General features: G+C 45.0%; 52 protein-coding genes and 1 riboswitch (2 of these 53 cut by a window edge). Of the genes, 18 read left to right on the top strand and 34 right to left on the bottom strand.

Translation table 11 applies throughout. The features are described 5' to 3' along the window. From surE to DV872_RS09805, 8 genes are all read right to left on the bottom strand, one after another. Positions 1-238, bottom strand: partial view of a 5'/3'-nucleotidase SurE gene (gene surE, locus DV872_RS09840; RefSeq protein WP_114629758.1) — the 5' portion only. It extends 518 nt beyond the left edge of the window; 238 of the gene's 756 nt are visible here — the first part of the coding sequence; the start codon lies at positions 236-238; its stop codon lies off the left edge, out of view. 6 nt (positions 239-244) lie between these two features. Further along, complete coding sequence (gene galK, locus DV872_RS09835; RefSeq protein WP_114629757.1) at positions 245-1,399, bottom strand: galactokinase; 1,155 nt, start codon at positions 1,397-1,399, stop codon at positions 245-247. A 134-nt stretch (positions 1,400-1,533) separates the two neighbouring features. After that, entirely contained in the window at positions 1,534-2,061 is a 528-nt protein-coding gene (locus DV872_RS09830; RefSeq protein WP_114629756.1) for a flavin reductase family protein, read from the bottom strand. A gap of 12 nt (positions 2,062-2,073) precedes the next feature. Then, entirely contained in the window at positions 2,074-3,369 is a 1,296-nt protein-coding gene (locus DV872_RS09825) for a glutamate-5-semialdehyde dehydrogenase (RefSeq protein WP_114629755.1), read from the bottom strand. Positions 3,370-3,474: 105 nt separating this feature from the next. Continuing rightward, positions 3,475-4,242 (bottom strand): META domain-containing protein, encoded by a 768-nt coding sequence (locus DV872_RS09820; RefSeq protein WP_114629754.1) that lies wholly within the window; start codon positions 4,240-4,242, stop codon positions 3,475-3,477. A 68-nt stretch (positions 4,243-4,310) separates the two neighbouring features. After that, on the bottom strand, positions 4,311-5,009 hold the full coding sequence (locus DV872_RS09815) for a type 1 glutamine amidotransferase (RefSeq protein WP_114629753.1): 699 nt from the start codon (positions 5,007-5,009) through the stop codon (positions 4,311-4,313). 132 nt (positions 5,010-5,141) lie between these two features. Then, positions 5,142-6,134, bottom strand: a complete 993-nt coding sequence (locus tag DV872_RS09810) for an HD-GYP domain-containing protein (protein WP_114629752.1) — start codon at positions 6,132-6,134, stop codon at positions 5,142-5,144. Between the two features lie 66 nt (positions 6,135-6,200). Continuing rightward, on the bottom strand, positions 6,201-7,043 hold the full coding sequence (locus DV872_RS09805) for a hypothetical protein (protein ID WP_114629751.1): 843 nt from the start codon (positions 7,041-7,043) through the stop codon (positions 6,201-6,203). A 383-nt stretch (positions 7,044-7,426) separates the two neighbouring features. Here DV872_RS09805 and msrB point away from each other — a divergent pair, with 383 nt between their 5' ends. Then, a complete protein-coding gene (msrB, locus tag DV872_RS09800) occupies positions 7,427-8,407 on the top strand; it encodes a peptide-methionine (R)-S-oxide reductase MsrB (RefSeq protein ID WP_370446655.1) in 981 nt (326 codons plus the stop codon). Between the two features lie 62 nt (positions 8,408-8,469). Here msrB and DV872_RS09795 read toward each other — a convergent pair whose 3' ends face one another. Both DV872_RS09795 and DV872_RS09790 read right to left on the bottom strand, forming a co-directional pair. After that, positions 8,470-8,850, bottom strand: coding sequence for a hypothetical protein (locus tag DV872_RS09795; RefSeq protein WP_114629749.1), 381 nt, complete (start codon positions 8,848-8,850; stop codon positions 8,470-8,472). Positions 8,851-8,862: 12 nt separating this feature from the next. After that, positions 8,863-10,068: a DUF1576 domain-containing protein gene (locus DV872_RS09790; protein ID WP_158546908.1), complete on the bottom strand. Its 1,206-nt coding sequence runs from the start codon at positions 10,066-10,068 to the stop codon at positions 8,863-8,865. A 177-nt stretch (positions 10,069-10,245) separates the two neighbouring features. Continuing rightward, positions 10,246-10,430: riboswitch (cobalamin riboswitch) on the top strand. A 47-nt stretch (positions 10,431-10,477) separates the two neighbouring features. Between DV872_RS09790 and DV872_RS09785 the strand changes: the two genes are divergently transcribed. From DV872_RS09785 to DV872_RS09760, 6 genes are all read left to right on the top strand, one after another. Then, on the top strand, positions 10,478-11,404 hold the full coding sequence (locus DV872_RS09785) for an ABC transporter substrate-binding protein (RefSeq protein ID WP_158546907.1): 927 nt from the start codon (positions 10,478-10,480) through the stop codon (positions 11,402-11,404). After that, entirely contained in the window at positions 11,401-12,423 is a 1,023-nt protein-coding gene (locus DV872_RS09780; RefSeq protein ID WP_114629746.1) for an iron ABC transporter permease, read from the top strand. The genes DV872_RS09785 and DV872_RS09780 overlap by 4 nt, the downstream gene beginning before the upstream one ends. A 1-nt stretch (position 12,424) precedes the next feature. After that, positions 12,425-13,240: an ABC transporter ATP-binding protein gene (locus DV872_RS09775; protein ID WP_114629745.1), complete on the top strand. Its 816-nt coding sequence runs from the start codon at positions 12,425-12,427 to the stop codon at positions 13,238-13,240. Next, on the top strand, positions 13,237-13,956 hold the full coding sequence (locus DV872_RS09770; protein WP_114629744.1) for an adenosylcobinamide amidohydrolase: 720 nt from the start codon (positions 13,237-13,239) through the stop codon (positions 13,954-13,956). The genes DV872_RS09775 and DV872_RS09770 overlap by 4 nt, the downstream gene beginning before the upstream one ends. 91 nt (positions 13,957-14,047) lie before the next feature. Then, a complete protein-coding gene (locus DV872_RS09765; protein WP_114629743.1) occupies positions 14,048-16,225 on the top strand; it encodes a methyl-accepting chemotaxis protein in 2,178 nt (725 codons plus the stop codon). 69 nt (positions 16,226-16,294) lie between these two features. Next, positions 16,295-17,455, top strand: coding sequence for a methyltransferase (locus DV872_RS09760; RefSeq protein WP_114629742.1), 1,161 nt, complete (start codon positions 16,295-16,297; stop codon positions 17,453-17,455). Positions 17,456-17,486: 31 nt separating this feature from the next. Here the strand turns inward: DV872_RS09760 and DV872_RS09755 are convergent, their stop codons facing one another. The 5 genes from DV872_RS09755 to trxA form a co-directional block, all read right to left on the bottom strand. After that, entirely contained in the window at positions 17,487-18,875 is a 1,389-nt protein-coding gene (locus DV872_RS09755; RefSeq protein WP_114629741.1) for an aspartate ammonia-lyase, read from the bottom strand. Positions 18,876-18,959: 84 nt separating this feature from the next. Beyond that, positions 18,960-20,012 carry an alpha/beta hydrolase gene (locus tag DV872_RS09750; RefSeq protein ID WP_114629740.1) on the bottom strand — a complete coding sequence of 351 codons (1,053 nt, stop codon included), beginning with the start codon at positions 20,010-20,012 and terminating at the stop codon, positions 18,960-18,962. After that, complete coding sequence (locus tag DV872_RS09745) at positions 19,999-20,748, bottom strand: hypothetical protein (RefSeq protein WP_114629739.1); 750 nt, start codon at positions 20,746-20,748, stop codon at positions 19,999-20,001. Before DV872_RS09745 ends, DV872_RS09750 begins: the two co-directional genes overlap by 14 nt. A gap of 2 nt (positions 20,749-20,750) precedes the next feature. Continuing rightward, complete coding sequence (locus DV872_RS09740) at positions 20,751-23,036, bottom strand: ankyrin repeat domain-containing protein (protein WP_114629738.1); 2,286 nt, start codon at positions 23,034-23,036, stop codon at positions 20,751-20,753. A 63-nt stretch (positions 23,037-23,099) separates the two neighbouring features. Beyond that, positions 23,100-23,456 carry a thioredoxin gene (trxA, locus tag DV872_RS09735; RefSeq protein WP_114629737.1) on the bottom strand — a complete coding sequence of 119 codons (357 nt, stop codon included), beginning with the start codon at positions 23,454-23,456 and terminating at the stop codon, positions 23,100-23,102. Between the two features lie 277 nt (positions 23,457-23,733). On the opposite strand from trxA, the gene DV872_RS09730 reads away from it, so the two are divergent. Continuing rightward, the gene (locus DV872_RS09730) at positions 23,734-25,506 is read left to right on the top strand and encodes a M3 family oligoendopeptidase (protein WP_114629736.1); all 1,773 of its coding nucleotides are present in this window, start codon (positions 23,734-23,736) and stop codon (positions 25,504-25,506) included. Continuing rightward, entirely contained in the window at positions 25,506-26,213 is a 708-nt protein-coding gene (locus DV872_RS09725) for a glycerophosphodiester phosphodiesterase family protein (protein ID WP_114629735.1), read from the top strand. The genes DV872_RS09730 and DV872_RS09725 overlap by 1 nt, the downstream gene beginning before the upstream one ends. A 62-nt stretch (positions 26,214-26,275) precedes the next feature. On the opposite strand, the gene DV872_RS09720 is transcribed toward DV872_RS09725, so the two are convergent. After that, a complete protein-coding gene (locus DV872_RS09720) occupies positions 26,276-27,235 on the bottom strand; it encodes an omptin family outer membrane protease (protein ID WP_114629734.1) in 960 nt (319 codons plus the stop codon). Between the two features lie 118 nt (positions 27,236-27,353). On the opposite strand from DV872_RS09720, the gene DV872_RS09715 reads away from it, so the two are divergent. Then, on the top strand, positions 27,354-28,802 hold the full coding sequence (locus DV872_RS09715; protein ID WP_114629733.1) for an ATP-binding cassette domain-containing protein: 1,449 nt from the start codon (positions 27,354-27,356) through the stop codon (positions 28,800-28,802). Here the strand turns inward: DV872_RS09715 and ispH are convergent. The 3 genes from ispH to DV872_RS09700 are packed head-to-tail and all read right to left on the bottom strand — an operon-like array spanning position 28,765 to position 31,698. Next, positions 28,765-29,607, bottom strand: a complete 843-nt coding sequence (gene ispH / locus DV872_RS09710; RefSeq protein ID WP_114629732.1) for a 4-hydroxy-3-methylbut-2-enyl diphosphate reductase — start codon at positions 29,605-29,607, stop codon at positions 28,765-28,767. The genes DV872_RS09715 and ispH overlap by 38 nt on opposite strands. Positions 29,608-29,616: 9 nt before the next feature. Continuing rightward, positions 29,617-30,801, bottom strand: a complete 1,185-nt coding sequence (locus DV872_RS09705; protein ID WP_114629731.1) for a polysaccharide deacetylase family protein — start codon at positions 30,799-30,801, stop codon at positions 29,617-29,619. Positions 30,802-30,825: 24 nt separating this feature from the next. After that, positions 30,826-31,698 carry a tetratricopeptide repeat protein gene (locus DV872_RS09700; RefSeq protein WP_114629730.1) on the bottom strand — a complete coding sequence of 291 codons (873 nt, stop codon included), beginning with the start codon at positions 31,696-31,698 and terminating at the stop codon, positions 30,826-30,828. 244 nt (positions 31,699-31,942) lie between these two features. On the opposite strand from DV872_RS09700, the gene ettA reads away from it, so the two are divergent. Next, entirely contained in the window at positions 31,943-33,625 is a 1,683-nt protein-coding gene (gene ettA, locus DV872_RS09695) for an energy-dependent translational throttle protein EttA (protein ID WP_114629729.1), read from the top strand. Positions 33,626-33,680: 55 nt separating this feature from the next. Here ettA and DV872_RS09690 read toward each other — a convergent pair whose 3' ends face one another. The 9 genes from DV872_RS09690 to cysS form a co-directional block, all read right to left on the bottom strand. Continuing rightward, the gene (locus tag DV872_RS09690; RefSeq protein WP_114629728.1) at positions 33,681-35,690 is read right to left on the bottom strand and encodes a methyl-accepting chemotaxis protein; all 2,010 of its coding nucleotides are present in this window, start codon (positions 35,688-35,690) and stop codon (positions 33,681-33,683) included. 134 nt (positions 35,691-35,824) lie between these two features. Beyond that, positions 35,825-38,374: a transporter substrate-binding domain-containing protein gene (locus DV872_RS09685; protein WP_114629727.1), complete on the bottom strand. Its 2,550-nt coding sequence runs from the start codon at positions 38,372-38,374 to the stop codon at positions 35,825-35,827. A gap of 176 nt (positions 38,375-38,550) precedes the next feature. Next, entirely contained in the window at positions 38,551-39,783 is a 1,233-nt protein-coding gene (locus tag DV872_RS09680; RefSeq protein WP_114629726.1) for a Crp/Fnr family transcriptional regulator, read from the bottom strand. Between the two features lie 74 nt (positions 39,784-39,857). After that, on the bottom strand, positions 39,858-41,144 hold the full coding sequence (gene glyA / locus DV872_RS09675) for a serine hydroxymethyltransferase (RefSeq protein WP_114629725.1): 1,287 nt from the start codon (positions 41,142-41,144) through the stop codon (positions 39,858-39,860). 118 nt (positions 41,145-41,262) lie between these two features. Then, a complete protein-coding gene (locus tag DV872_RS09670) occupies positions 41,263-42,867 on the bottom strand; it encodes a transglutaminase domain-containing protein (protein ID WP_114629724.1) in 1,605 nt (534 codons plus the stop codon). A gap of 21 nt (positions 42,868-42,888) precedes the next feature. Beyond that, on the bottom strand, positions 42,889-43,470 hold the full coding sequence (locus tag DV872_RS09665; RefSeq protein ID WP_114629723.1) for a hypothetical protein: 582 nt from the start codon (positions 43,468-43,470) through the stop codon (positions 42,889-42,891). Further along, positions 43,470-44,039 carry a zf-HC2 domain-containing protein gene (locus tag DV872_RS09660; RefSeq protein ID WP_114629722.1) on the bottom strand — a complete coding sequence of 190 codons (570 nt, stop codon included), beginning with the start codon at positions 44,037-44,039 and terminating at the stop codon, positions 43,470-43,472. Before DV872_RS09660 ends, DV872_RS09665 begins: the two co-directional genes overlap by 1 nt. Beyond that, the gene (locus tag DV872_RS09655) at positions 44,029-44,541 is read right to left on the bottom strand and encodes an RNA polymerase sigma factor (RefSeq protein ID WP_114629721.1); all 513 of its coding nucleotides are present in this window, start codon (positions 44,539-44,541) and stop codon (positions 44,029-44,031) included. Before DV872_RS09655 ends, DV872_RS09660 begins: the two co-directional genes overlap by 11 nt. Before the next feature lie 57 nt (positions 44,542-44,598). Continuing rightward, positions 44,599-46,008: a cysteine--tRNA ligase gene (cysS, locus tag DV872_RS09650; protein ID WP_114629720.1), complete on the bottom strand. Its 1,410-nt coding sequence runs from the start codon at positions 46,006-46,008 to the stop codon at positions 44,599-44,601. Between the two features lie 53 nt (positions 46,009-46,061). On the opposite strand from cysS, the gene murB reads away from it, so the two are divergent. The 3 genes from murB to DV872_RS09635 are packed head-to-tail and all read left to right on the top strand — an operon-like array spanning position 46,062 to position 49,364. After that, the gene (murB, locus tag DV872_RS09645) at positions 46,062-46,997 is read left to right on the top strand and encodes a UDP-N-acetylmuramate dehydrogenase (protein ID WP_158546906.1); all 936 of its coding nucleotides are present in this window, start codon (positions 46,062-46,064) and stop codon (positions 46,995-46,997) included. Then, positions 46,981-48,333, top strand: coding sequence for a magnesium transporter (gene mgtE, locus DV872_RS09640; RefSeq protein ID WP_114629718.1), 1,353 nt, complete (start codon positions 46,981-46,983; stop codon positions 48,331-48,333). Before murB ends, mgtE begins: the two co-directional genes overlap by 17 nt. Then, positions 48,315-49,364 (top strand): GSCFA domain-containing protein, encoded by a 1,050-nt coding sequence (locus DV872_RS09635; protein WP_114629717.1) that lies wholly within the window; start codon positions 48,315-48,317, stop codon positions 49,362-49,364. The genes mgtE and DV872_RS09635 overlap by 19 nt, the downstream gene beginning before the upstream one ends. Here DV872_RS09635 and DV872_RS09630 read toward each other — a convergent pair. From DV872_RS09630 to DV872_RS09620, 3 genes are read right to left on the bottom strand one after another with little or no spacing between them, the layout of a single operon-like run. Continuing rightward, the gene (locus DV872_RS09630; RefSeq protein WP_114629716.1) at positions 49,357-50,364 is read right to left on the bottom strand and encodes a histone deacetylase; all 1,008 of its coding nucleotides are present in this window, start codon (positions 50,362-50,364) and stop codon (positions 49,357-49,359) included. The genes DV872_RS09635 and DV872_RS09630 overlap by 8 nt on opposite strands. Before the next feature lie 12 nt (positions 50,365-50,376). After that, entirely contained in the window at positions 50,377-51,003 is a 627-nt protein-coding gene (locus DV872_RS09625; RefSeq protein ID WP_114629715.1) for an SET domain-containing protein-lysine N-methyltransferase, read from the bottom strand. Then, the gene (locus DV872_RS09620; RefSeq protein ID WP_114629714.1) at positions 51,000-51,635 is read right to left on the bottom strand and encodes an ECF transporter S component; all 636 of its coding nucleotides are present in this window, start codon (positions 51,633-51,635) and stop codon (positions 51,000-51,002) included. The genes DV872_RS09625 and DV872_RS09620 overlap by 4 nt, the downstream gene beginning before the upstream one ends. A gap of 87 nt (positions 51,636-51,722) precedes the next feature. Here DV872_RS09620 and DV872_RS09615 point away from each other — a divergent pair, with 87 nt between their 5' ends. Next, positions 51,723-52,607 (top strand): TlpA disulfide reductase family protein, encoded by an 885-nt coding sequence (locus DV872_RS09615; RefSeq protein WP_114629713.1) that lies wholly within the window; start codon positions 51,723-51,725, stop codon positions 52,605-52,607. Here the strand turns inward: DV872_RS09615 and DV872_RS09610 are convergent. The 3 genes from DV872_RS09610 to DV872_RS09600 are packed head-to-tail and all read right to left on the bottom strand — an operon-like array spanning position 52,604 to position 55,473. Beyond that, on the bottom strand, positions 52,604-53,497 hold the full coding sequence (locus DV872_RS09610) for a 3'(2'),5'-bisphosphate nucleotidase CysQ (protein ID WP_114629712.1): 894 nt from the start codon (positions 53,495-53,497) through the stop codon (positions 52,604-52,606). The two genes, DV872_RS09615 and DV872_RS09610, sit on opposite strands and share 4 nt — an antisense overlap. After that, a complete protein-coding gene (locus tag DV872_RS09605; protein WP_114629711.1) occupies positions 53,494-54,480 on the bottom strand; it encodes an oxidoreductase family protein in 987 nt (328 codons plus the stop codon). The genes DV872_RS09610 and DV872_RS09605 overlap by 4 nt, the downstream gene beginning before the upstream one ends. A gap of 6 nt (positions 54,481-54,486) precedes the next feature. Beyond that, a complete protein-coding gene (locus DV872_RS09600) occupies positions 54,487-55,473 on the bottom strand; it encodes a Gfo/Idh/MocA family protein (RefSeq protein WP_114629710.1) in 987 nt (328 codons plus the stop codon). A gap of 125 nt (positions 55,474-55,598) precedes the next feature. Here DV872_RS09600 and DV872_RS09595 point away from each other — a divergent pair, with 125 nt between their 5' ends. The 3 genes in view from DV872_RS09595 to DV872_RS09585 are tightly spaced (at most 17 nt apart) and all read left to right on the top strand, a layout consistent with a single transcriptional unit that may run on beyond the window. Further along, on the top strand, positions 55,599-56,684 hold the full coding sequence (locus DV872_RS09595) for a hypothetical protein (protein WP_114629709.1): 1,086 nt from the start codon (positions 55,599-55,601) through the stop codon (positions 56,682-56,684). Between the two features lie 17 nt (positions 56,685-56,701). Continuing rightward, positions 56,702-57,322, top strand: a complete 621-nt coding sequence (locus DV872_RS09590) for a hypothetical protein (protein WP_114629708.1) — start codon at positions 56,702-56,704, stop codon at positions 57,320-57,322. Further along, positions 57,319-57,671 carry the 5' end (the start) of a hypothetical protein gene (locus DV872_RS09585; RefSeq protein ID WP_114629707.1) on the top strand. It continues 811 nt past the right edge of the window, so the window shows 353 of its 1,164 coding nt (coding positions 1-353); its start codon is at positions 57,319-57,321; its stop codon lies beyond the right edge, outside the window. The genes DV872_RS09590 and DV872_RS09585 overlap by 4 nt, the downstream gene beginning before the upstream one ends.

The following is a 57,671-nucleotide window of genomic DNA, read 5'->3' as shown; positions in this document are numbered from 1 at the left end:
CAAGGAAGTTGCTATATCCGTAGACAACGCAGTCTACAGGTGTGCCGGAACAGCTGTACATTCTCTCATCTTTCTTAACTATTTTAACGGGATCACGCAGTGTAATTGATTGTGAAAATCCACTGCGGTCACCGTCGGGTGCCATAATCCAGACATCATGTTTTCTGGAGAGAACATCCCTGAGACTGAGGATTCCGGGACTCTGTATCCCGTCATCGTTTGTAATCAATATTTTCATGTAGTTTTACTCTTTACCCTGTAGTGCTTTAAGTCCTGATACCGGGGTGCAGATGAAATATACAGCCTTGAAGCCGAAAATCCTGTCATACTCTTCAAGATGTTCATCATACAATGGAATATTATTAACATTTATCAGGTTAATTGTACAGCCGCCGAAACCGTTGCCCACCATCCTGGAACCCATAACACCGTGGGTTTCGAAGGCTCTTTTCACCAGCCAGTCCAGCTCCGGACAGGATATTTCAAGCATATCCCTCAGACTTTCATGAGAGCGGTACATCAGTTTCCCTGCTGTGGTGAGATCTTCGGTCTCAAGAGCGTGTTTCATCTCTTTCACTCTCAGGTTCTCTTCAATTATGTGTATGGCTCTGCGCCGGATATGCTCCGGCATCTGCTCCAGATCACTGCGAATATCCTGAACAGTGATGTCTCTCAGAGTAATATGTCTGTCTGATTTACTCAGATACCCCTTGCACTCATCAAAATCCTGTCTCAGGTCATCCACTTCACCGTATCCGCTGCCGTTGGGAACATTGGAATCGGTGGCAAGGAGCACAATAGGATTGAAATTTATACTGATATAGGAGATATCCATGGTCTTTGTATCGATAAGAAGAGCCTTATCCTCTTTGCCGAAATAGGAGACGGCACAGGCTGCAAGGCCGGGATCTTTCTGCATAAACTTCAGCTCCGAAAGTCTCGCAGACTCTACCAGCTGAATGTCTGAAATATCAAAATCGTAGAGTTTTTTAAGTGCCGAAACCAGGGCCAGCGTAAGGGCTGAAGAAGAACCTAGACCTACCTGCTCGGGAATTTCACTGTTTATGGTGATATCAAGGCCTTTAAGCGGACAGCCGAGCTGCAGCATTACGGCTACAGCACCTTTTACATAATTGGCCCAGCGGTCTTCCCTCTTATACTTCAGACCTGAAAGTGAGGATTTTTTTCTTTCGTCATAATTAGCTGAGTAAACACGCAGCGAATTATCTTCCCTTTCGGAAATTGATACTTCGAGAAACCTGTTTACAGCTACAGCAAGGACGAGACCTTCAAAGTACTCCGTGTGTTCCCCCATAAGGTTCAATTTACCGGGAACCCGGACGGAAACGTCTGCTGTCTTACCGTAAATACTCATATGAAGGGTATGCAAATCTTCCATGTTCAGCCTTGATTTTTGATGTTAAAACCCACTTTCATAGTAAGTCATGTTCACCAATATTTCAATAAAAAAACCGGAAGCGGGAAAATTGTATTCCCAGTTCCTGTATTGATCATAGGACCCGTTGTGTTTGATCAGGAACTATAATCGTCAGTCCCCTGTGCATTGAGGATCTCACCATAGTAGATAATATGGTAATCCTTTTGGGGATAATTTTTATCAAGACTCTGATCAACAAAAGATTCAGGCTTCATCACATCCCGGAACATGGTGCGGCATTCCAGAATCAACTCGGCCTCTTCAAATGCGGGGGCTCCGATCTTGGCAGAACCACAGAGAGTAAGACCGCTTTCGGCAATCTTATCCATCTCTCTACCGGATTTTAATCCCATGAGAGTTATGTCGGATCTGTATGATTCGGGGAGTACAGAGACTGTCCAGTCAGGATACTTCTCCATAAACTCGTAGGTATAGCGTCCAGGGCGCACAACGATCTGTGTAAAGGGTTTGTGCCACATGACACCCATACTGCCCCAGGCAACGGTCATGGCGTTGTAGTCACCCTTTTCCAGGTCACCTGCACAGAGAAGGAGACACTTGTCTTTCCAGAATGAAAGGGGATTTATATACAGCTTTTTAATATCAATATTCTCTCTTTTCATTGTGTATTCCTTTTATAGCGGACAGCTGCCCTTTATATCCTTATGTGTGAATGTCTTCTCTCCTGAAGAAAAGGAGGCAACAGTCTGCCCCTTTCCCAGGAGTTTGTATTTATAGATCATCAGTCCTTCCATCCCCACAGGACCGCGGGCGTGAATTTTACTGGTGCTTATTCCGATCTCGGCGCCGAAACCGTAGCGGAATCCATCACTGAATCGTGTGGAACAGTTCCAGAATACGGATGAAGCATCAACTCTTGCCATAAAGTCGGAGGCCCTCCTCTCGTCTTCAGTCAGTATGGCTTCGGTGTGACCGGAGCCATAGCGGTTGATATGAGTCACGGCCTCATCAAAATCATCAACTACTTTGATGGAGAGCTTGTAATCCACATACTCTGTAGCCCAGTCTTCATCTGTGGCCGGATCAATATCTATAACCCTGCGGCTTCGTTCACAGCCTACAAGCTCCACATTTTTCTCTTCCAAAGCCTTTTTTAGGCCTGGAAGGACTTCTGCGGCCTTATCTTTATGCACTAATAGAGTTTCGACTGAATTACAGGCGGCTACATATTGCGTTTTAGAATCCACAACAATGGGATTCACCTTTTCAGGATCGGCATCGCTGTGAATATAGATATGACAGATTCCGTCGGAATGACCGAGTACGGGTATACTTGAGTTTTCCATAATGTACTTTACAAATGCATTGGAGCCCCGGGGAATAAGGAGGTCAATATACTCGTTGAGACCAAACATTTCATTAACATCAGCCCTTGTTTCAACCAGCTGTATCCATCCTGAAGGGATTCCCGCTTTTTCAGTGGCTTCGGCGATAACAGAGGCCAGGATACGGTTTGTTCCCGAGGCTTCTGACCCTCCCTTCAAAAGGACAGCATTGCCGCTTTTAAGACAGAGTGAAGATATCTGCACCAGAGCATCAGGACGGGATTCAAAAATGATTCCCGTTACACCGATTGGACAGCTGATGCGGTAAAGATCCAGCCCGGGCTCCAGCTCTTTTGCCATTTTACATTCACCCACAGGATCTTCCATGGAGATAAGGCTTCTGATTCCCTCAATGACCTGAGATATTTTATCTGAATCAAATTTGAGCCGTTTTAGTAAAGGGCCTGCAAGATTTTCGCTGACACTCCGTTCGTAATCTTCTGTATTGATTCGGATAATTTCTTCTTTTCTGGATTCCAGGGCTGCGGCCATGGCCTCAAGTGCCTGATTTTTAGTATCTGACGATACAGTTGCCAGAGAAAAAGATGCGTTACGGGCTGCCTGGGCCCTTTCCACGATGGTCATGAGTTACTCCCCGTCGGTGAATATTAAATCATATTACTTTTAGACGGTTTATCATAAACCGCCGTATATTTCAATGCAGGGAGGCAGCCGGGGGACCCGGAACTGTCAGCCCTGGTCTTTCAGCATCACCAGAACAAGCTCACTCTCTTCGTAGAGAAAGAGATAGTCATCCAGCATCAGGTAGCGGCTGATCCGGCCAAGATTCCTCATAAAAAGGTCTTCATATTCCAGAGCAGGTCCGGCCATAAGAGTCCGCATCATGGGGCCGCTCATCCACTTAAACTCATCAAAATTGAGAACTCCGCGAAAGTTGTTAACTCCCCCATGTCCTTGAATGCTGACAAAGCCGTCATCCTCTTTAACAATTTCAATATAGGCTGGATGCTCAGGATCTGCAGCGGCGCTTTCAGGATTGAGCATGGTCGAGATTTCCCAGCGTCCTGCGGGAAGTTCTGCAGTGATTTCCTGTGCCGAAGGTGGGAGCATTTCAAGCTCGTCCTCTGCCGGAAGGATGGATACAATCCCATCTTTTTTGCGAATTGGATATGACACAGGCAATGGTTCAGGATAACGCTCAGTGTGGGAATAGAGCAGTAGATCATCTCCCTCAAGGGACCATGAATCTCCTGTCATGGAGAATATATTGATAAACTGAAGTGTTCCGTCTTCCGCCAGAAAGAATCCATCGTTGCTGTATCGCCCTTCTGCAGGTTTGCCGCAGAGAGGGCTTATCCAGATGGTGTTTTGGAGTTCCCCGGCACTAATTGTCTGTTCATCTGTCTCATGAGAGCTGCTTATACATCCGCTGAGGAAAATAAGAGCCGAAAGGAGTAGAAATATACTCCCGGTTTTAACTGTTTGTTTTCTATTCATCCTGGCATCTTAGTGTATAACTGCAAACTCTTCATCCGGAATATATATAGATTTCATGAAGTTTCTGTCTAGAAAATTGTTGCGCTGATCCGCTCCAGAATCCGGTCAAGGAGGATATGCATTTCGGCGTAACCCTCTTCGTTTACCAGGATATCCTTCTCTGACTGCACAAAGAAATCGGGTGTAAGCTCGTCCCTGCTGTTTTCTACAAGCAGCGCCGCCGACTCTTCAGTGGTTTCAAGATGGAACTGAAAGGCGAATATTCTATCTTCTACAGTAAATGCCTGATTACGGCAGCCCTTGCTTGAAAGGAGATGTACAGAGTTTTCAGGTAGATCAAAAGTATCACCATGCCAGTGAAAGGCCTGAAACTCCTGAGGCATCAGATCCGAGAGGGCGCTTTCACCGCTGCCCTGCACTTTATAGACAGGGAACCAGCCGATCTCTTTGTTCTCACTCCTGTAGACCTTTGCCCCCAGAACGTCTGCAATAAGCTGAGCCCCGAGGCAGATGCCTATAACCTTCTTATGGGCATCCATAAAAGAGCGAATACATAGTTTTTCATCCTTGAGCCAGGGATATTCAGCTTCATCTCCGACTCCCATGGGTCCGCCCATTACGATAAGAATATCCGCATCTTCTGCTTTGGGAAGAGGATCATTCTGATATAGACGGGTGATTGAGATTCTATCACCCTGATCGCGAAACCACTGCTCCAGGTAGGCGGAACTTTCATAACTCACATGCTGCAGAAAATGTATATTCATTGAGTATCCTCTTCTTCGCTGTTTATGAAAAACAGATAGTCTAAGATGATCTGTATCTGAACTGAAAGCCTGATTATAACCAATAATTTGGCTGTTGTCTGCTGATATTTTAAAAGTGATATTTAAGAGGGATTAAACTTTAAGGAAGTCCATACCATTGCTGAGTATGGTTTTGCCGCCCCTTCCACCGGAAAAATTAGTAAGGCTGTAAGCAAAATTCTCAAAGATCTTTTTATTTAGTCTCTCTTTATCAACCTCTTCCTTCAAGACTGCCAGAGCATCCAGAGGTTCCATTGCAGAACGGTAGAGTCTGTCATCGTTGGTGATGGCTTCATAAGAATCTATGATGGCAAGGATCTGTCCGATTTCGGAGATAGTTTTCTGACCATGGGGATATCCCCTTCCGTCAAGTTTTTCATGATGTTCCAGAGCACCTGGAATGGCCAGGTGAACATCATGACTATTGGCCTGGAGGATTTCCGCACCTAGAAGGGTGTGTGATTTCATGGTATCAAATTCATAATCCGACAGCGGACGGGGAGCACTGAGTATATCCTGAGGGATTTCTGTTTTTCCAATATCATGAAACAGGGCTGTGAGGCCGTAATCCACGGTAGTTTTAAAGGGTTTATTTGTGTAGAAGCAATATCCTACGGTCAGAGCCATAACATTCAGTGAGTGTATTGTGGTTGTGTAATCAGAGTGAGATATTTTTGCCAGATTTTTGATAACATCGGGCTGCCGGGAATAGCTGTCAACAATGAGATCCATGGTATCAGGGATAACTTCAAGACCACCGGAACGGGGTTCATGGAGAGTCTCATCAATTATGTTGATAAGCTCTTCCTTCACCTTTTCTACTCCCACTTCCATACTTTCATCAAGATTTGAACTGAAACCGGAGTGAACATTTCTCAGACACCGACTCTTATCTTCAGGACGAATATAAAGATCTCCTGTATAAGATTTATCCTTCAGCCTTTCATCTGTAATATGCATTCCGGCATTTTTATAGAGAAGAACCTCTCCTGAGGTCTTATTTCTGTAAAAGAGATCAATATCTACGTAATACTTAAGGTTAGATTTCCTTACGGGAATCCACTTTTCTTTCTTGAATGATATCATGTTGTTTTTTTTCTTTTAAATAGATTTATCACAGGTTAACCTGTTTCTATCTGGAAAGAAATCCTTTTATTCTGGAATATCGGGTTTATGCTCAATTTCTTTTTTCCGGCTGTCCTGATTTTCACTGTCACATACATCAGATTCTGCTTCTATTATATGATTCAAAAAACCAGCATAAAAGGCAGTACTGAGAAACATGATATAACCCAGAAAAAATCCAAGAATTACATTGGCGGCTTCACTTTCAACTACAAAAAACATGCCGAAGTTCAACGCCATGGGTAGAAAGGTACAGATAGCAAAAGCCGCAAGTATCGTTTTCCTGTTCATTTTGAATAAGAAGCTGCTGTACCGGGCGGCTCTGAAGTTTCTGGCTCCGGTCATGAGGTAAAAAGGTACTGCCGAGGCAAAACGGATCATGGCATACACTGTAATAATTACCATTAGCGGAATGATTGCATATATCTGCTGCTCCGGAGCCATTCCTGTGCTTTCCAGAGCAAGACTGAGAAGAACAGAGACTATAAGTCCCATCACAATCATGGGGATCATGCTGATGGCCATAGCCAATGTGGTGGTGACATAATAGGGAATCTTTCTGAATGCAGAGACTACCAGACCATTGTAATCCTCACAGTCCCCTGCCCTGACTAAAAGCACGAGTGCAATATTGGGAATAGTCCCCAGGAGTGAGAGGAGCATCATAACAGGAATAACAAGTGAACTGCCGCTATTGAGATGTTTTACCATATCTCCCATACGGAGCAGAATAAAAACATTAGTAGGAATATAAAATACAGCCCAGATAAGGCTCATATATCCCATATGGGGTCTGAGAATGGACCAGGTATTCTCAAAAATTGATTTTACGGTCCCTTCTATTTTGAAGGATTTATCATAAACAAGCATATCTCCTTTATATCACGGACAGATTCTTTGGAAAAGCTTCCACCGGGTCATTAGATTGCAGTGTTTCCTTCCCGCAGCTCCCGGCGGCGCATCACACCACGTCTCCTGTGGGGGGGAGACACCCGAAGAAGTAAAATAAATAAAATCTATATCTATTTTATAATATATTTTGAAACCTTTCCACTTATGATGTATTAATATATATAGGAACGCCTAAGTTCAACCTCAGAGCTGAACATCAACAGGAGTGAACAATGAAGAATATTTTAATAGCAGGTTTAATCCTGATCAGTGCTGCCCTTTGGGCCGCTGGACAGAGTGAGGCAGAACCATCTGCTAAAGACCAAAAGAGAGAGATAAAGAGTCAATCGGAGGTTGAGGAGATCATGAAAGACGAGAATCTGGAAATTGCCACCTTTGCGGGAGGCTGCTTCTGGTGTACTGAATCCGATTTTCAGGAGATACCGGGAGTTGAGGAAGTTTTATCGGGATATTCAGGGGGACATGTTGAGAACCCCACATATGAGCAGGTGTCTTCAGGAAAATCAGGACATCTTGAAGTAATTCAGATCTATTTTGATCCTCAGAGGATTAGTTATAACCAGCTGCTGGACAAGCTTTGGAGAGTAATGGACCCCACCGATGGAGGAGGTTCCTTTGTGGATAGAGGTTCTCAGTACGGGAGTGCCATTTTCTACCATTCTGAAGAGCAGAGAGTCCAGGCGGAAGCTTCGAAGAAGGCTCTGGATGAGTCGGGAATTTTTGATAAGCCTGTTGTAACAGAGATCAGAGAACTGACTGTTTTCTATCCTGCCGAGGAGTATCATCAGGACTTCTACTGCAAGAGTCCCGGGCGCTATGAATCTTATAGAAACAATTCCGGAAGGGATCAGTTTATCACGGATGTATGGAAGTTTGAAAAGACCTCATACAAGAAACCGGAAGAAGAAAAAATAAAAGAGATGTTGACTCCCCTTCAATATGAAGTGACACAGAATGAGGGGACTGAACGGGCTTTTCAAAATGAGTTCTGGGATAATAAGGCCCATGGGATCTATGTGGATATAGTAACGGGCGAGCCCCTGTTCAGTTCAAATGATAAGTTCAAATCCGGTTCAGGTTGGCCCAGTTTTACAAAGCCTCTGGTTTCGGAGAATGTCACTGAGCATTCGGATACAAAACTTTTTTCTGAACGGGTTGAACTGCGCAGTTATTACGGAGACAGCCATCTGGGTCATGTTTTCCCTGATGGTCCCGATCCTACGGGTCTGAGATACTGTATCAATTCGGCTTCCCTGCGCTTTGTTCCTTTAGATGATATGGAAGCTGAGGGGTATGGAGAGTTTCTGTATCTCTTTGAATAAGAAATTTAGATGGGGATTCCCCGGCCGGGAGACTGCCTTTAAGGCTGCCTCCCGAGGGAGGATCAATCTTTGACAGGAATGGAAAATTTATCGCTCTGGAATTTTTCGCTGCCGAACCAGAGGTCGATCTTTATTCCGGAGTCCGACTGGGTGACATCAGAGTGTTTTATCTGCCAGCCCAGAAGGTCCAGCCTTGCAGAGCCGAGCATATCATGGCCGGTCATGGCACCGTAGTATTCGGCCAGTTCCGGTCTTTTACGGCTGTTCAGAGCCTTTTTCATGGATTCAAGTTCATCTTCACTGTGTTTTGTATCATCCAGGATGCAAAGATGCAGACCGTCTTCCTCCTGATGAAGAGAGATCACAAGACGCATGGGATCATCATCCAGAAGATAATTTGATATTTCACCGATCAGATTCAGTATCAGGTCTTTTCTTTTCATTGTGCAGCTCCCCTACATGTCGTTCTTGTTATTGCGGTACCACTGAATCACAGCGATAAATACAGAGGCGGTGAGTCCGCCGGCAAATCCGTTGTTATACAGATTCATTCCACCCTGCCAGCTTCCTGTCTGACTGACCATGATCAGGTGAATAAATCCTGCAAAAAAACCTGGAATATAGCCGAACTGTCCGGCCAGTGGTCCCAGAGTTGTACTGAAAATCACAGCCAGGATGGGTCCGGGATCAGAAAGTTTCATTCCAAAGACAAAAGTACTGACCATGACTCCTGCGACAACAGACCATGAGTTTCTCAGGTTTGTTCCGAATGCGGCAAAACCCATTATGGTCAGAAGCCCGCCGATTACGGGTCCGTTGAAGTCGGCTCCCGCCAGAAATACGATAATTGTTCCCGCAAGTCCCATAACACCCGCATTGACAAGAGAGCCCCCGGTTCCTTCCATATCCACAAAGTCAGAAGGAAGTCTACCGGACAGTTTCTGAATTAGGACAAAGCTCTTGAAGGCTTTTTTCCCGGAGAAGAAAATACCTGATCCTATGAGCATAAGAGAGAGGATCGGTATTATCAGCTGCAGAAGCAGGATATTTTCACTGTGCCAGGCAAGGGCCTTTTCGAAGGGAAGTCCTGCAGCCTTTAAGAAAGATGCTGCAAAGAGTGCGAGGAATCCACAGGTCAGCCCCATATTGTAAAGACTGTATCCCTGATGCATATGCAGCATGGCCACAGCCAGTGCGGGAAGAATAAATCCAGCGGCTGTTCCACTGAGTACTCCCAGAATAAGCCCCTGCCAGAGAGGCAGCCCGGTTTCCAGAAACACAACAGAAACCAGTGGACCCAGGGCCGTCCCGAAAAGGGCGATGATCAAGTAATCCCGCAGTCCTTTTCCCACAAGACGGGCGGAGAGATAGACTCCCAGTATGATGGGGAGAATATTCAGGGGTGTCTTACCAAAGAGTCCGAAACCCATGATGGTGAATACCGCTGCAAATGTGGGGCCTGAAAAACTGACTCCCGTTATGTAGATGAGAATCATGGCCACCAGGCCGACGGCAGCAGAATTGAGGAGAGTCCCCCCTATCCCGACAACCGCAAAGAAATCATTTATCAGCCGCCCGGGGTGGAGCTGAATTGTCCAGAACCCTTTGATTGCTCCGCTGCCGTCTACGGCGAAGGCCGTGATTATAAACAGCAGAATCATAATTATCAGAAAATTCGATATTATATTAGTTTTACTGAATCCCAAGAGGGTGTTCTCCTTTTAAATGCAGACTCATTTTATATTCTATTAGCTTCCTCTCTGCTGTCAATGCTTTTCGACTCCTGATCATCAGTAAAAAAGTCACAAAAATCCACTGATTTCCCCATAGTAAAATGGATGGTTAAATAGTATAATTTCACCCAACATTCCGGACTCAAGGGAAGAGAGGTGAGAATCCTCCACGGTCCCGCCGCTGTAAACAGGGAGAAATCTGCCAGATAAAGGTCACTGGGAAACCGGGAAGGCCGGCCGATTTTGATGATTTGTGAGTCAGAAAACCTGAAAAGGAATGAATAAATCCAATGCATCGGGCTGTCGCAGGCCTGATGATGTAACGAGGAGATTACATATGGGTCGAAAAATCAATTCCATAGTTTCTATTCTTTTTATTTTCCTATTGTCCCTATTCACAGTACCCCTGTTTGCCTCAGGCAGTCAGGAACAAGGGGCTCCCGCCGATGAGTCTGCCCGGACATTCAGTTTTACAGATTCCAGAGGAATTACCATTGAGCTTGAATCAAGGCCTCTGCGTATAATTTCTCTAGGTCCTAATATCACAGAAACAATCTATGCCCTCGGCAGAGAGCAGCTCCTTGTGGGACGTACTGATTTCTGTGACTACCCGGCTGAAGTATCTATGATCAGCTCAGTAGGCGGTCTTCAGGACCCCAGTCTCGAGACAATAGTGTCCCTTAATCCCGATCTTGTTATCGGTTCCACCCATGTTGACCCTGAAGTTCTTAAAAAACTTGAATCCTACTCAATTCCCAGTGCCTTGATTTATGGAGAAGAGAGTTTTGAGGGGATGGAAGAGGTCATCAGCGGCTGCGCACAGCTCCTGGATGCAGAAACTGAAGGTAAAGCACTCTTGGATGATATCCATAACAGAAGAGCCGCACTGGAAGCTTCAGTCGCCGCAATGGATAAAAACCCCAGCTGTTATTATGCCCTGGGCTTCGGAGACGGTGGAGACTGGACTTCCGGTGGGAATACCTTTATCAGCGAACTTTTGAGTATGTCCGGCGGCTCCAATATTGCGGAGGATCAGGAGGGTTGGTCTTATTCCAAGGAACTCCTTGTTGCCAAACAACCGCAGCTTATTCTTGTAAACAGGGGAATGAAAGATGAATTTCTCACCCTTCCCGTCTATAAAGATCTTGCAGCGGCTCAAAACGGCCGTGTTTTTGAAATTGATGAAAATATTCTGGTACGACAGGGACCGAGACAGATAGATGCTCTTGAACAGATCCATAGAATCATGGATCTCATCCCTTGATCAATCCTGAGAAAAGTGCGTCCCGGATTCCCGGGATAACATTATTTTTTCTGCTTATCACTCTTCTTATACTTGCGTCATCCATCGGTGCCGTATCCCTCCCCTTTTCCGGTCTGATCAGATATCTGTTCAGCGGCGGAAAAAGTGGACTGAATGAGGGGCAGGAGATAATCCTGATGCAAATTCGGGTTCCCCGTGTCTTAATGGCAGCCCTTGCAGGGGCGGGACTATCCCTCTCGGGACTTGTCTTTCAGGCAATCTTCAGAAATCCCATGGCAGAACCCTATCTGCTGGGTGTAGCATCGGGAGCCTCACTGGGTGCGTCTCTTTATATGATGATAGGTCTTCCAGCATTTTTCATATCATCCCTGGGACTTACGGCTGCGGCCTTTCTGGGCAGTCTTTTATCCGTATTTCTTATCCTTTCCCTGGCCTCACGGAACGGGAACAATATCAGCTCCCTCCTGCTGGCAGGTGTGGCCTTCAGTTCCATAGCCCAGGCGGGAGTCTCAATTATGATGATGCTGAACAGGGAAAAAGTTGAACGTATTGTTTTCTGGACCCTGGGAAGTTTTTCATCTGCACATATGACAAAGGTGATACTCCTGCTGATAGTCCTGATTCCATCATCCCTGTTTATTATCTTCAGACACGGAGAACTGGATCTTTTGAGTCTTGGTCATGAGGAAGCCCACTCTCTGGGGATCAATCCTGAACGGGTGTCACTGCAGCTTCTGCTTGTAAGCTGCCTGATAACAGCAGTAATAGTCTCCAATTGTGGAATTATCGGTTTTGCAGGACTTCTTGTCCCTCATTTTATGAGGCTGATCTCCGGTCCCGGACACAGGAATCTCACATTTCTTTCCATAATGGGAGGGGCCATTCTGATGATCCTTTCCGACCTTCTGGCAAGAACAATCATAGCGCCCGCAGAAATTCCTGTAGGTGTAGTTACGGCTCTGACAGGGGGCCCTTTTTTCCTCTATCTTCTACGCCGTAACTCAGGGAAGGTGATGTAAAATGGATTCATCTGTATCAGTACAGAACCTGAAGTTCACATATGGCGGGAGTTTTTATCTGGACCTCCCCTCTATCGATATACAGCCGGGAGAACTGACTGTCATACTGGGACCCAACGGGTCGGGTAAAACGACGTTCTTCTCAATCCTCAGAGCTAGGCTTAAACCAAAACAGGGAACCATTCTTGTCCAGGGAAAGGACCTGTTCTCATTAAAGGATTCACGCAGGGCAGCCCTTGTAGGCCTTGTTCCCCAGAGAACAGAGAGTGCCTTTGCCTATACTGCCGCACAGATGGTAAGCATGGGATTTTACAGAAAAAAGACAACTCTGTGGCAGGACCCCATTGATAAAAAACAGCTCACATCCCTGATGGAACGGCTTGATCTTCAGGATCTGCGCCACAGGGTGGTCAACAGCCTGAGCGGCGGAGAATATCAGAGAGTGCTCCTTGCCAGAGTGCTGGCACAGGACCCTGAAGTTCTGCTTCTGGATGAACCGTCCAATCATCTGGACATTCACCATCAGGAGGAGCTGCTCAGCCTCTTAAAAGAGGAAGCCCGGCGTGGAAAAACCGTTATAGCCATCCTTCATGATATAAATCAGGCTCTTCAAAATGCAGACAGAGTCATATTAATGGATCAGGGAAACTGTGTCGCCTCGGGCCCCGCAGCGAGTGTGGTCACTCCCGATAATATTAACAGAGTCTATAACAGCCGAATGGATTATTACCATAATGGAGATAGAACTCTTCTCGGACCTGTAGCTGATGCAGCTGCGGAGAAGAAAAATACCGATACTGCTGAAGGAAAGAGATGAATATTGAATGTAAGCTTCCTGGATTGACAATAGATATATCACATGATGAAGACCATGCGCTCCTGAACTTTTCCCAGCCGGTACAGACTCTCTCATCGGCCCTGTATAAAGGGGGAAGACAGGAGCTCTTACATGTGCTGAACATGAAGGTTCACCATAATAAATCCGATGAATACGAAGGCTACGAACATCCCCATATAAGTCTTAAGAAAAAAGCTGCCGAGCTGGGTGTCACAACGGCCTTTGCCGGCATGATGACCTCAGCATCCATGAAAAGCTTCCGCTACAACAGCATAGTTGAAGATGAACTGGCTGTATTCTGCTGCCTGACAGCCGGCCTGACAAATGCCCGTGCAGCAGGCGACAAGGCAGATTTCAGAGAGCTGGATGCTCACAGGGCCGGAAACGGGACCATCAATATAATTGCCGGAACAAATGCCGAGCTTTCAGAAGCCGCCATGGCCGAAGCTCTGATGATAGTAACCGAAGCCCGATGCAGTTCTGTAATGAAATACGGAGTTCAAAGCAGGGTATCAGACAGTACTGCAACCGGGACAGGTACGGATTCCAATCTGATTTTCTCCGGAAGTGGTCCTGAGCTGCATTTCTGTGGAAAACATACCCTCCTGGGAGAGATGCTGGCCCGTGTAGTAATTGAGCCCATGGAAGAAGTTATCCGTATAATCCAGCAGATGGAAAAAGATAAGATTATTTAATAACACATGTATTCAAACTCCTCTTTGTCACTAAAAATTACCAATTTACTGGGATATAGATCATAATTAATGAGAGCGGAGGCTTTCTATTATGAAACTGCGATCACAATTCTCACTATTAACAGGTATACCGATCCTGGGTATTTTATTTATAATGCTCATCGGAATACTTAGTTTTCTAAGAATACAGTCAGACATGGGGCATCTGAATCATTTCCAGGAAGATCTGGTACTGATTTTAAATGCCGATAGAGATGCCTACCAGGCCATCCTCAGTGAACAGGAAGCCCTTAAAGCACACAGCAAAGAAGAAGTTCAGAAACAGGATGGAATCAACAGGGAAAATCTGGACCAGGTAAAAAGTAGAATGGAAGAGGCTGCTGTAGATTTTTCTGATGATATGACCTCCGCTCTGGATAGTTTCAGATCTCATTACGCCAGCTGGGAAGTGCAGAGCCGAATAGTGATTAATGAATCTCTGAGAATAGTGGAAGAAGAAGGTCTTATTGAAGAGTTAAGTGAAGACTCAATACAGGCTTTTGATGTAATGAGAGAACAGATAAATCTACTGGGTGAGCAGATAGAACGAATGCTGGCAGCAAATGTATCTGCAGCCGGAAGGAGAAACCTGGAAACAGCGCTTTCACTTGTCCTGAATGGTGATCGAGATGCTTATCAGGCCTATCTGGCCCTTGTTCAGTCAAAATCTGCTGCGGGCAAAGAAGAACTGGATACATTGAAACTCAGCAATGAAGAGAATATTCAGCAGACTGGAGAACGTTACCTCAGGGCTGCCGGACTTTCGGGCAGAAACAGTGGTGATTCTTATAATCAATTCCGGGACTATTATACAATCTGGGAAGAGACAAATAAAAAAATATTCCTGGCGGAAGATGCAATCTACCAGAATAAGGCAGAAAGAAAAAAAGCTATTGATACAGGTTTTAAAGAATTTGGAATAATGAGAGATTATCTGGATCAGCTTGGAAATTTCCAGGAACAGAGAAAAAACATCGAAATGGATGATCTGACAAGAATTATTAAGTCCACAATAATTTTTTATATAATCATCATTATTTTCACTGTACTGATCTCTGCATTTGTTGCTTTTATGCTCTCAAGAAGCATTTTATATGCTATTTCCGAGAATATTGCCATGGGCGAAAGGCTCCGCAACGGAGATCTCAGTGCAGCCGATAAATCAACAAGAAAAGATGAATTAGGCGATTTGAACAGAGTGTTCTACGCCACCAATATGAAACTCAGAGAGATAATTACAGCCGTACAGGATTCAGCAGATAATGTAAGCAGCGGTAGCCAGGAACTCTCCAGCAGTTCACAACAGCTCTCTGCAGGTGCCACAGAACAGGCCTCATCGGCTGAGGAAGTCTCAGCTTCAATGGAAGAGATGTCATCCAGTGTCGATCAGAACAGTGACAATGCTCAAAAGACAAGAATCATTGCAGAAGATGTATCGGCCAAGGCCAAGGAGAGCGGTGAAGCTGTACATCATACCGTAGAAGCCATGAAAGAGATTTCCGAAAAGATCGGAATTGTCAGTGATATCGCAAGCCAGACAAATATGCTGGCCCTTAATGCCGCCATCGAGGCAGCCAGAGCCGGAGAAGCGGGTAAAGGATTTGCCGTTGTAGCATCAGAAGTCAGAAAGCTGGCCGAAATAAGCCAGAGTTCAGCTGTTACCATTACTGAACTGTCACACGATTCACTTGCAGTGGCCGAGAAAGCAGGTTCAATGATTGAATCACTTGTTGAGGAAGTTGATAAGACAACTGAACTTGTGGAAGAGATTTCGGCTGCAAGTATGGAACAGAGTCATGGCATGGGTCAGGTAAATTCTGCACTCACCCAATTGGATCAGGTAACCCGGCAGAATGCTTCGTCTTCTGAAGAGATAGCTTCAACATCCGAAGAACTGGCCGCACAGGCCAAAATGCTTAGTGAAAAGATACAATTTTTCAAATTAGACAAAGGCGGAGACAGCGTAACTGAACCTATCCGGCAGTCTCCGGCTGCAGTCAGTTCTGCAACTGACCCTGGGTCGACTCCTCCAGCCCCCGGGACAAGTAAGTCGAAAGTTAAAGCTGCGGCTGTTCCCAAAGAGGATAAGCCTCCCGTAAAAGAGGAGGAAGAAGAGAAAGATCCATTGGACTCAATGGATTTCGGTATGGATTTAGAGGGTGAAACACAATTGACACCCGGATACACTAAAGATAAAGATTCTGACAGTTCTGATTTTGAAGAGTTTTAGTAATATTCCCGGGAGCTAATTCTCAGCCTTCACAGACAGGAAGGGCTGAATAAGCTTATACTCTTTGTTATGAACTATACATATACTACCCCTTTTGGGAATTTCGATCTCATACTCAATACTGAAGATAAATCTCTGCGTCCCTGGGATGCTTCAGATGAATATCTGTTAACACATATTAAGGAAATGGAGATCCAGCCTTCCAAAGTTCTGATTGTCAATGACAGTCATGGGGCCCTTACAGTAGCTCTGGCCTCTTGCTGCGCTGCGGGCATTCAGGATTCATCACTTGGAATCCGGGAGATAAAGGAAAACCTGGAACTCAATAACAAACAGGCACCCGACCCTGCAGGTCTCCTTGAGTTTAAAGATTCAGAAATAGATCTGATCATTGTAAAAGTACCCAAGTCTCTGGAGTACTTTCGATTTCAGCTGAAGCTTCTAAAATCAAAATTAAAAAAAGATTGTCCCATTATTGCCGCAGGTATGAATAAATATCTGCCTGAAACTTTTTTCAACGCTGTAAAGGAATTCTGCCCCGATGCTTCCTACTCCCGTGTTGTAAAGAAAGCCCGCTATTATGAGGGAACAATGACAGTCGGTTCTACAGAGGACAGTACAGAGACTGCAGAGGATGTACAGCCGGCGGATTCTGATTTTTTTACATACCGGGCTGTGAATTTCTACAGCTACCCCGGTATCTTTTCTCATGGAAAGCTGGACGGTGGAACACGTTTTCTACTGGATTATCTTTATTCAGCAGAATGTAATTCCAGGGTGATATCTTCTTTGAATAAGGACTCTGTAATTGTAGATCCGGGCTGCGGTTACGGAATACTGGGACTTCAGGCATTGGCTTTATCAGAGGCATCCAGGGTTATACTTACTGATGATAATGCCCTTGCCACAGCCTGTACCGAATATAATGCCCGAAATCTCGGGCTTCTTCAGAAATGCAGTATTATTCAGGGCAATATTCTGGAAGGAGTTGAATCGGGAAGCACTGATCTGGTGGTCTGCAATCCTCCCTTTCACCGTGGACATACGGTTTCGGTAGAGACAGGATTTGCCTTTATCAGAGATTCGGCCAGGGTCTTGAAGAAAAATGGCTTGAGCCTGTTTGTTATGAATGCAGGGCTGGGGTATGGAAATATTCTTAATGAAAACTTTGAGTCTGTCGCAGTGGTCCGGGAGAACAGAAAGTTCAAGCTGATCCTCTGCCGACGCTAAAAATATCTGCGGGCTGAACAGCCCGCAGTTCCTACTCTCCTGTCATTCCCGAAGGATCAAGCAGACGGTCCACCTCTTCTCTGGAAAGCAGACCTGACTCATAGAGAACCTCCCTTACAGGACGTTTCTCCATATAAGCTTTATGGGCCAGTTCTGCCGCCTTGTCATAGCCGATGGTCAGGGCTACAGGTGTAATCATAGCCAGAGAGCCTTCAATGGCCTGGAGACAATTTCCCTCTTCCGCTTCAATTCCATCAATACAGTTCATAGCAAAAACACGGTCTGTCTCAGCCAGCAGATCCAATGCAGTAAGAGTTTCGTGTGAAATCAGGGGCATCATCATATTCAGCTGGAGAGGACCATGTTGATTGGCAATGCTCACTGACAGCACTTTTCCCTGAAGATGTGCCGAAACCTGAATAACCATTTCGGGAATAACAGGATTAACTTTACCGGGCATAATTGAACTGCCAGGCTGCAGTGAGGGGAGGATTATCTCTCCAAGCCCCGACCTGGGTCCGCTTGTAAGTAGTCTCAGATCATTGGCAATCTTCATAAGGTCTACGGCTATGGAGTTGATCACACCCATAAGGTCCACCTGGCTGCTTCTGAATGAAATTCCCTGGAACTTATTATCCATTACCCGGAAAGGTATCCCCGTTTCACTTGAAATACCCTCTACCGCAGCAGTGGCAAAATCGGGATGGGCATTCAGACCCGTGCCGATGGCAGTACCACCCAGGGGAAGCTCAGAAAGAGGCTCTTTCATGGCTTCAAGATTCTTTCTTCCCTGCTTAATCTGTACGGCAAATGCAGAAAACTCCTGCCCCAGGGTCATGGGAACAGCATCCTGCAGATGAGTACGTCCCAGCTTAAGAACATTTTTAAACTCTTCGGCCTTTTTGAAAAAAGAATCCTCCAGAACCTTAACTGCCTTTATAGTCTTATCAAGGAGAAGTCTGTTAGCCAGTGTGATGGCAGAGGGAATAACATCGTTTGAAGATTGCCCCTTGTTTACATGGTCATTGGGATGAACTGGTTGACGGCTGCCAACTGAACCTCCCAGACTGAGGTTGGAAAGGTTTGAGATAACTTCATTTATATTCATGTTCCAGGATGTTCCGGAGCCAGTTTGAAAAACATCTATGGGAAACTGATCAATTTTTTTTTCGCAGATAATACTGTCTGCAGTTTCGGCTATGGAATCGGCAAGTTTTCTATCCAGAAGACCCAGAGAGCTGTTGGACAGGGCCGCATGTTTTTTTATAAGGCAGAGGGCCTGAAGCATAAATGGATGGATTCTCAAGGGGGATACAGCAAAATTTTCTACAGCTCGCTGGGTCTGGGCTCCCCAGAGGGAATCGGAAGGAAGGCTAATTTCCCCCATAGAATCAGATTCAGTTCTCACATTATTGCTCATCAGCCTCTCCATAAATCATATTCAGATAGTTCAATTATTCATTTTTTAGGCAGAGAATGTCAATAAATGAAGCTCTGGGTTTCACTAGTTCAGAGGATTCTCAATAATTTCCAGAATCTGAGTAAATACGGACTCTCTTATTTCAGGAATTTCATTTAACAGACTGTGTTCACCTTCAGGAATTTTATATATGACAGCAGCCGGATATTTTTCCAGCAGAAAAGGAATGTTGAATTTAAAATCAACAACACTGTCCTCTTCACCCTGAATTATTGACAGGGAAAGATCTTCATTCACCGGCAATAATTCCATACGGTCAAACCAGTCTGCATGGGCATAGATCCATGAAAAGGGCACTGTTCTGCTTTGAAGGGGATCACCGTGTTCAACGAAATCTTCGTGTTCCTTGTTTGAACTGGAGCCTCCGAAACGGCGGAAAACACTGTCTGTAAAGGGTTCTGCCAGGCTGATACCGAGGGGTGTATACCTCCAGCCCACCGAGTGAACCAGAGGAGAAACCATGATGATTCGGTCAAATATATTCCCATACAAAGAGACCGTTTCCATTATCACCGAGCAGCCGGTGCTGTGGGCCAATGCGATACGGGGTCCCGGCAGCTTTTCATTACTCAGCCTCATTGAATGATTGAAAAACCGAACCAAAGCCGTGGAATACTCTCTGAAATCATCAATTGCTGCGGGCTCCCCTTCCGAAAGGCCATGCCCCGGCAGGTCAAATCCAAGAACCGCATATCCCTGTTCCAATAGAAATCGAATCAAATATCTGTTAGACAGTGTATGATCCAGATAGCCGTGAAGCAGATATACCGTCCCTTTTACAGCGGGAGTATCCGGCTTGAACAGATAGGCTGCCAGTTTTTTATCTCTTGAGTAGAACATGCCTATACGAGCTGTTCCGGGGAAATCATCAGCAGAGTAATGCTTAAGAAAGATCTCTTCATCAGATGTGAGCTCTCGATACTTATCCTCTTCAAACAAAGGCATCAGGTTCTTACGGATAGACTCAGCCCGCAGCGCCGTAAACTCAGTATCAAGGGGTTCCTGACTGCCCTGACTCCACAGCATGATGAAAGAGAAAATTATGAAGATCGGAATGAAGAAATCAGCTTTCCTCATTTGCCCTTTTCATATTCTTCATTGATGATCTGAATATCAGAAATACGGCCACAGGCCACAGGGGAGTAAAAAAGAGAAAAATAAGAAGGGGTAAGGGAAGACCTTTCTTTTTACTGCTTTCGCCATCGGCTAGACCCGCAGCAACTCCTGCTGCACGGCTTACGGCCCCGCCGGATTTCATGGCTGCTTTGAACTGGGGAGGAAGATCTCCTCTCATAAAGGCTTCTGCCATATCTTCGGGGATTCCTTTATCTTTGCTGTCAGGGGTACTATTTTCATTAGAATTAAAGGAATGATTATCCTTCACAGATATATTAGAGACCCTTTTCTGTATGACCCGCTCTCCATCAAGCTCAATCCCCAGGGAGGGAACTCTACTGAGTTTAACAACAAGTTTTTTAACCTTTGCCTGACTCATTCCCAGCTTCATACAGAGATCACTTACCCTGATTTTTGAAGACTTTTCCAGTTCATCAAGGATCAAAAGGCTCTTCTTTTCTAAAAAGCGAATATATCGACCGATGATCTGGGCAGTAACAGCCGCTAATCCATACATAATTACGGGATACAGCCTTGCACCGAGAACCTCGGGAGCCATCAACAGAAACGCTGTAAGATTTTCAGCTTCCTTGAAAATACTTAGCCAGTCCCAGGAAATAAAGACCAGAAGCGCCAGCATGGCAAGAGAGAGAAAGAGCAGGATATCATCCATCTTGTAGATATTTCTTTTTTTCATCATTACTCCATTTTAAGCAACATTTCAGCAAGTTCATAGTGTCCATTTTTATAGGCACGGGTAGAGGCAGTCTCACCCTGACTGTCTGTTATTTCGGCATCAGCTCCGGCTTCAAGCAGATTGATACAGCTATCATAATATCCCATACCCGCTGCAAGCATCAAAGCTGTCTCACCTAAAACATTTACAGCATCAATCTCGACACCTTGATCCAGGAGAACAGCCAGACTGCCGGACAAAGGAGAGACCCAGGCCGAACAGGCCAGATGCAGGGCTGTATCTTTTCTATATGTAATCAGTGCAGAATCCGCTCCCCTGTCAAAGAGAGTCTGCAGATAATCTGCTGACGCAGCATTCCTGGCAGCCCAGTGGAGAGGAGTCCAGTTATCAAAATCTCTGATATTAACATCCCAGCCTTTGTCTATCAGCAGGGCGGCAGTTTTTGAATCTCTCTGCCAGGAAGCCAGATGCAGAGCTGTCCAGCCGTAGGGAGTTGTGTCAAATACAGGCGCTCCGGCGTCAAGAAGAGTTTCTGTCATCTCATAGGAATTAAAGGCAACTGCCGTCATCAAAGCTGTGAATCCATCGGCATAATAAGCCGCCGGGTCGGCACCTTCATCAATAAAAAGAGAAATCATCTCAGGGTCAGAACCAAATTGCAGTATATACCTGAGTTCTTCATCGGGATCAGATTCGTAAGGAATTGCAAGGGCTGGATAGATTCTACGATCAAGCAGTTGTTCCAGTGCCGGGAGTGACTGGTCATTATAATACTGTTTGTACCGCTCTTTGAATAAGTTCAGATCACGACCGGTTCCGTCAGACATTCTTCCATCAGGATAAAACCGGGCAAGTGCTTCCACTACTTCGGGAGTATTGGCAAAATTCAGGGCTCCCATCAGAGGAGTCCAGCCATCCTTATCCCGCCACAGAAATCTGTTATTTTCTGACATAAGATATGTATTGAGACTCTTATCCGAAGAAAAAGCCGCAGCCCAGAAAAAACCGGGTGTACCGAAATCATCCCGGGCATCCGCATCGATCCCCAGGTCCAGAAGCCTCTTTATTACGGGAGTTCCCTGACCATATAGGATGGCATAGCTGAGAATATCTCCACCCTTTTCATCCCGGACATCAAGTTCTGCACCTGCTGCGGCAAGTTCCTCAAGAAGAGTGCCCTCTGAATAAAGGGGTCTGGTTAAGGCAGTCATCATGGGTGAGACGCCGCCCGGATCTCTCCGGTTTGGATCGGCACCACGGTTCAGCAGCAGTGATGCCAGCTCTTCTGAATGACGTATCCCGGCATTCAGTAGAGTAATACCGTCTTCGTTTCTGATATTAACAGGCAGCCCCTGATTCAGCAGAACAGTCATGAGCGAGAGGGCTGTATCAATTTCATAATCAAGAGGGAAGAACATGATCAGTTCCATAAGCTCACGGTTGTCTTCGGCAAAGGGATTATCACCATCATCCCAGTCCAGGAGAAACTCAAGGATATCCGGTCTTCCGGCAGCCACAGCATAGTGACAGGATGTAAATCCCTGCTCACTCCTGTATGAGGGTGAAGCACCCCGGAGAAGTCTCTCTTCCACCTCAGAAATTGTCAGTTCGCTTCCTGAAAAATAGAGACTGTGTATCAGTTCTTCACTTAAACTAATTCTGATATTTTCAAGGAGTTCTACAGAGTCTTCATCTCCGAGAAATCCGGCTTCCCGGGAGGGGGTTCTACCGCTGCTGTTCAGGGTGTCCAGGGAGTAACCGATCCATACAAGCTCTTCAAGAATCTGTAATTTAAAAGGCTCATTACGCCTGATGGCGGAAAAAAGAAGGTTTTCTCCCCGGTATGAGGAGAGAGCTTCCACCCCTGCCTGTCCCAGAGAAGAGAGAAAAAGAGGATTCCTGCCCCTGGCTACAAAGACTTCAAGAGGAGTTCTCCCCTTCTTATCTCTGATATTAAGACTACCCTCCTGAAGATGGATCATTTCCAGAAGCATCTCAAGAAGTTCTTCGTTTTCACTGAACTGCAGGGCATAATACAGGGCTGTCTGCCCGTTATTATCCTGCAGACCCGTATCCGCATCCGAATTCAGCAGTAAATAGGCCGTTGCCTCATCCTGCCTGCGGAATGCTCTCATCAGTGATGTACGCCCTCGACTATCCTGCTTATCAATAGATTCAGACGAAAAAAAAGTCCTCTTTACAGCCGGAGAATCTTCATCACCGGCAAAAGAGGACTGAATTGAAAAAAATAATAAAAGCATGAGGGGAATGATTCGGGTTTTATTCATTATGCGGGAACCCTCCTGAGTTGAGCTCCCGTATATTATAACCCCTCACCGCAAGGTCGGCAACTACTCTACGTTAAGAATGTCTTTCATGGCAGAAAGGAAAGAATCCTTGGGAAGAGCTCCCTGTGCCATCTGGGGTTTACCTTCTTTAGGAATAAAAAGGATTGAAGGAATACTCTGAACACCGAAAGCTCCGGCCAATTCCTGCTCTGCTTCTGTATCTACTTTAAATACATTCATTTTACCTTCAAACTCTGTTGAGAGTTCATCCAGTACAGGAGCTACCATTTTACAGGGTCCACACCAGTCTGCATAAAAGTCTATGATACAAGGAAGATCACCCTTGAATTTCCAATCTTTTTCATTCTCAAAATCAAAAATAGTATCTACGAAATCTTGTTTAGTAATATGCTTTGCCATTTTAGGCCTCCTAATATTCAATTAACTATATATATAATTTATAAAATATACTTCAAAGAGTCAAGCCTGTTTTTCAAGAAATCAACATTTTCTAATTATTCTAATCTTAATACCATTGAAAATGCAAATCTTCCAATGCCCTCAGGCCTGTGAGACAGCAAGTTGCCAGGGCAATGTTACTTGCATTGGCAGTATTCAAATTCTTCTCAGGGGTTTAAACTAATAATATTTATGAAGAAAGGCAAATATACCCTGATACCATTTATAGGAGTAAATAATGAGTAAAGACACACTACCTCTCTGGGATCTTTCAATGTATCCCGGATTTAAATCTGATACATATAAAAATGACATACAGGAATTGGAAGAAATGCTGAAAAAAATGATCAGTGATCTTGACGATTCATCTCTCTGGGAGAAGGATTTCACCACAGCCATGGAGGCTCTTCTGCCCCATCTGAACAAAGCTCATGACCTGTACGAAACCCTGGAATCCTACACTTACTGCAGCTATTCCACCAATACAGCCAATCCGGAGGCTCTGAACGCACTCAATGGACTGGAAGAAGGGGCACTCCCCTTTCAGGGAGTCCTTGTCCGCCTTAAAAACAGACTTGCCGAGTCCGGGACAGGAGCTGATTACTGGAAAAAATCTCCTGTTCTCAGCAATTATATCTACTATCTTACAGAATCTCTTGAGGAACAGAAATTTCAACTCTCCCCAGAGATGGAAGATCTTGCCTACGACCTGGCCCGATCAGGAAGCTCCGCCTGGAGCCGGCTGCAGTCTCAGATATCCTCCTCACTTAAAACCCGGTGGATAGACGGCAGTGAGAAAACAGTAACCGAACTGCGGGGACTGGGCAGTGATCCCGATAGAAAGATACGTAAACAGGCCTGGGAGAAGGAACTGGAGTGCTGGAAGTCCGTTGAGACTCCTATGGCAGCCGCTCTTAACGGTGTCAAAGGCTTTACACATACACTGAACTCAAGACGCGGGTTTGACAGCACATTGACAAAATCGGTCCGTCAGGCCGGTATGTCCATGAAAACACTGGAGGCCATGATCGGCAGCATGAAAAAATACCTGCCCGATTTCAGACGATATATGAAGGCCAAGGCCGGTTATATGGGACTTGAAAAGCTCTCCTGGTATGACGTTGTGGCCCCCCTAAGTTCTGAGTCTGATAAATGGAGCTGGCAGAGAGCAGAAAATTTCATTGTAGAGCATTTCGGCTCCCTCAGCCCCGAATACGCCGACTTCGGGAAACTCTGCTTTGATGAAAAATGGATTGATGCAGCTCCCCGTAATGGAAAAGTAGGCGGTGCCTACTGCATCGGTTTCCCACAGAACAAGGTGAGCAGGGTGCTGACCAATTTTACGGGCTCATTCAATGATGTATCCACCATTGCCCACGAGCTGGGACATGCCTGGCATTATGAGGTGCTCAAAGAATCTCCCGCACTCCATCGTCACTACCCCATGACACTGGCGGAAACAGCATCTATTTTCTCGGAAACTCTGGTGTTTCAAGCCTGTTACAGGCAGGCAGAGGATAAAGATCGTCTCTCTCTGCTGGAGAGTACTCTCAGTGACTCCAATCAGGTCATCACCGATATTCTTTCCCGTTTTCTCTTTGAACAGGAGCTGATGGAACGGAGAGCGGAAGGTGAACTACCGGCTGATGAACTCAGCAATATGATGCTTCGTGCTCAGGATGCCACATACGGTGATGCTCTGAATCCTGAAGAGCGCCATCCCTGGATGTGGGCCGTCAAGGGTCACTACTATGGTATGGATCTGGCCTTCTACAACTTCCCTTATGCCTTCGGTCTTCTCTTTTCCCTGGGACTCTACAGTCTGTATGATGAAATGGGATCTGACTTTGAACCTCTCTACCGCAAAGTACTGCAGCTGACGGGAAAAGCCAGTGCCGAAGATTGTGCCGCAGCTGCGGGACTGGATATTACAGGAGAAGATTTCTGGAACAGAAGCCTTGATGTCATAAGGAAACAGATTAACGATTTTACAGGACTGGTATCAGAATAATGAAAGTATTTGCCCACAGAGGAGCATCAGCCTATGCCCCGCAGAACACAATGCCCTCGTTTAAGAAGGCCCTTGAGATTGGAGCGAAGGGAATTGAACTTGATGTGCAGCTCTCATCCGACGGTGTTCCCGTGGTAATTCATGATTTTTTCATGGATAGGACCACAGACCGCAGCGGTTTTATCCATACTAAAAGTTGGAAGGAGATTCAGGAGGCCGATGCGGGTGCATGGTTTTCTTCTAAATTTTCAGGGACCCGGATACCTGCTCTGGAAGAGGTCCTGGCCCTGGTTCCCCCTGAGGTCACCCTGAATATGGAGATTAAATCACTCAGCTTTCTTGAAGAAGACACTGCCCGGATTGTAACAGATCTATTGGCGCAGGGGTCGAAAAGGGAGCTTATCATCTCCTCATTCAATCATAAAATACTTAAAAAGGTTCAGGATATATCTCCTGAACTTCCTCTGGGGATGCTCTCTGGAAGCGATATGATTGATTTTTATTTCTATATAGAGCATACAGGGCTCAAGCTTTTCAGCCTTCACCCGGAGGCTTCCTATCTTTCTTCTGGATATGTGAAAGAAGCTCATAAACATGGATGGAAAGTTATGTGCTTTACCATCAATACAGCGGAACAGGCCGCTATGGTGGAGAGTATCGGAGTAGACGGTATCTTCTCTGATTTCCCGGATCTTCTCTCAAAATAACTTATCAATGAATGTTTCCCGGCTTGAGCTGATCAGCCGGGGGGCTTTCCAGGATGAGCTGATCAGTAATTATACTCAAGAGCCAGAGACAGTGAACCGGCTAAATAGCTTACTCCCGCTCCACCTGTAAAAGTACCCTGATAACTACCGCTGCTATTGTAAACACTCACATCTCCTGTTAATTCGGGTACCCAGTCTAAATCGGCAGCCAGGGATAGTGAGAATACATCACTCCAGCGCCAGCGGGCATTTGTGGAGACACCAAGATACTGTCCCATTCTGAAGGTATCATAGAAGTGAAGTCCCCGGAGTTTATGGTAATCATGATCATCAATGGCTGCTAAAAAACTATATAAAAGAGTTATGCCGCCGGAAAATTTTTCTGATCCCATCTTATACGCAACCCCAAGATAGGGGATTTTATAATTTATCGTATAATCGATTCCATTGACTCCTATAAGGTAATCCAGATCCTGATCAGGATAAGTCAGAGAAACCAGTGAATCGGTCCAGGCCCATTTGATGTGTTTATATCCGATCATGCCGTCGAGCTTCCAATCTTTCCTGTTATAAAAACGGTACACTCCGTTACTGTCCAGTAAAAAAGAGGATCTCAGATAGATATCACTCACAGATTCATGGGTCCACTCTGTACTGACATCATCATAATAATCTGAGATCCAGTCATGATCAGTCATCTGACCTGTTTTTTTGTTAAGTGCCGTTCCCATGGCCACATTGATAAAAACTCTGTTCCTGATATTGAATGAACCTTTTGCACCAGCAACCACAGCCGGCAGGATCTGCCAGTGCAGACGGCTTAAATAGGGATAGGGATAACTACTTTCATCATAAACCAGTTCATTGCTGTATCCCATAATTACAGAGACAACAGGTGCCAGAGAAAAACCGAAGTTCTGCCCCTCTTCCAAAGAGGCTCCCGAGTCTGCAGTCCATGCAGAGAGAGAAAATGTCATAAATAGTGAAAGAAGTATAAACAGAAGCTGACGGGATTTATCCATATAACTATTGTAGTGTCAGTTTTAGTAAAAATCCAGATACCGCAAACAGCACAAAGACTCAGTTACAAGCTGCAAAATCCCACTGTTCCAAGAAGCCCGAATCCCGTACAATTCCCCTATGAAAGAATCACCTGTTATAAGCATAAAAGAAAAACATCTACCCGGATATCCCGGAAGAGGCAGCGGTCCTCTTGTGAACTGGGAATGGAAACCCGGAGAATCCTGGGTGATTCTGGGTGATAACGGCTCTGGAAAGACCCATTTTTCCGAACTTCTGGCCACCGAAATGGATGGATCAGTTGAAAAAGTATCCTTTGAGGAGCTTGAGGAGCTGCTGGAAGAACAGATCAGGCTTGATGATTCTGAAGCTATGGGAAAGATCGATACAGGAACACCCTTATACCGCTACCTGGGGCTGGAGTCTCCCGATGAGCTTCCGGAAAATGCTCCCCCCATGCCAAGGGGACTGGAAAAACTAATGGAAATGGGACTCAGGGTCCTCTCCACAGGTGAAATCAGAAAAACTCTGATCTATAAAGCCATGTTACGCCGCCCGCAGCTTCTAATCCTGGATGAACCCTTTGACGGTCTGGACAGAGCTTCGGTCCTGCAGCTTCAGGAGATGCTGAATCAGATTATAAAAGAGGGCTGGCCCCTGTTGATGATACTCAACAGAAAGAGCGAAATACTTGATATGCACAGCCATATAGGAGTCTTCAGAGATTTTTCCCTTATCTTCAAGGGCTGCCGCTCAGAATGGGAAGAGTTTGAAACCCGTGATGCAGCATCTGGAGAAAGAAATAACAGCCCCATACCTCCTGCCCCTGCAGGGGCCAGCCGCAGCAATGAAGCGCTGCTGGTGGAGATCCGAAATACCACTGTTCGCTACGGTGAAAAGACCATACTGGACGGGATCAACTGGGAAGTAAAAAAGGGGGAACACTGGAAGATCACCGGCCCCAACGGCGCGGGGAAGTCCACCCTTCTCAACCTGATAACAGGCGACCAGCCCCAGGCCTATGCCAATGATATCAGTCTGTTTGGACGGAAAAAAGGGAGCGGTGAATCTATCTGGGAAATCAAGGAAAAACTGGGAATCATCTCCCCTGCCCTGCAGCTGAGTTACAGAGTCAGCCTCACTGCCCGCATGTGTATTATTTCGGGGCTCTATGACAGCATCGGTGTTTATAAGAATATCCATCCCCGAGAGAAGGCTCTGGCTGATTCCTGGCTGCGCAGAATAGGCATGTTTGAGAAGGCTGAAAGCCCATTCGGACGTCTGTCATACGGAGAACAGAGACTGCTTCTGATTGCAAGGGGGCTGATTAAACACCCCCCTCTTCTGATTCTGGATGAACCCTGCCAGGGACTGGATGATAGAAACAGGGAACAGGTTCTGGAACTTCTCGGTAATTTTGCAGGAGAGTCGGAATCGACCCTCCTTTATGTGACCCATCATGAAGAGGATAGAATCCCCCATATCGACAGGCATCTGCAGTTCTGTCCGGGGAATGAAAAGGAGAGCAGTTTTACATTGACTGCAGACGGCGTTCCACTTCAAGGATAACAGAATCGGGAGTAGAGGCTCCTGCACTGAGTCCGATGGTTTCAAAGCCGCCAACTTCATCGGGTATTTCCGAAACATCCTGAATATGCCAGCAGGGTATACCCGTCTCATGGGCAGTCATATAAAGGCGCTGAGTATTGGCCGAATCCCTGCCTCCGATAATCAGACAGGCATCCACTCTGCCGCAGAGATCCACAAGGGATGCCTGCCTTTTGCTGGTGGCGGAACAGATACTCTCAACAATCTTCAGTTCATCACAGTTTCTCTGCAGCACTGCACAGACTTTATCGTATTCATCCTGCTTAATCGTAGTCTGGCTGATCACCATGACCTGTCCAGAGAGTTTCAGCTTTTCGGCTTCTTCTGGTGAACTGATCACAATTGGATTATCCGCATAGCCTGCAAGACCGCGAATTTCTCCATGATCTGCATCTCCAACAATGACAGTATGGTAGCCCAGAGAGGCATATTTTCTGACAGTTTTCTGAGAGGCGATAACCTTGGGGCATGTTCCGTCCATGATTCTGCTGCCCTGAAGTTTTAGTTCCTCTTTTATCTGTAGAGGAATACCATGGGCCCTGATAATAACCCGGCAGTCCGAGGGGACTTCATCGGGAGACTCGACAGTCTTCACACCCCTTGCGGCAAAGTCGGCCACCACCTGGGGGTTATGGATTATAGGACCCAGGGTATATACCCTGGAATCATCAAAGTTTACTGCATCTTCAAGAGTTCCCACGGCTCTGCGGACTCCCAGACAGAAACCCATCTCATCTGCTCTGATTATTTTTTTAATTTTACTCATGCTGCCTTATTATGGAATGTACACATAGACTATGTCATCCCCTCCAAGATCAAGATGATAACTTTCCAGTTTCAGATTTTTATCTGTAGAACGAATGAGCAGAACCCTTCGGCTCTGATAGATATAGGGAGATGAAAGCCGCTTTATTAGGAGATCAAAACTGCTGTTCTCCACGGAAAAACGGCTGATATTCCAGACTTGGAATCCATTTGACCAGGGAGTCAGAGAGAAACTTCCATCCAGATCATAGGCAATTTGAGGAAAACGTTCATCATCAATGGCCTGCATCAACTCTCTCCGCTCTTCTGGTGTAAACCGTCCGGAACCGTAAGGATAGGCAAGGGTCTGCAGCTTTACCGGATATCCCAGATAGGAACTGATAATCCTGTCGGTCTCTTTAATCTCCTGAAAAAGCTGCTCACCCGACATCTCTTCCCGAAAAGTATGTGTCAGGCTGTGATGTCCCAGATAAAATTCCTTCTGAGCGTATCGGATCTTGTCACGGACCACATTGATACCTTCGTAGGGGAAACCCGGATTTGACTGACCTCCAAGCTGCCTGAAAGGAATAGCATCAAAGGACATATAAAAAGTAAAGTTGTAATGATTCCCTGATTTGGGAAAATAACGGGTAAAGATGGATGCCAGACAGTCCGGCTCAAGTGACCAGTTTCCAGGATTCCCTCCCGAGTCATAGACAGACATGGTCTGTTCATCCCAGAGGATCTGTGTTGCTCCCGCATCATCGGCACCGATTACAAAGGGTTTCATTCCCGAGGGGATGACAGAAAAGTCTCCAGCTGCAAAATCCCTGTCAGACATGGGATAATACCCTTTGGATTTTAAAGCGGCCATTAGATGATGAACCCTGTTGAGACTCAGTTCATACCTTGAATCCTCTCCAATTCGGTGAAAACACAGCACAGGGATTTCACCGCTTCGCCGTCTGTCATAGAATACTGTACTGTATCTGTTTTCGCTTACAACAGGGGAATCGTAGCCCAGTCTTTCAATTAAAAATGACTCAGGATTCTTTTCTTTGAGAGAACGGACAAAAATAAGGCGCACAGGATTGCCCTCACCGTCCATCATGATCCGGTAGAGATTTCCCCCGGTACGGGCACTTACGGGAACCACTGTTCCCGCAAGCAGAATATATAAAATAATTGAGATTTTTCTAAAATTACTGATCAATCTTTTTCAATTTCTAAGGGCAGATCAGAGAGAAGATAGAGTCTCAGCAGCCTGAAGTCCCAGTTCGGATGCAGGAGCAATATCCTTAGCCTTCTGAAAGGATGTCTTTGCTTTCTGCTTATCTCCACTACCAAGAAATGCTGTACCCATGAGGTAGTTAAGCTGCTGTGCTTCCTCAGTACTAAGTGAATCTGAATCAACACTATTCAGTACAGTAACCGCATCATTATAATCCAGTGAGCGGATCAGAAGATCGCCCATTCTTACAGCATAGGTACCCTGATACTCGGTCTCAAGATAATCCAGCTCTACATCCTGAAGCATCTTTAAATAAGATCTTTTCTGTCCAAGCTGTTCATAGCAGATTGCGGTAAAGAGCAGACAGTTCTGATCTTCAAAAAAGTCCCAGCCCTCTTCAAAATTTATAAGTGCCTCTTCAAAGTCACCCTCAGCCATGGATTCCATTCCGGCTTCCAGATAGGTGTAGGCATCTTCCATACCTGTACCGTCTGATGTAGATGCTTCTGCACCACGCACACCCATGGTCGCTTCATGCTGCCATTTTTCATGACCAGTACTTAAAGTCAGTTTCTTTTTCAAGTCAAGGCTTGCGGTCTGTACAGAAGAACTTCCCTTAACCAGATCCTGAACATTATAGGTTCCGTCTCTTGTGAGAGAGACAACAGCATCACCAACCAGTAGTTCCGCATATCCGTCATCCGATAGTTTCAGTTTTGCAGTTAATGCAACTTCATCACCTATACCGATCTCTTCCCAGGAACCTGAGATCTGAACCTCCAGAACTCCTTCCAGATAATCAATATATGTATCGTCAGCACTCAACAAAACCGGCAGACAGAGTAGTGCAATAAATATTAGTACAAAGATCCTCTTCATTTTACAGCCTCCAGGCAGTTAAATAACATACCTTTACAACTCCATTATACATACAAAATATGAATAATACACGTGACACAGGTCTGTTTATTATTAATTTTACAGGAAAGAGCCCTCTCTTGAGAGGCAGCAGCTGAGAATCCTGATGCAGCAGCACAGATAAGCTCCAGGTCTCTGGAATGGATCAGCATTTAAAGTCTATAATGCTGACTAAATATAATTCATATAAATAATGAGGATTTTTATGTCAGACGATAAAAAAGTCATTTACTCCATGGTGGGAGTCAGCAAGAGTCATAATCAGAAGATAATTCTTAAAGATATCTATCTTTCCTACTTTTATGGAGCCAAAATCGGGGTTCTCGGTCTCAACGGTTCAGGTAAGAGTACTCTCCTCCGTATTCTGGCGGGTGTAGATCAGGAGATTACAGGTGAAACTGTACTTTCCGATGGATTCACAATCGGCTACCTGGAACAGGAGCCTCAGCTGGATCCCGAAAAAACAGTCCGTGAAATTGTTGAAGAGGGAGCACAGGAAACTGTAGACCTCTTAAAAGAATATGATGATATCAATGCCAAATTTTCAGAGCCTATGAGCGATGACGAGATGACCGCACTTCTTGATAAACAGGGGAAAATTCAGGACCGCCTGGAAGCCCTGGACGGATGGGAGCTGGATTCCCGTCTTGAGCTGGCCATGGATGCACTGCGCTGTCCTCCCGAGGATGCAAAAACAGGACTTTTGTCGGGTGGAGAAAAAAGAAGAGTAGCTCTGTGCCGCCTCCTCCTTAAAAAACCCGATATTCTATTGCTGGATGAGCCCACAAACCACCTGGACGCAGAATCTGTTGCCTGGCTGGAACATCATCTGCAGCGTTATGAAGGGACTATTATAGCCGTTACCCATGACCGTTACTTCCTGGATAATGTGGCCGGCTGGATTCTGGAACTGGACAGAGGACAGGGAATCCCCTGGAAGGGTAATTACTCTTCATGGTTGGATCAGAAACAGAAACGTATGCTCCAGGAAGAGAAAAAGGAAAGCCAAAGACAGAAAACTCTGAAAAGGGAACTGGAATGGATTCAGATGGGAACTAAAGGACGTCATACCAAGTCTAAGGCCCGTATAAACTCATATGAACAGCTCCTTAATCAGGACAACGATGCAGCGACCAATGATCTGCAGCTCTTTATTCCTCCCGGGCCCAGACTGGGAAGTGTTGTTATTGATGCAGAAAATATCAGTAAGGGCTTTGGAGAAAGACTTCTCTATGAGAATCTCAGCTTCAAACTCCCTCCAGGGGGTATTATTGGTATCATCGGTGCAAACGGTGCCGGTAAAACAACCCTGTTTAAAATGATCACAGGTGAGGACAAACCGGATTCCGGAAGCATCCGACTCGGTGAAACAGCAAAACTTGCCTATGTGGAGCAGACCAGAGCCAATCTGGACCCGGAAAAGTCGGTATGGGAACAGATATCTGATGGTCTGGATATCATCAAACTGGGAAAAAGAGAGATGAACTCACGTGCTTTTGTCAGCCAGTTCAACTTTCTGGGTTCGGACCAGCAGAAAAAGGTCGGTGTGCTGTCCGGTGGTGAAAGAAACAGAATAAACCTGGCCATGATGCTCAAGGAAGAGGCCAATGTCCTCCTTCTGGATGAGCCTACCAATGACCTTGATATAAATACAATCCGGGCCCTGGAAGACGGTCTTCTGAACTTTGCGGGCTGCGCCGTCGTCATCAGCCATGACCGCTGGTTCCTGGATAGAATTGCCACCCATATTCTAGCCTTTGAGGGCGACAGTAATGCCTACTGGTTTGAAGGTAACTTCTCTGAATATGAGGAGAACAAAAAGAAGCGTCTTGGAATAGATGCGGATCAGCCTCACCGGATCAAGTACAGGAACCTGACCAGAGACTGAGTGAAACACGGCAATACTGTATCCTTTCACATCTTAGGTGAAAGGATACAATATCTCAATTCTCCATGTCCTGAGTATTATCAGAGAGAAGTTTTTTCTCATCCTTGTTAACCTGAAAATAGTTGATTATACCCAGCATCCCTTTAGCGGACTGAGATAGCTGCAGCGCAGTGGCAGAGAGCTCTTCTGATGATGAAGCATTCAGCTGTATAACTTTATCCAGTTCCAAAAGGGCCTGATTAATCTGTGAAGCTCCGGATTTCTGTTCAATACTCGCCACACTTATTTCTTTAATCAAATCTGTAGTTTTATTAATCTCAAACACGAGATTACTGAGTAGACTGCTGCTTTTTCCGGCATTTTCCATTGTGCGGGAAGATAGTTCCATTATACTTTTCGCCGCGGATTTACTTCTTTCTGCAAGTTTTCTGACTTCCGATGCGACAACGGCAAACCCTTTACCGTGTTCGCCGGCTCTGGCAGCTTCTATAGCTGCATTAAGAGCAAGTAAGTCTGTCTGCCTGGCGATTTCCTCAATGATGGATATTTTCTCTACAATTTCCTTCATAGTTTCGACGGCACTATTCATGGATTCACTGTTTGTTCCGGCATCCTGAGAATTCTTCATGGCAATTACTACTGTCTGTTGTGAATTATCAGCATTCTGCATTATTACAGAGTTCATCTCTTCCATGGAGGCTGAAACCTCTTCTGATGAGCTGGCCTGTTCAGTTGCTCCCTCAGCAATCTGCTGTGAAGATATATTAACCTGATCACTGCTCACTGTCAGATCTTCTGCTGATTCCTTGATATTTCCCGCTATTGATCTTAAGGAAATGATCATTTGATTGAGGGCCTTTGTCAGATCTCCAAATTCATCTTTACTGTTCAGATAAATTTCATTGGGCATTACAGTAAGATCACCCTTACTGATTGACTGACTGAGATAAACAGCCTCATCTATCGGCTTGAGCATACGTGAAAGAATCAAGATAATCATGACACTTAAGAGAAGTACTGTAATAATTGAAACAATAATAAATATTACCAATTGATCTCTGATAGGCTGAAGGATTTCTCCTTTATTTACAAGCAGAAAACTAATCCATCCGGTTTGTTTGATTCTGTCTGTGAAAAGGACATAATCCTTACCATCCATACTGTATTCGATCCTTGTTACAGTACCCGAGGCGATATCTTCGAGGGCATTCTTTAATTCTGACGGAAATAAATCACTTGAACCAATGCTTACTTCCATAATCAGGTCATCATCGGGATGAGCTATAATCAATCCATCGCTGTCTGAAAGGTAGGCTTCACTCTCCACATCCAGTTTAAGAGTTCCGATGAGTTCCTGTATTGTCGAAATTGACAGGTCGATTGCAGTGGCTCCCAGGAGCTTTCCGGCTTCAGTAACCGGAGTTGCAGCAGTGACAACAAGTTCTCCTGTAATACCGTCTATATAGGGTGCGGTTAATACTGTTCCACTGGAGTTGATTGTTTTCATATACCAGCCTCTATTCCTGAGATAATATGATTTTCTACCGGACCAGGATTCAGGATTTGTATAAAACTCCTGGGTTTGCTCCACCGATAAATAAGTAAGAAGCAGTGCATCATCGTTAGTCGTAATATTATCCGTGGTCTGAATAACATCTTTATACCGTTTCATAAGCTCCGGATCTCTTATCGTGTTTTCATCGGCCTCCGGAATAGTCGCCGCCAGCTGCCTGATATCTGTGGGCAACTCATCAAACTGTCTCTTTTCTTCTGCTTCAGACAAAGGCGGTGGTGTAAGATAGTAGGACCTTTGAGTAGTGTCTTCCATAAATTGTCGAATATTAGAATCCTGAGCCAATACTTCGGGTATAATCATTTTCTCCTGAAGATATCCCTCTACATCATTTATTGTTGCATTCAACCTGGCTTCAGCCTGAGCATAGGTTGTATCTATCAATGTTTTCGTAAATCTTGAGAATGTAATTATTCCGTTAATTGCAAACAACAGAATAACAATCAGAGTTATCAGGGCAGGTAATTTAATTTTAATTGAATGAAAATTCATGACACCATCCTCGTATAATACTTAGCATATATAATAACTTATATCTTATTTAATAATGACTGATTGCATATTATTTTTCAATGATATTCATATCAATTCTATTTTTAATTAATTTCAATATCAATCACCGATCACTAAGCCTGATTTATAACCCTGTCCACTGCTTCTGAAAGACTTTTCAGTGTATAAGGTTTCTGAAGAAATTCTTTTACTCCCAGATCAATAACTTCCAATACTCTGCTGTCCTGACGATATCCTGAAGTTAAAAGTACTTTGAGATCAGGATATGTTTCCTTTAGAATCATCATAATTTCCTTACCCGACATTTCAGGCATAAGCATATCAAGAAATACCAAATCAGTTTCCTCTGCATGATTCTTGAGATATTCCAAAGCTTCAATGCCGTTAATCACAAGTGTCACTTCATATCCGCATGTTTGCAGCATCTCTTCTGCTGCAATTCCCAGTATTCTTTCATCCTCGACAATAAGAACTCGTCCTATTCCTTTACGCAGGATTGAATGATCTGATTGAATCTCTCTTTTTTTAGATTCATCCTTAAACGGCAGAAAAACTGAAAAAACGGTCCCTTCCCAGGGGGTAGATTTAAGCTCAATGTACCCTTTAAGGGACTTGATGATATTGTAGGACATGGACAGACCCAGGCCCACTCCAAAACCATGCTCCTTGGTCGTATAAAAGGGATTGAATATTTCATTTTTTTCATCAGGGCTGATGCCAATCCCTTCATCCTTTACCTTGATACACCAGAACTGCATATGCTGATCATCCGGAATATTCAGAACAAAGTCCTGGATATTCTCAATAAACTCGATCTCAATTGAAAGTGTTCCTCCCCATTTCTGCTGATCCTTTTTCATTATTGTCATGGCATGCTCTGCATTCACACAAAGATTGAGTATGACCTGTTCCAGCTGGAGGGAATCTGCAAATACATTTGCCGGAGCAGCAGTATAATGAGGTTCCAGACGTATTGATTTATCAAATGAATACTGGCAGACCTTAATTACATCTTTAATCACATTATTGAGATTAACCGTAGAAAGTGACATTTCATGTTTTCTGGAGAGATACAGCAGATTTTTAACAACTCCTGTTGCCCGGATACCGCTTTGCTTAAGAATAGCTATATACTCCTGCAGCTTTTCCGGTTCAATAGTCTGTTTTTTTTCAATAGTGTATTCCATCAAAGATACAGTTGAAGTAATCCCACCCAGAATATTATTGAAATCATGAGCTATTCCCCCGGCGAGAGTCCCGACAGTTTCCATTTTCTGGGTCTGAATGAGTTGCTCTTCCACAGATCTCAAATCAGTAATATCCAGAATGAAACCATCAATAAAAACAAGCTCCCCCGTATTAGAGTAAATTGGCTGTCCCCTCTCCTGAACCCATCGAATAGAACCGTCAGAATGGTTGATCCGGTAAATAATTTCAAATGGCTCCTTCAGAAATAGACTGTTGTCAATTGTCTCTTCAACTGAGATGCGGTCATCCGGGTGTATTATCGATTTGAACACATCGATGTTTCTTTCAATAAAATCTGACGGAGTTAAGCCGCTGATATTGAAAATATAATTACTGATATAGATCAGGGTCATCTCTTTATCTAATTGAGAGCGATAAACTATTCCGGGAAAATTATCGACAAGGGATCTGTATTTATTTTCACTGATTTTTAAAGATTTTTCTGCTGCTTCACGTTGTTTAAGTTCATTCTGAAGCTCTGAGGTTTTCATTAAAACCTTTTTTTTAAGAGATTGATTCCAGATAAGAATAAAAGAAATTACAAGAACTATTCCTGTAATAATAAAAAGGGCATAGATTTGAAACTTCCGATTACTGATAAGCCTTTCTGATTCAATATGAACCCAGTTGTCATGAATACTTTTCTTCTGCTCATCCGTAATAACAGCAAGAGCCTTGTTTAATATACTCTGCAGCTCAGGCCAGTCTCTTCTGACCCCGAATGCCAATGGACTATTTAAGTCTGTTTTTCCAGCCAGGCTTAAATTGGAATACCCGCCTTCTTCAATGGCATAGATTATGGTAGTAATGAAACCGACAAAAACATCGACTTCTCCAAATGAAACCAACTCTATCCCTTTCTGAATACTATCGACCGGGTAAAGGTCATAACCTGGATAATGTAATTTAAGATAATCATGGGTGATATATCCTGAAGCAACCCCTACCTTTTTCCCCTCCAGATCATCTAAGGTTAATTTATTTGTATCGCCCTTCTTAACAACTATTACAGTCTGATATTGAATAAAAGGTTGCGTAAAGAGCATATATTCAGAACGGGAATCATTTTCTGCTGCCGCACCCAGCATATCAATTTTTCTGCTGCGAAATTGCTCAAGAACCTTCTCCCAGTTCGGCAGCTTGACTATTTCAAATTGTATGGGAATTATGTTTTCAATGACTTCAATGTAGTCTGCCGCCATACCTATATATGAACCGTATTCATCAAATGATTCAATTGGAGGGAAGTAAGGATCCGGGCCTAAACGGACTACAGGATGTTCTTCTATCCACAGAATTTCCTCTTCTGTCAGGTTGAGATTGATTTCCCTGCCAAAAGACTCAGAAATGCTGAGCTGTGTAATAATAATTACAAGAAAAAGGAGTTGGATTCCCCAAGGATTTTTATGATGCATATTCTAATGATACATCCTGACACAATCATTAACAAATAAACCAAACGCTGAAAACAAGAAAATTATAAAAAAAACAAGAAAATAAGATTCAGATAAGATTCAGATAAGAAAAAAATCCCCGGAAACCGAGGATTAAATAACTATTAGAATTCAGAGTTTTAAATAAAAGGGACGGATCAGCTCTTCATGCTTCCCGCCTGGCGGGAACGGTTTACCTTTTCCATAGTCTTATAGTAATCCGCATTTTTCTTCACTTCACGCAGATCATCTATAAAGAACTTGTTATCTATAATCTTGAATTTCTTGTTATCCATCAGCTTCCGCAATGCCTGTGCACCGGCTTCTTTAGTCAGACCGACGATATTTACAAGTTCCTTAGGCCCATAGGGATAGGTATAGGAACGCTTTGATTCGGGATCAATTCTGTTCTTTTCCAGCTCAAGGAGCAGTGTATCGTACATACGGCCTGTGAGATCACCGATCATGGTGTTCTCAAGCTGTTTATAGATAGACCAGATTCTTTCTGCCAGGAGAACTGTCAGTCTGGAAATAATCTTGGGCTGTTCAACTACCATGCTCTTGAAGTTACTTCTGTTTACAGCCATCAGAACAGCTGTTTCGTGGGCTATGGCCGATGCAGAACGGGGTTTATTTTCAAGAAGGGCCATCTCACCGAAAATGTCTCCGGGTTTCAGAAGGGCCAGCATTACTTCGTTGTTATCTACAATCTTGGTAATCCTGATACTTCCCTTCTGGATGATGTAAAGTTCTGGACCGAACTCACCTTCACTGAAGACCATTGTGTCCTTGGGATACTGCCGGATAAACTCATTTGATTTCTCAACATCCAGATAGGCCACTGTTGCATAGGGTTTGATTTTTTCCATCTTCATGCGGGCTTCTTTTACATGATCTCCCTGAGGACAGTGTCTAATATACTGATAATAGGAATAGAAGGCCTGATTATACTGATTCTGCTTGATGTAATACTCGGCAACCTGAAACAGGTGCGGAGGTTCGATCTCTGCAGAACTTTTGAAAGTCATCCGTGTAAGAGCCTCATCAAGCATCCTCACCTTGCGGGAGAAACCATTGATGATCTTCATGGCAACAGGGGTGTTCCGTTCAATCAGGAGTGAATACTGATCCTTCCTGACCGAAATCAGAGTCACGTCTGTTAACGCTCTTGCCGTCTCGAGGTGGTTATGGGCAGCCATTGTGGATACAACACCGAAAAAATCACCGGGTTTGAATACTTCACCCCCTGACTCTTCTTCGATTTCGAATTCCTTACCGCAGTGTACATGTCCACTTCGAATAATGTAGAACTGCTCGGCCTGTTTCCCTTCAACTGTGATGTAGGCGCCTTTCTTAAAACTGACAAGGCCCAACTGCAGTGGATTATTCATCCCTACTCCCATAAAAAACTATAAGCTGATACCGGCGGAAATTCCTCCCCGCCGTGTAAATTCTTGTTAGAATATTAGTTATATATCGGAAAATCCTCACATAAAGATTGAACCTTTTTACCGATTTCGTCAATTTTATTTTTTTCTCCGCCACTTTTCAGGATAGAACAGACATATTCAGCGACCTTTGACATCTCCCCTTCCTTCATTCCTCTGGAAGTTATAGCCGGAGATCCGATTCTGACACCTGAAGTAATAAAGGGACTCTTCGTATCAAAGGGAATGGCATTTTTATTGACTGTAATGTGTGCCATATCCAGCCATGCTTCTGCTTCTTTACCGTTTACTCCAAGAGGAGTAAGATCAACCAGCATAAGATGATTGTCTGTACCACCGGAGACGATGCGCACACCGCCGTCAGTGAGAGCTTTTGACAGAGCTGCAGCATTTTTCACAACCTGTTCCTGATAGGTTTTAAAATCAGGCTGCAATGCTTCTTTGAAAGCAACTGCTTTTGCTGCAATGATATGCATCAAAGGACCGCCCTGACATCCAGGGAAAATTGCTCCGTTTACAAGCTCGGACCAGTTCTTCACACGCCCGGATTTGGGAGCAATAACACCCATATCATTTTCGCCGTCTTTCCCCATAAGAATCATACCGCCCCGGGGTCCGCGGAGAGTTTTATGAGTAGTGGTTGTTGTGAAATGAGAAGCCGCCAGGGGTGAGGGATGACAACCTGCTGCAACAAGACCGGCTATGTGAGCCATATCTGTCATCAGATAGGCGCCGACTTCATCAGCAATGGCTCTGAAGCGGTCAAAATCCAGTGTTCTGGCATAGGCAGATGCACCGGCAATAATCATTTTAGGTTTACACTCTTTTGCAGTTTTAAGGAGTTCATCAAAATCGATGGTTTCACTCTCTTTATCCACACCGTAGCTCACAATATTGTAAAGCTGACCGGAAAAATTGACAGGAGAACCGTGAGTCAGGTGACCTCCGTGAGCCAGATTCATACCCAGAACAGTGTCTCCGGGTTTACAGACTGATAGATAGACACCCATATTGGCCTGTGAGCCGGAATGAGGCTGAACGTTGGCATATTCACAGCCGAAGATCTCTTTAGCTCTGGCAATTGCCAGGTCTTCCGCTTCGTCAACAAATTCACAGCCGCCGTAGTATCTTTTACCGGAATAGCCTTCTGCATACTTGTTTGTAAGAACGGAACCAGCCGCCTCAAGCACTGCTTTGGATACAATGTTCTCTGAAGCGATAAGCTCCAGATTTCCCTTCTGTCTGTTCAGTTCACGACCCATGGCCGCAAACAGTTCCGGATCAAAATTCTGTAATTCAGTCATCCACCCAACTCCTAATTAAATATACACTATCAAAACCTATCAAGTCTTGTTGATTTAACAATTTACACTATCGGCTCAGAGCCGAGGGATCTACAGACGCTCATTAAAGCCGAAGAGCTTAGGGCATTATACCAATATCTTTCCAACTTATGGAACAGCTTTCCAGGTTTCCTATCCATTCGGCATATGTATTCTGTCTGCTGTAGGAAGCACGGCTGTTTGTGCGGCCCGTATCTGTCAGGGGAGGATAACGCTGCTCTCCCCTGCTGAATGAGATATAAGAGGCATCAAGAAAACCGAAGCCCCCGGGGAAATCCATAGAATTCCCATCATTGTCAGCAGTTCCGGAGGCAATTTCCAGAAGAGAATCTGAGGCAGCAGCATCAACTGGGAACCAGCCGCATTCAGGTAGATAGATTTCTGCCCAGTGATGTGAGATTCCTATTTCAGAGTTATCAGAATACCAGACTCCTGAAACGACTCTTGAAGGGATCTCCACAGAGCGGCAGAGTGAAACATACAGGGAGGCATATCCCAGAGAGTCTGTTTTTTTGGTTTTCAACCACATGGCGGCTTCTTTTTCAGGATTTTCCAACTCAGGTTCCAGCTTCCATATTACATAGTCAAACAGGAGTGAAGCCTTTTTGAGGGGATGTGTCTCCCTCTTAACCACTGCCAGAGCTGTTCTTCTGAAATCCGAAGCCGGCAGAGAAGGAGTATCTTCAAGCCAGTCTTCAAGCATGGAGATATTATTATATTCACGGGGAATATCAGACTGACTCAGATCATAGCTGATACTCCTCAGTTCCAGGTCATACTCATTTTTCAATACCAGGGTTTCGCCACTTTCAAGTTCTTCCAGCAGAAGGTATCCAGCTTCCCCAGGGGGAGAGTCAAGTTTCTGCCCCATCCTGTTTTGAGGACGGGGTACCCTGAGGGCCAGTGCGTTGCCGGGCAGAGCCGCTATATGGGAAATGATAATGTCCTGACTGATATGCAGCTTTCGAGAATCCGAGAGGATGAGACCTTCGGGCTGCAGCACTTCAATACTGACCGGATTACTGAATCCCGAGGCTGTATGCAGATAAACAGGGCCGCTTTGAGCTTCCTGAGGCAGAAAGAAAGAGAGTCCGTCATTCTGCCAGGAATAGATATGATCTTCAGGAACCTCTGTGAAGTTCTCCACTTCGGGAACATCCAGCAGATCCGCTGCTGCTTCGGCTGCGATACTGACCAGAATACGGCTGCCCTTTTTCCGGGAGCCCATCTTATCTCCCTTGAGAATGACAAGATCTCCGGGATGGAAACTGCTGTTATTGATCCCGGAAAGAAATGGTTTACCCGGCAGAAATGCTCCGGCGGCCAGATCAGGAACCCTGTCGGAAAGGACAAAAAGAGCTCCGTCGCTCCTGCCGCCACCGGTCTCTATAGAGATTAGGCCGGAACTATTCAGAGGAGGGACACGGAGTTTTATCATGTTCTCTGACCACGATTCTACAAATGAAGTTGTCAGAGTGTTGTTATCAAGAAAAACCTTACCCCTGCTTATGCCGAAGTTCCGGCCGTTTACAACCATAAGATCACCCGGGCTTACCCTGGTAGGTTCAAGAGAATGAATAACTGGAGCTGTTCTGGAGATAGCCAGACTCAGTGAAAACAAAAGAATGAGCGACGCAAAAATGGCGCCCGGTATTATATGATAGAGGACACTATTCTTATTCATGGAACTTCCTTGAGAGGGGAATCAGTTGCCTTTACTTTCCCCGTCCGAAGCAGCTTCGGCAGAAATGGTATCTCCGGAAATATCATAGGGAGATATACTGAGTGCCATCTCTATGTGAATTTGGTCAGGATTATCGAGATTTTCAAGTTTTCCCAGAGGATAAAAATAGATAATCTCTTCATAATCCAGAGGAATACTCCTCATACTTGTAAAATAACGCAGATTCTCTTTTTGGTCACCCTCTGCAGGTACCCGTAGCCAGATCTCACTCTGAGCAACAAGAATCAGTCCACCCTCCACTTGTCTGTAGGGAGTGAAATGCACCAACAGACGGGCCTGTTCATTCAGCATATTGATAGAGACAGGTCTTCCGGGGATAGTTAATTTCTCAACAACCGACTGCCACATGATATTTTGAATATTATGAATAAGTTTAGCCTGAATACGGACTGTCAGAGCCTCTTTCAGAAGCTGTTCAACAGTTGCCTCATTTGAATCAATCTGACTCTGACTCTGGGTCTGGGTCTGGGTCTGATCCTGAGCAAAGATTCCTGTTTCTAGTGATACAAGCAAAAGGAGTCCAAACAACAATGTTTTTTTCATCAGTGAGAGTTGCCCCCGTATGCGGCTGTCCTCACAAGTGCTGAATCACCCAGACGGGCCAGACTTAAATTCACAGGAAGTTCCATGCTTGTTTCCTGATTAAACAGGACACCACTGCTCTGTTCAATCATACTCAGCATAGCTTCCAGATCCTCACCGGGTATTACAAGGTCTCCGGGCGGTACAGACCATCCTTCGGATATGGCAAGGGGAATTTCAGCATAGGTTGCAGAAGGACCGGTAGTACCGGCCATCAGAAACCCGAAGAAAAACGCCAGGACTGCCGCTGCTGCAGCTGCCATGGGAACTACTGGAGCTCTGAAGCTCAAAACTGTAGACGAATTACTGCGGATATTGCTTTTATGACGTATCAGCATCTGAACATCTGCATAGGAGCTGCTGGATTCCGGCTCTGACTCAGACTGAAGAAATTCAGTCTGCCCGCTGAAACCGTCAATAACAGTCTTACACTGAGGACATTCTCCAATATGATCTTCAATTTTCTCTTTCCAGGGACTGGCGACTTCACCATCATAGAAAGCGGACAACAGTTTGCTGTCAGGGCACATAGACATCTCCCTTATCAAGTATCTCACTTAATTTCTGTCTGGCACGGAAAACCCGTATTTTTACATTACCTTCAGATATCTTCAGTATCTCTCCAATCTGCTTATAGTTGAGGTTGGCATATTCCTTCAAAGAAAGAACCACCCTCATTTTATAAGGCAGCTTCATTAAAGCGTTCTGAACAAGTTTCTTGGACTCGTCCTCCATCAACCCTTTTTCACCGTCATTAACAATCTCGGCCTTGGGCTCATGGTAATGCTTCTGATATGCATTTCTCTCACGTCCCTTGCGTTTTTCATGATTGAACGCAAGATTTTTGACGACCCTGATCATCCAGTACTTAGCCTGGTCGCCGGGAGGAATCTTATCCATGCGCTCATAATAGCGCACAAAGGCCTCCTGACAGAGATCTTCGCTGACCTCCTGACTTCCGGTGATTCTATAGGCAACACGTATCAGTACGGGGTAAAACTCTTTGTATGCAAGCTCAAAATCTTTAGACACTCGGTCCTACCCTCTCAACATTAAAACATGATAATGCCGAAGCTGTTACATGAAATATCAATTTTTTTTCCATTTGGGTCCATCGGGTGAATCTAAAATCTGAATTCCCTGTTCAAGGAGCTGATCTCTGATCTCATCAGAGCGGGCAAAATCCTTGTTTTTACGGGCCTCCTGTCTTTCGGCAATAAGGGCATCGATAGATGCATCCAGTGTACCGCTCTCTTCGGTGTTTTCTTCATCAAGCTTCAGACCGAGGATTCGATCCATATCCATAATGAGGGTCAGTTTGTCAGTGGAACTGAGTTCCTTATTTTTAAGAAGACTCCAGATATCCGCCAGAGCTCTGGGAGTATTGAGATCGGCGGCCATATGATCCTGAAAGTCATTCAATACCTTCTGTCCGGCTTCTGAAAGTACTGAAACATCAGCGGCCTCTCCCTCTTTCTTCATTACAGCAATTTTCCGCATCAGGGATTCACGTGCCGATCTTGAGGCATCCAGAGATTCCCATGAAAAAACGAGCTGTGAACGGTAATGCCCGCCCAGAAGGAAGTATCTGTAGTCCAGGGGATCATAACCCTTATCCACCAGATCCTGCAAAGTAATAAAACCGCCCTTGGATTTGGACATCTTACCGCTCTTCATGAGGATAAATTCATTATGAAGCCAGTAGTTGACCCATTTACAGCCGTTAGCGGCTTCAGACTGGGCAATTTCATTTGTATGGTGAATGGGAATATGATCCACACCACCACAGTGAATATCAAAGTGGGGGCCAAGATACTTTGTGCTCATGGCAGAACATTCAATATGCCAGCCGGGGTAACCCGTTCCCCAGGGAGAATCCCAGGTCATGACCTGATCTCCAAACTTACTATTTGTAAACCAGAGGACAAAGTCGGTGTAGTTTCTTTTGTTTGTATCAACTTCGACCCTGGCTCCGTGCTGAAGGTCCTGGTTTTCGAGGTTGGCCATACGCCCGTATTCGGGATATTTGGATGTATCAAAGTAGACATTTCCACCGGAGACATAGGTAAATCCCTTGTCTTCCAGAGTCTTGACCATATCGATCATCTCCTGAATGTGCTCGGTTGCCTTGCATACCTGATTTGGGCGGATGATGTTCAGTCGCTCTGAATCATTGAAAAACGCATCTGTAAAATGCTTTGCGATATCCCAAACGGTCATACCCTGCTCACGGGCACTCTTGATCATCTTGTCTTCGCCGTCATCGCCGTCACCTGTAAGATGTCCCACATCGGTAACGTTCATTACATGATTAACCCTGTATCCGGCGTACTCCATGGTTCTTTTAAGAATATCTTCATACGTATAGGCCCGCATGTTTCCAATATGGGCGTAGTTGTAAACTGTAGGACCGCAGCAGTACAGGCTGACCTCTCCCTCTTTCAGAGGAACAAAGTCTTCCAGCTGTCTACCATCAGAATTCAACAATTTCATTTTCACAAATACACCTCACTGTGTTGCCATGTCGGGGCAGTCCATTTATCATTAAGATTGTGTACAAATTAAGCAATTTAAATAGAAAAATCAACATCAGAGGCAATATCCGTGAAGAGGAAGCTCTGAAAAGCCATACAAGCTTCCGCACAGGGGGGAAGGCAGACCTTTTTGCCGAACCGGCGGATGAAGAAGATTTGATCCAGCTTCTGAAGGAATTGAAAGAACTGGAGGTTCCCTGGTTTATCCTGGGAGGGGGTGCAAATATTCTGGTTTCCGATAAGGGGATCAGAGGCATGGTCATCTCCATGGCCAATCTGGACAGTATGAAGCTGAAAGGCACGGCTCTGACACTGGGTGCGGGAATGCCTGTTTCTGATGGTGCGGCCTATGCGGCGGATAAGGGACTGAAGGGGCTGGAGTTTATCTACGCCATGCCGGGATCTGTAGGTGGTGCTCTATGGATGAATGCCCGATGTTACGACGGTGAAGTTGCCTCTGTATTAAAGGGTGCAACAATCTTGAATGAAAATTTCGAGAAGGAGTATATACCCTTCAAATCTGAAGACTGGGATTATAAAAAGTCACCCTTTCAAAACAGAAATTGTATTATACTGTCTGCTGAGTTCTCCCTGATACAGGGAGAATCGGGAAAGCTCTGGGAAAGAATGCTTGAAATCCGGAAAGATCGGGATGACAAAGGACATTTCAGAGCACCCTGCGGCGGTTCGACCTTTAAAAATAACAGAGCCTTCGGCGCTCCTTCCGGAAAACTGATTGAAGAAGTCGGTCTGAAAGGAATGCGCCTGGGAGGTGCAGCTGTCTCAGATTGGCATGGTAACATTCTGATTAATGAAAAAAACGCCACGGCGTCTGAAATAAGCAGCCTGATCTGCCTTGTGCAGAAAAAAGTGCAGGAACAAACAGGCTTTCTTCTGGAACCCGAGGTTCTGAGAGTCGGTGATTGGGAGGATGAGGATGCAAAATCTGATTGAGAACTTAAAAGAATATCTGGACCCCCTCAATGTAAATGATCAACAGCTCCATTTGATTCTGGATGAACTCAGCGGTGCTGAAATTGCTGAAATCTGGGATAATTTCAACGATGATGAGAATCTCCGTATGTTTCTCCTTATCCATCAGGATAAACGGGGTGACCTTATATCGGAACTTCAGAATTATGAACAGGAACATCTGATCCGTGAGCTCTCCGAAGGAGTGACCAAATCACTCTTAAATGACATGGAGCCGGATGACCTTGTAGACCTTATACAGTCACTGAGCCCTGAACTCCGTTCCGCCGTATGGGATAAACTCAGCGAAGAGACAAGACAGGAGACGACCTTTCTTCTCCGCTTTGACGAAGATGATGCGGCGGGTCTGATGACTCCCCGTTATGCGGCTATCCTCGGTGATAAAACAGTGGCCCAGGCCCTCCATTTCATCCGCAGCTCCATGGATAAGCTGGAAACAATCTACTACATATATGTGGTGGACAAACTTAAAAGGCTCAACGGTGTAGTCTCTCTGAAAGATATTCTGGGAGCAAAAGATAAAGATATAATTGAAGACATAATGATCAAAAAAGTGATCTATGTTCAGGACGATACTGACCAGGAAGAATCTGCCCGGGTTCTTGAAAACCACGGACTCCTGGCCCTGCCGGTAGTGGATCGCTTTAACCGCCTTTTGGGAATAATCACCTTTGATGACGTAATCGATGTTATACGTGAAGAACAGACAGAAGATATCTACAAGATGGGTGCCATGGGCGGAGATACCCAGAGCTATCTGGAGACGTCTATCTGGGGCCTTGTAAAAAAAAGGATTCCCTGGTTGATAATTCTCCTTGTAGCCGGAACCATAACAACCAATGTACTTCATCTCTATCAGGGAATGATTATGACTGCCGCCTTTCTGACCCTCTTTATTCCGGTCATCACACAGACAGGAGGTAATTCGGGAACCCAGTCCTCCACATTGATGATCCGAGGTCTTGCCACAGGAGAACTTCACTTCAGGGATATCGGAAAGGTTATGCTCAAGGAGGTTCTTGTGGGTCTTCTCATCGGTGTGACAACAGGCCTGGTTATTCTGATAAGAGCCTATTACACACCCCCGGGAATCGAGTTTCTACAGGCAATCGCCATTGCAATTTCTCTCTGTTCAGTTGTTATATTTGCAACCGTACTGGGAGCTCTGGTCCCTATGCTGATTCACCGTATAGGGTTCGACCCTACCGTTGCCGCCGGTCCTCTTATGTCCACTGTAATTGACGTCTGCGGGCTTACTATCTTCTTTGAAGTATCCAAATGGATTCTCCATCTGTGAGAGGGACTGCGGGGAAAGACTCTTCTGAAGCACAGAAGAGCTTCCTGGACAGGCAGTTCAGCAGGATAGTCATTAAAGAGTTTCCTGACAAAATAACTCCCGGGGATATGCTCTATTTTGGCGGCTCCTGTTTTGCAGAAAACCTCTATTCATACTGGCAGGATCATTTCCTCCCCTCTGTACTCTCTCCTTTCGGCAGTACTTATAATCCACTCTCATTAAGGGACAGTTTCACTCTCCTCTGTGAGGAGGGGGATATTAAAGAGGATGAACTTTTCTTCCACCGTGATCTCTGGAGTCATTCCCTCTTCAATACTACAATCAGCAGAGCTGATAAAAATGAACTTCTGACTGTGCTGAACCTTGAACTCAGAAGACACAGAGAACTGTTAAAGGAGTCCGGATTTCTGATTTTGACTCTGGGTACGGCCTTTGTATATGAAGAAATTTCAAGTGGGAAGGTTGTGAATAACTGTCATAAAAGGCCTGGTTCTGATTTCAGGCGCTATGCCATGAAGCCTGAAAATGTTACCGAGGCCCTGAAAGAGCTGAGTAATAGAGTATGCAGCATTAATCCCTCTTTAAAGATAATCCTGAGTCTCAGTCCTATCCGTCATCTAAGGGATAATGCGGCAGAAAACTCATTGAGCAAGGCAGTTCTGCGCTGCGGAATTGATGATTACCTGCAGGGCTGTAAGGATAATGAGCCTGGTTCATTCTATTTTCCATCTTATGAGATACTGCTGGATGAACTGCGGGATTACCGATGGTATGCCGATGATCTCTGTCATCCTTCCCGGGCTGCAAGCAGATATATAATGGAGAGGTTTTGTGAAACGGCTGCCGATAAAGCTCTTCTATCCTATATGGATGAAGCAGAAAGCCTGAAGAATCTGTTGGAGCATAAGCTCCGTTTTCCGGATAGTCCCGAGGCTGTCAGTTTTACAGAAAAAAAAGAGCAGACCCTCAGGGATTTTCAAAATAAATATCCCATGGCTCTGCCCCCTTTATCGTCCAGTCTGGTTAATTAAGCCTTTTTTTCAACACCCATTTAAGAAACTGTGTATGAATCTCCCAGGAGGAGGCTCCGTATCCGCCGGCCGAGAGCCATGCAGAGGGAATGCTCCGCTCTTCTAGAAAACAGTAAAGTCTCTGATCACGATCAAGCATCTGCTCTTTTGTCATCTGCAGTGTAGATGTCGAAGGCAGCTCATCCTTTTCGTAGGGATCAACTCCGGCAACAACAAAGACAAAATCGGGCCTGCCCTTCTCTTCCATCTTACACATCTCATCCAGAAGCCTGTCGGTATACTCAGCCTCTTCTCCTGAAACAATGGGTATATCCACATCACCGGGAAACCATGAGGGATTGAGTGAGCCGTCTTCACGGTATTCCGGACTGTCCAGAGGCCAGCCTGCGGCCATATGAATACTCAGAGATTGAATATCCGGATGGTCTGCCATGATTTCGGCAGTGCCGTCCCCCCTGTGGGCGTCAATATCAATAATCCATGCAGTTTTAAAAAGTCCTTCCTCTTTCGCTTTGAGAAGGGCAATAGATATATCATTAACAAGACAGAAGCCGTGACCGAAATCCGGATGAGCATGATGCATTCCACCACCAAGAAAATAGGCAAAACCGCTCTTCAGGGCTTCGGGAATTACAGCATAGGAACCTGAGACGATATTCATGACATCATCGATGATTCCCCCCAAAGGAGCTTCGGCAGAGTCAGGTTCGTAGCGATTATACCTACCCTCTTCATCAACAAGTTCATAGGATTCCAGTAGAACGCTCTCAAGATCATCGCCGTAAAGACGGGCTGTATATTCCGGGGAATGAGCTCTCTGAAGATCCTCTTTTCCAAGGGTTCTTGGAAAATCAGAGATAAGCCACTCGTCCTGCCTGGGGCCCAGTTCGGGATCTTCCTGAAGTGCCTTTATGGTATTGGTTTTCCTGCTGTCCAGAGAAGGAATCAGGATTCCGTATTTTACAAAACTGATTTTTGCGTCGGGGTTATATATCAACATGGGACAAATATATCAGAAAAGAATAAGCTCCCGGAAGCCACCGGACCAATATTCTTCACCATAATCTACGGTAAACTGTGTTCCTGCCCTGATAAACTGCTGTGCCACAAAGAAAATGACCCAACGATTGTCTATTAGAGTATGCTCCACAGCAAGATTGGCTTCAAAACTATGATTGATATAACGGAGTTCGTTTCCCATCTTTCCTGCGTTGACCTCAAAAAGAAGATCTTCATACCAGGCATCGGGATAATCCCAGGTATAGTCGGTTTCAAAACCTTCCGGAGGACGCTCGGCAGTGTCGGGATCAAGGACAAGATCTTCCCCCGGCTGAACGACTCCGGCATATTCTGCCAGAATATCACCGGGATTCATATCTGCCTCGGCAAACAGGCCGTAACCGACATCTTCAGAAACCAGCCGGATGGAGACATCAGCCATCCAGGCCTCTTTAATTTTATCTTTATAGTCAGAGCTGAGAGTCCTAAACTCCTCATGATTATCCAGGTAATAGGGGGACGTTTTCTGATCTTTTAAAAATACAGAAACATCCTTGTAGATACTCCGGCTCAAATAAGAGAGACCCTTTGATTCCATAAACTTTCGGCGCTCTGCGGGATCTCTATATATTTCGTTCATATTCCTACTTCCTTTATTTTTTTGGTCAGTAGATATTCAAATTCTATATTATCCTTAAAAATCCATTTTTTAATACTGTAGGCCGTAAGAATGGTAATAAGCTTATCTGCCAGATTAGCTGGGATTCTTGCCCAGAAAACAGCTGAAAACATGGACTGCCCCATATGCAGCAATGCGGAAACAACAGAATCTATACCGGCACCTGAATCTCCCCTGAAAAGAAGAAAGGCAATATGGGCACCCAGAACCGCGTTGGTGAAGGCAACCAGAAATGCGGCTATAGACATATGGAGGATATTTTTGAAATACCCCTTCTTATTCATAGTTCCCACAATAAAACCTGTGGCCATATTGCAGACTGCAAAGGGCCAGTAAAGACCTGTCATTCCATATACAAACTCCATTCCGATATTTGTGAGAAGTCCGGTGAGAACTCCTGCCGCAGGTCCGAGAAAAACAGCGGCTACCGCAGTAAAGATAGAATCCAGAAAAAGTGGCGTTTCAAGAATTGCATTATTGAAATAACTGAAAAGAAGATTGAGGATAACAGCTGGAATAATTACATAAAAATAAGTAGAGGCTTTACGGGGTGCTGTCAGTCTTGAAGCAATTTTATTAAATATTTTTTTCATAATTTTATTATGATATATTCTCCTAAAATTGTAAAAAGGTATTAAATATTATCTGATAGAAAGAATGAAAAGGGTATACTCCATAGTATGATCAATACTTCATTTACCCTTGGTGTTTTTACAATACCCATAAAACTCATAGTCTTTATTTTTGCAGCCGCTGCAGCTCATCTACTGCTCTTTATTCTTAAAAGAGAGGACCGTGATATCTTCAAAAAGACTTCAGACCTGTTCTTCAACTCTGTTATTCTGTTTTTTCTGGGTTGGCGGCTGAGCCTGATACTCACAAACTGGTCTACCTTCAGGGGAGCTCCCACGGCGCTTCTCTACCTGCCCGGTGGATTTCTAAACCATCTGGCGGGAGCCGCAGTAGTCCTGCTCACAGTTCTGATATTTTACAAAAGACAAAAATACAGCCTTAAAGAGCTGGCTCGCTGGAGTATTCTAACGGCCGGGACTCTGGCTCTCTACTTTATTCTGACTGTATTTCTCTTATTTATACCCAAGGAATCTCAGTTTCCGGACAATGACATATCGCTTGTGGAGAATAAACCTGCAGCTGCTTTGAACTCAGACAGTGAGATAATTCTTTTGACCATGGAGGGAGAAGAACAGCTCCTTGACCTGACCGGCAGTCCGGTGACCATAGTGAATTTCTGGGCCAGCTGGTGTCCGCCATGCCGGGCGGAAATTCCGGAAATAGACCGTTTCTATTCAGACTACAAAGACAGTGACATACGTCTGATCACCGTAAACATGACTTCAACCGAAAAATCGATGCAGAACGCAGTGGATTTCATAGAGGAGAAAAAGGCGGATTTTCCGGTACTTCTAGACCACAAGGGTGAGGCGGCAGCCTACTTTAAGATCAATTCTGTCCCTTCAACCTTCGTATTTAACAGCAGTGGTGAATTGACAGCACAGAAAACAGGAGCCGTGGATTATGCCTGGCTTAAAAATGTGAGTAATTAGATTAACAAGGCAATAAAATCCTTTGCCAGTTTCTCTGAGCTTGCGAAAAGGACACCTTCTCCATTCATATAGATGGTCTCTTTCTTATTCAGATTAAGCTCTCTGCCCCTATAATCGGAGACCCATCCGCCGGCCTCTTCTACGATACAGACTGTTGCCGCGAAGTCCCAGAAGCAGCCCCCCCCTTCGATTGTTTTGGGAAGCTTGAAATACACAGCCGGATGATTCTCCAGGGTCCAGCAGGCATTGAGTACTGCTCCACCTTCTGTATGAAAACCGGGTCCTGTAAATCCTGAGTTTCGAGCTTTATCCGCAATCAGCTGCCTCAGTTCACTCTGTCTTGGATGGTCTTTCTGATCCCGGTCCATGATCCAGGTCAGAGAGTCACCGGGTGTTTCCTCAGTAGGATTCAGCTTCCAGGGCTTTCCATTTCTCCAGGCCCCAAGACCTTTCACTGCGGAGTACAGCACCTCATCCCTTGGATCATATACGACGCCCACAAGAGCTTTACCCTCCAGGCTCACCAATCCGATAGACACGGCATAACCCGGTTTATCCTCTGAAAACGGAAGGGTTCCGTCAATGGGATCGATACACCAGAAAGCAGACTTGGTCAGACGGCTGCCGTCATCACAGTCCTCTTCGGCAAGAATTCCCAGATCATATTTTTCAATACCGGGAGCCAGTTTCTCAAGTATAAGATTCTGACATTTAAGATCCACCTCGGTGAGAACCTGGGAGGCAAGATTATCTCCCCCTGCCTTCCATTTGACTTCTATCTGCTTTCCTCTATAACTTGCAATCAGCTTTCCTGCCTCAAGGGCGGCTTCCACCGCATTATCGCGAAGTTCAATCAGAGTATTATTATCTGTACTCATCGTATCTGTCATAAACTCTCCAGTATCTTTTGTGCCGCTCTTTCACTGTAGGAATTAAGTTTCCAGTGCCCGGGGCTCCAGCCCTTCAAAAAGCGGTGAAAATCGGTCCAGGCCCAGGGAAAAAGTGCTCTCCCTTCCTCCTCAACCTTCGCTGCATCAATATTTTTTCCATAGTGTAACAGAGCCTGTCTCATATATTCAAAATAGGAATCCAGAAGCTCTGATTCCTTTGCCTCACATTCTTCTTCATAAAAACAGCTCCCAATAAAGTAGGCCAGATCCTTCATCCCGGAACCTCCGCCCACATATTGAAAATCCACTGCGGCAGCCCGGCTGACCTTCCCCCGGGGAAAACAGAAATTGGCAAGTTTGGCATCACCGTGAACAAAGGTCTGATACCGGGCAGCCTTAAGCTTCCGGTCTATTAAAGGAGCAGCTTCTTTCAGTTTACGGTCTCCCAGGACAGCAAGCTCCTGGGGTCTTGTCTCCAGATGCCAGTACGTGCCGCATTCCCAGAGTCCCTCAGGAGTTTCATCCATAAAGCGTGCATGAAAATAGGCCAGCCAGCTGAGACATGCATGAATATCATCGTTATCCACAGACTGTCTGCGCTCCGGAAAACCGGCTGCATCCAGATCTTCGAGAACCATAACCACATCGTCTTCCCTGCTTTCCAGGGCATAACAGACTGGAACTCTGCAGAACTCATCACATCTGGAACTCCAATCACCATACCAGCGGGTCTCCACCTGATAGGAGTGGAGTTTTCTCTGATGGGAAAGGTCGGTATCCCATCCCCCGGGATGTCCTCCTGCAGCGGCTTCACGAAAACGCACATGCTTAACTATGACGGTTAAAGGAACATCTGTTCCTGTACCGCCGTCAAGTTCATATCGAATGATGCTGCCGTAGCCGCTCCATAATTTTTGAATTGTTTCAATTTCCCGGGCCGACCCGGCGCCGGTGGACTTGAGAATAATCTCTTTAACACTCATTTCAAATCAGAGGAGAACCTCTCTCCCCTCCCTGTCGGATTCAATCATGGCCTCAATAATCTTTACATCACGTACTGCATCTTCCTGCCTGAGCTGAGGTGTTGTACCGGCTGCAAGAGAATCAACAAAATCCTGCCACTCATCAAAGAATGTATCATCCCTATCCAGGGAAAATTCCTGAAGCGAAGCATCGGGTCTACGGAGAGTAATCAGACCGTCACTTATTGATAGAGATCCCTCTGTTCCAAAAACCTTCAAGGCCTCATCTCCATGACAGTGCTGCCAGCCCATATTGATGGAACTGATAACACCGGAATCATGAGTCAGAACTGCAAAGCCCGTATCCATGGTTCCCAATAAAGAATTGACCGAAGCTGTACGGGCAAAAACCTTTGTAACAGCACCGGCGATCTGCTGCAGATTATGAACAAAATGAACGCCACCATCCATGACATATCCTCCGGGATACTCATTGTTAGCCCGCCATTGGGTCTTATTAAACTTATTATCCACCTGCATAAATTGAAGCAGATTCCACTGCATTGAATGGATCTGACCTATGATGCCCGCCTTAATCATCTCTTGAGCTTTGAAAATTGAAGCTCTGTAATGGAAGTTTTCAGCCGTTCGGAAAAGAGCACCCCCCTCCTGATTGAGTCCAAGGGTCAACTCAGCTTCCGCCGAATTCAGAGCAGCCGGTTTTTCACAGAACACATTGAATCCTGCCTCCACACAAGCTTTGCTTACAGGATAGTTGAGAGGAATGGGAAGGGAGACAAGAACTGTGTCTATCTCATTCTCAGTGGATATCATCTCTTTCCAGTCTGTATATATTTTCAATTCCGGTCTTCCCAGGAGTGCGGCAGTTTTTTCCGCCTTGGGCAGGCTATGATTGCATAAAGCTTTTATCTCTATTTTATCTTTTAACTTAAGAAGAGCCGGGACATGTGCTTCCTGAGTAATAATTCCGCATCCGATGATGGCTAGTTTCATAATTTCCTCCTGAATTTCAAGGAATCATAGCATATCATAATACCTGAAAACATCCATGTTGCAGTGAATGGAGAAAGAAGAATATTTCTATTGGAGCATTCTTATTATTAATTTATATTTAGACAATGGAATACAGATTAAAACTATTCTCACTCAGAATTCTACCCCTGATTCTGGGTCTGACAGCAATGACTTTTACAGTAGCCTGCAACAGTCCCTATGCCGGAATAGGTGAAAAGCTGGACAGTTCCAGCTGGATTGATATAGAAGCAGACGGGGGAATTCCCTTTCTCAGATCCTTTGATGGCGGTAAGGGAATAGAAATACTTATCATGGAAGGCGAAGTTCTTACAGGGAATGATTTCGGTTCTCTATCCATAATAAGAGTCATGGATGCAGAGTTGCCGGTGAGCTCAGTTCCCAGGCTGGATATTCAGGTACTTCAGGGCAGTTATACAATTTCCCTTTCGAATGTAACATTTGACCTGAACAAGATGTATTCTCTCTCTTTCAAGGACACAGGAGGCGGCATAGTTACCGACAGCTCTCAAAGTGAATCAGAACTTGATGAGAGTCTCAGTTACAGCGGATTTATTAAAGATAATTCTGCCGGAGCAAAGACAGTTTCCTTCAGTGATGGAACAGACAGTTATATATTCCAGCGAATGGATATTACCATTGATAATATCATGAGGACTGATCAAAATGAGATGCAGAAGTCGGTCAATATACACAAGATTTATCAGATAAGCGGAATATTCGCTCCCCAAAGCAGAATACCCGGTTTCGGAGGAACTGATATGCTGAAGTATACGACAAAGACTGATTTCAGCAGCCTTATGAATACTGAAGATGGATCTCATTATATGGCCCTGCAGCTAAAACAGACATTGAAAGCAACTACAACTTTTTATTATAACGATGCCTGTGACCTGAAACCTTTCCGGCTGAACGGAGAATATGTCAGTGTAGCCAGTATGTCGGGAAGCGGTCCTCTATCGGGAATAGTTGATTTTACTATGGAAGGAAGTTCACAGCTCTGGAACTGCAGCATAGATTATAATGACATCTATGTTGAAAACACAGTTGCTGCTTCAGGGACCTACCTTCTGAGTATCGACGGAGGGGAGGCTCAAAGTATTCCTTTTGATAATGCTAATCCTGGAATACTGGATTTCTCTACAATCCCGTCAATTCCGATGACACCATGAGCAGCAGGAAAATGAACATGAAAATAAAACAATTACCCCTCTTAATTCTTTTCTTCTCCCTGATTGTGACAGTTCAGGCAAAGGCAGGGGATCAGTTTACGATCAGCCCGATTTACCTTCAAGATTTTATGAGAAATGATGCAGAGACTGGTTACAGATTTCATGGACCGGGAATCAATGCAAGTTTTTTCCGTGACGGAGCTCTGGATCTGAACTTTTCAGTGACAGCCGGTATCCCCGTAGTTCTGAGTGAAAACGGCAGTACTGATATATCCTACGACTATTACAGTAACCCTGCCTCCATACATCTGCTGGCAGGTCCTGTATGGTCATTTCCCATGGGTGAAATAATGATATTTGAACCCTCTCTGGGACTTCAGGCCGGCTTTATCAATCTCAAAGGTGCGGGATACAGCAGCCTGCAGTTTGCCCCCCTCGGAATAGGGACAGAACTCAGACTGAAGGCCAGAATCAATCCAAAACTGATGCTGGGCATGATGACCGGATTCAACTGGAACATAATAGATATGCTGCATTTTTCAGACCACGATACTGGCTATAGTGTGAGCGCAGGAATCAGTGCGGGATTTGAATTTGAATCCGGGAGAGTTAAAAGAAACAGAAGGAACAAAGAATGAAATGCAAAACATTCCACAGATCATTCTCTGTACTTCTACTGATTACAACCGCCCTTCTTCTGCCTGTATATCTCTCTGCCGAAGAATCACCCTATGAGTATCGCGTTCGTTTCAGCGACACAATGAAATTCAACAATCTCCATCTGGAACAGAATATTATCGATACATTCGAATTTGAGGGCACCCTTCACTGGACCGATTATACGGAACTCCACGCCCGTCTCAAGCTGGACAACTGGTCAGAATCTGTGGGTGGTATCCTCTTTGGAACAGTACTGGATCAGCGTTATGGCATGTCCCACAGTGAAATCTTCGATAAAAGCTATATCCGCTCCAACATCCTGGATGA

It is taken from the genome of Oceanispirochaeta sp. M1 (assembly GCF_003346715.1).
Taxonomy (GTDB): domain Bacteria; phylum Spirochaetota; class Spirochaetia; order DSM-2461; family DSM-2461; genus Oceanispirochaeta.
This window is presented reverse-complemented; position numbering and strand designations above follow the sequence as displayed.

What these genes read in the sequence shown, in the direction of transcription:
- DV872_RS09830 (WP_114629756.1), bottom strand. Translation starts at nt 2,061, where the DNA reads ATGAAAAGAGAGAATATTGATATTAAAAAGCTGTATATAAATCCCCTT.
- DV872_RS09805 (WP_114629751.1), bottom strand. Translation starts at nt 7,043, where the DNA reads ATGCTTGTTTATGATAAATCCTTCAAAATAGAAGGGACCGTAAAATCA.
- DV872_RS09825 (WP_114629755.1), bottom strand. Translation starts at nt 3,369, where the DNA reads ATGACCATCGTGGAAAGGGCCCAGGCAGCCCGTAACGCATCTTTTTCT.
- DV872_RS09795 (WP_114629749.1), bottom strand. Translation starts at nt 8,850, where the DNA reads ATGAAAAGAAAAGACCTGATACTGAATCTGATCGGTGAAATATCAAAT.
- ispH (WP_114629732.1), bottom strand. Translation starts at nt 29,607, where the DNA reads ATGAGTAAAATTAAAAAAATAATCAGAGCAGATGAGATGGGTTTCTGT.
- DV872_RS09775 (WP_114629745.1), top strand. Translation starts at nt 12,425, where the DNA reads ATGGATTCATCTGTATCAGTACAGAACCTGAAGTTCACATATGGCGGG.
- DV872_RS09755 (WP_114629741.1), bottom strand. Translation starts at nt 18,875, where the DNA reads ATGAGCAATAATGTGAGAACTGAATCTGATTCTATGGGGGAAATTAGC.
- galK (WP_114629757.1), bottom strand. Translation starts at nt 1,399, where the DNA reads ATGGAAGATTTGCATACCCTTCATATGAGTATTTACGGTAAGACAGCA.
- DV872_RS09730 (WP_114629736.1), top strand. Translation starts at nt 23,734, where the DNA reads ATGAGTAAAGACACACTACCTCTCTGGGATCTTTCAATGTATCCCGGA.
- DV872_RS09720 (WP_114629734.1), bottom strand. Translation starts at nt 27,235, where the DNA reads ATGGATAAATCCCGTCAGCTTCTGTTTATACTTCTTTCACTATTTATG.
- DV872_RS09740 (WP_114629738.1), bottom strand. Translation starts at nt 23,036, where the DNA reads ATGAATAAAACCCGAATCATTCCCCTCATGCTTTTATTATTTTTTTCA.
- ettA (WP_114629729.1), top strand. Translation starts at nt 31,943, where the DNA reads ATGTCAGACGATAAAAAAGTCATTTACTCCATGGTGGGAGTCAGCAAG.
- DV872_RS09790 (WP_158546908.1), bottom strand. Translation starts at nt 10,068, where the DNA reads ATGATTCTGCTGTTTATAATCACGGCCTTCGCCGTAGACGGCAGCGGA.
- trxA (WP_114629737.1), bottom strand. Translation starts at nt 23,456, where the DNA reads ATGGCAAAGCATATTACTAAACAAGATTTCGTAGATACTATTTTTGAT.
- DV872_RS09630 (WP_114629716.1), bottom strand. Translation starts at nt 50,364, where the DNA reads ATGTTGATATATAACCCCGACGCAAAAATCAGTTTTGTAAAATACGGA.
- DV872_RS09605 (WP_114629711.1), bottom strand. Translation starts at nt 54,480, where the DNA reads ATGAGTGTTAAAGAGATTATTCTCAAGTCCACCGGCGCCGGGTCGGCC.
- DV872_RS09690 (WP_114629728.1), bottom strand. Translation starts at nt 35,690, where the DNA reads ATGAATTTTCATTCAATTAAAATTAAATTACCTGCCCTGATAACTCTG.
- DV872_RS09665 (WP_114629723.1), bottom strand. Translation starts at nt 43,470, where the DNA reads ATGAAAAAAACATTGTTGTTTGGACTCCTTTTGCTTGTATCACTAGAA.
- DV872_RS09685 (WP_114629727.1), bottom strand. Translation starts at nt 38,374, where the DNA reads ATGCATCATAAAAATCCTTGGGGAATCCAACTCCTTTTTCTTGTAATT.
- DV872_RS09725 (WP_114629735.1), top strand. Translation starts at nt 25,506, where the DNA reads ATGAAAGTATTTGCCCACAGAGGAGCATCAGCCTATGCCCCGCAGAAC.
- DV872_RS09590 (WP_114629708.1), top strand. Translation starts at nt 56,702, where the DNA reads ATGAAAATAAAACAATTACCCCTCTTAATTCTTTTCTTCTCCCTGATT.
- DV872_RS09625 (WP_114629715.1), bottom strand. Translation starts at nt 51,003, where the DNA reads ATGAACGAAATATATAGAGATCCCGCAGAGCGCCGAAAGTTTATGGAA.
- DV872_RS09715 (WP_114629733.1), top strand. Translation starts at nt 27,354, where the DNA reads ATGAAAGAATCACCTGTTATAAGCATAAAAGAAAAACATCTACCCGGA.
- DV872_RS09785 (WP_158546907.1), top strand. Translation starts at nt 10,478, where the DNA reads ATGGGTCGAAAAATCAATTCCATAGTTTCTATTCTTTTTATTTTCCTA.
- DV872_RS09600 (WP_114629710.1), bottom strand. Translation starts at nt 55,473, where the DNA reads ATGAAACTAGCCATCATCGGATGCGGAATTATTACTCAGGAAGCACAT.
- DV872_RS09750 (WP_114629740.1), bottom strand. Translation starts at nt 20,012, where the DNA reads ATGAGGAAAGCTGATTTCTTCATTCCGATCTTCATAATTTTCTCTTTC.
- DV872_RS09595 (WP_114629709.1), top strand. Translation starts at nt 55,599, where the DNA reads ATGGAATACAGATTAAAACTATTCTCACTCAGAATTCTACCCCTGATT.
- DV872_RS09660 (WP_114629722.1), bottom strand. Translation starts at nt 44,039, where the DNA reads ATGTGCCCTGACAGCAAACTGTTGTCCGCTTTCTATGATGGTGAAGTC.
- DV872_RS09770 (WP_114629744.1), top strand. Translation starts at nt 13,237, where the DNA reads ATGAATATTGAATGTAAGCTTCCTGGATTGACAATAGATATATCACAT.
- DV872_RS09760 (WP_114629742.1), top strand. Translation starts at nt 16,295, where the DNA reads ATGAACTATACATATACTACCCCTTTTGGGAATTTCGATCTCATACTC.
- DV872_RS09745 (WP_114629739.1), bottom strand. Translation starts at nt 20,748, where the DNA reads ATGAAAAAAAGAAATATCTACAAGATGGATGATATCCTGCTCTTTCTC.
- DV872_RS09635 (WP_114629717.1), top strand. Translation starts at nt 48,315, where the DNA reads ATGGATTCTCCATCTGTGAGAGGGACTGCGGGGAAAGACTCTTCTGAA.
- glyA (WP_114629725.1), bottom strand. Translation starts at nt 41,144, where the DNA reads ATGACTGAATTACAGAATTTTGATCCGGAACTGTTTGCGGCCATGGGT.
- DV872_RS09680 (WP_114629726.1), bottom strand. Translation starts at nt 39,783, where the DNA reads ATGAATAATCCACTGCAGTTGGGCCTTGTCAGTTTTAAGAAAGGCGCC.
- DV872_RS09815 (WP_114629753.1), bottom strand. Translation starts at nt 5,009, where the DNA reads ATGAATATACATTTTCTGCAGCATGTGAGTTATGAAAGTTCCGCCTAC.
- DV872_RS09810 (WP_114629752.1), bottom strand. Translation starts at nt 6,134, where the DNA reads ATGATATCATTCAAGAAAGAAAAGTGGATTCCCGTAAGGAAATCTAAC.
- mgtE (WP_114629718.1), top strand. Translation starts at nt 46,981, where the DNA reads ATGCAAAATCTGATTGAGAACTTAAAAGAATATCTGGACCCCCTCAAT.
- DV872_RS09615 (WP_114629713.1), top strand. Translation starts at nt 51,723, where the DNA reads ATGATCAATACTTCATTTACCCTTGGTGTTTTTACAATACCCATAAAA.
- DV872_RS09765 (WP_114629743.1), top strand. Translation starts at nt 14,048, where the DNA reads ATGAAACTGCGATCACAATTCTCACTATTAACAGGTATACCGATCCTG.
- DV872_RS09620 (WP_114629714.1), bottom strand. Translation starts at nt 51,635, where the DNA reads ATGAAAAAAATATTTAATAAAATTGCTTCAAGACTGACAGCACCCCGT.
- DV872_RS09820 (WP_114629754.1), bottom strand. Translation starts at nt 4,242, where the DNA reads ATGAATAGAAAACAAACAGTTAAAACCGGGAGTATATTTCTACTCCTT.
- DV872_RS09670 (WP_114629724.1), bottom strand. Translation starts at nt 42,867, where the DNA reads ATGAATAAGAATAGTGTCCTCTATCATATAATACCGGGCGCCATTTTT.
- DV872_RS09610 (WP_114629712.1), bottom strand. Translation starts at nt 53,497, where the DNA reads ATGACAGATACGATGAGTACAGATAATAATACTCTGATTGAACTTCGC.
- DV872_RS09700 (WP_114629730.1), bottom strand. Translation starts at nt 31,698, where the DNA reads ATGAAGAGGATCTTTGTACTAATATTTATTGCACTACTCTGTCTGCCG.